Source organism: Streptomyces sp. NPDC049954, from assembly GCF_040656295.1.
In the GTDB taxonomy this organism is placed as follows: domain Bacteria; phylum Actinomycetota; class Actinomycetes; order Streptomycetales; family Streptomycetaceae; genus Streptomyces.
In genome coordinates this window covers 57,672-115,342 of the sequence record NZ_JBFALS010000018.1, presented here as the reverse complement: position 1 = coordinate 115,342, position 57,671 = coordinate 57,672, and the positions used below count along the sequence as shown (strand labels likewise).

The 57,671-nt window shown below is 71.5% G+C and carries 41 protein-coding genes, 1 tRNA gene and 3 pseudogenes (2 of these 45 cut by a window edge); 22 read left to right on the top strand and 23 right to left on the bottom strand.

What is annotated here, in order from left to right:
• The 6 genes from AB0J21_RS30340 to AB0J21_RS30315 all read right to left on the bottom strand — a co-directional run.
• Nucleotides 1-928: the 5' portion of a long-chain fatty acid--CoA ligase gene (locus AB0J21_RS30340; RefSeq protein WP_363149357.1), read on the bottom strand. The gene continues 725 nt to the left of window position 1, outside the view; only the first 928 of its 1,653 coding nucleotides appear in the window; it begins with the start codon at nucleotides 926-928; the stop codon falls past the left edge of the window.
• Between the two features lie 185 nt (nucleotides 929-1,113).
• The gene (locus AB0J21_RS30335) at nucleotides 1,114-1,698 is read right to left on the bottom strand and encodes a SigE family RNA polymerase sigma factor (RefSeq protein ID WP_363149356.1); all 585 of its coding nucleotides are present in this window, start codon (nucleotides 1,696-1,698) and stop codon (nucleotides 1,114-1,116) included.
• A 228-nt stretch (nucleotides 1,699-1,926) separates the two neighbouring features.
• A complete protein-coding gene (locus AB0J21_RS30330; protein ID WP_363149355.1) occupies nucleotides 1,927-3,141 on the bottom strand; it encodes a glycoside hydrolase domain-containing protein in 1,215 nt (404 codons plus the stop codon).
• Nucleotides 3,142-3,263: 122 nt separating this feature from the next.
• Nucleotides 3,264-3,986, bottom strand: coding sequence for a histone deacetylase (locus AB0J21_RS30325; RefSeq protein ID WP_363149354.1), 723 nt, complete (start codon nucleotides 3,984-3,986; stop codon nucleotides 3,264-3,266).
• Nucleotides 3,987-5,273: 1,287 nt separating this feature from the next.
• Nucleotides 5,274-5,360, bottom strand: a tRNA-Ser gene (locus tag AB0J21_RS30320).
• 241 nt (nucleotides 5,361-5,601) lie between these two features.
• Nucleotides 5,602-7,182, bottom strand: coding sequence for a trypsin-like peptidase domain-containing protein (locus tag AB0J21_RS30315; protein ID WP_363149353.1), 1,581 nt, complete (start codon nucleotides 7,180-7,182; stop codon nucleotides 5,602-5,604).
• 510 nt (nucleotides 7,183-7,692) lie between these two features.
• Here AB0J21_RS30315 and AB0J21_RS30310 point away from each other — a divergent pair.
• The 3 genes and pseudogenes from AB0J21_RS30310 (at nucleotide 7,693) to AB0J21_RS30300 (ending at nucleotide 10,800) form a co-directional block, all read left to right on the top strand.
• The gene (locus AB0J21_RS30310) at nucleotides 7,693-8,526 is read left to right on the top strand and encodes a glycerophosphodiester phosphodiesterase (RefSeq protein ID WP_363149352.1); all 834 of its coding nucleotides are present in this window, start codon (nucleotides 7,693-7,695) and stop codon (nucleotides 8,524-8,526) included.
• 267 nt (nucleotides 8,527-8,793) lie between these two features.
• Nucleotides 8,794-9,542 (top strand): annotated as a pseudogene (locus AB0J21_RS30305) (ATP-binding protein).
• A 256-nt stretch (nucleotides 9,543-9,798) separates the two neighbouring features.
• Nucleotides 9,799-10,800, top strand: coding sequence for a DUF5926 family protein (locus AB0J21_RS30300; RefSeq protein WP_363149351.1), 1,002 nt, complete (start codon nucleotides 9,799-9,801; stop codon nucleotides 10,798-10,800).
• Between the two features lie 645 nt (nucleotides 10,801-11,445).
• On the opposite strand, the gene AB0J21_RS30295 is transcribed toward AB0J21_RS30300, so the two are convergent.
• Nucleotides 11,446-12,180: a bifunctional DNA primase/polymerase gene (locus tag AB0J21_RS30295; RefSeq protein ID WP_363149367.1), complete on the bottom strand. Its 735-nt coding sequence runs from the start codon at nucleotides 12,178-12,180 to the stop codon at nucleotides 11,446-11,448.
• A gap of 1,118 nt (nucleotides 12,181-13,298) precedes the next feature.
• Between AB0J21_RS30295 and AB0J21_RS30290 the strand changes: the two genes are divergently transcribed.
• Together AB0J21_RS30290 and AB0J21_RS30285 are read left to right on the top strand one after the other, a co-directional pair.
• Nucleotides 13,299-14,588, top strand: a complete 1,290-nt coding sequence (locus AB0J21_RS30290) for a PP2C family protein-serine/threonine phosphatase (protein WP_363149350.1) — start codon at nucleotides 13,299-13,301, stop codon at nucleotides 14,586-14,588.
• Nucleotides 14,589-14,840: 252 nt separating this feature from the next.
• Entirely contained in the window at nucleotides 14,841-16,310 is a 1,470-nt protein-coding gene (locus AB0J21_RS30285) for an aminopeptidase P family protein (protein WP_363149349.1), read from the top strand.
• Nucleotides 16,311-16,560: 250 nt separating this feature from the next.
• On the opposite strand, the gene AB0J21_RS30280 is transcribed toward AB0J21_RS30285, so the two are convergent.
• Nucleotides 16,561-17,013, bottom strand: coding sequence for an ATP-binding protein (locus AB0J21_RS30280; protein WP_363149348.1), 453 nt, complete (start codon nucleotides 17,011-17,013; stop codon nucleotides 16,561-16,563).
• Nucleotides 17,014-17,209: 196 nt separating this feature from the next.
• On the opposite strand from AB0J21_RS30280, the gene AB0J21_RS30275 reads away from it, so the two are divergent.
• The 8 genes and pseudogenes from AB0J21_RS30275 to AB0J21_RS30240 all read left to right on the top strand — a co-directional run.
• Nucleotides 17,210-17,971 carry a hypothetical protein gene (locus AB0J21_RS30275; protein WP_363149347.1) on the top strand — a complete coding sequence of 254 codons (762 nt, stop codon included), beginning with the start codon at nucleotides 17,210-17,212 and terminating at the stop codon, nucleotides 17,969-17,971.
• Nucleotides 17,972-18,084: 113 nt separating this feature from the next.
• Entirely contained in the window at nucleotides 18,085-18,951 is an 867-nt protein-coding gene (locus tag AB0J21_RS30270) for a YcnI family protein (RefSeq protein WP_363149346.1), read from the top strand.
• A gap of 88 nt (nucleotides 18,952-19,039) precedes the next feature.
• The gene (locus AB0J21_RS30265; RefSeq protein WP_363149345.1) at nucleotides 19,040-19,726 is read left to right on the top strand and encodes an SCO family protein; all 687 of its coding nucleotides are present in this window, start codon (nucleotides 19,040-19,042) and stop codon (nucleotides 19,724-19,726) included.
• A complete protein-coding gene (locus tag AB0J21_RS30260) occupies nucleotides 19,723-20,289 on the top strand; it encodes a copper chaperone PCu(A)C (RefSeq protein ID WP_363149344.1) in 567 nt (188 codons plus the stop codon). Before AB0J21_RS30265 ends, AB0J21_RS30260 begins: the two co-directional genes overlap by 4 nt.
• A 10-nt stretch (nucleotides 20,290-20,299) precedes the next feature.
• Nucleotides 20,300-22,627, top strand: coding sequence for a copper resistance protein CopC (locus AB0J21_RS30255; RefSeq protein WP_363149343.1), 2,328 nt, complete (start codon nucleotides 20,300-20,302; stop codon nucleotides 22,625-22,627).
• Between the two features lie 5 nt (nucleotides 22,628-22,632).
• Nucleotides 22,633-23,907: an iron uptake transporter deferrochelatase/peroxidase subunit gene (efeB, locus tag AB0J21_RS30250; protein ID WP_363149342.1), complete on the top strand. Its 1,275-nt coding sequence runs from the start codon at nucleotides 22,633-22,635 to the stop codon at nucleotides 23,905-23,907.
• Nucleotides 23,908-24,951: 1,044 nt separating this feature from the next.
• Nucleotides 24,952-26,229 (top strand): serine--tRNA ligase, encoded by a 1,278-nt coding sequence (serS, locus tag AB0J21_RS30245; RefSeq protein ID WP_363149341.1) that lies wholly within the window; start codon nucleotides 24,952-24,954, stop codon nucleotides 26,227-26,229.
• A 275-nt stretch (nucleotides 26,230-26,504) separates the two neighbouring features.
• Nucleotides 26,505-27,317 (top strand): annotated as a pseudogene (locus AB0J21_RS30240) (HAD family hydrolase); the annotation flags it as partial.
• Nucleotides 27,318-28,084: 767 nt separating this feature from the next.
• Here the strand turns inward: AB0J21_RS30240 and AB0J21_RS30235 are convergent.
• The 5 genes from AB0J21_RS30235 to AB0J21_RS30215 all read right to left on the bottom strand — a co-directional run bounded on the left by AB0J21_RS30235 (nucleotide 28,085) and on the right by AB0J21_RS30215 (nucleotide 32,301).
• Complete coding sequence (locus AB0J21_RS30235; protein ID WP_363149340.1) at nucleotides 28,085-28,537, bottom strand: hypothetical protein; 453 nt, start codon at nucleotides 28,535-28,537, stop codon at nucleotides 28,085-28,087.
• Between the two features lie 165 nt (nucleotides 28,538-28,702).
• Nucleotides 28,703-29,425, bottom strand: coding sequence for an ABC transporter permease (locus AB0J21_RS30230; protein ID WP_363149339.1), 723 nt, complete (start codon nucleotides 29,423-29,425; stop codon nucleotides 28,703-28,705).
• A 13-nt stretch (nucleotides 29,426-29,438) separates the two neighbouring features.
• Nucleotides 29,439-30,350, bottom strand: coding sequence for an ABC transporter ATP-binding protein (locus AB0J21_RS30225; protein ID WP_363149338.1), 912 nt, complete (start codon nucleotides 30,348-30,350; stop codon nucleotides 29,439-29,441).
• Nucleotides 30,347-31,255 (bottom strand): ABC transporter permease, encoded by a 909-nt coding sequence (locus AB0J21_RS30220; RefSeq protein ID WP_363149337.1) that lies wholly within the window; start codon nucleotides 31,253-31,255, stop codon nucleotides 30,347-30,349. The genes AB0J21_RS30225 and AB0J21_RS30220 overlap by 4 nt, the downstream gene beginning before the upstream one ends.
• Nucleotides 31,252-32,301 (bottom strand): ABC transporter ATP-binding protein, encoded by a 1,050-nt coding sequence (locus AB0J21_RS30215; RefSeq protein WP_363149366.1) that lies wholly within the window; start codon nucleotides 32,299-32,301, stop codon nucleotides 31,252-31,254. The genes AB0J21_RS30220 and AB0J21_RS30215 overlap by 4 nt, the downstream gene beginning before the upstream one ends.
• Before the next feature lie 255 nt (nucleotides 32,302-32,556).
• Here AB0J21_RS30215 and AB0J21_RS30210 point away from each other — a divergent pair, with 255 nt between their 5' ends.
• From AB0J21_RS30210 to AB0J21_RS30195, 4 genes are all read left to right on the top strand, one after another.
• On the top strand, nucleotides 32,557-34,629 hold the full coding sequence (locus tag AB0J21_RS30210; RefSeq protein ID WP_363149336.1) for an SDR family oxidoreductase: 2,073 nt from the start codon (nucleotides 32,557-32,559) through the stop codon (nucleotides 34,627-34,629).
• A 191-nt stretch (nucleotides 34,630-34,820) separates the two neighbouring features.
• A complete protein-coding gene (locus tag AB0J21_RS30205) occupies nucleotides 34,821-35,744 on the top strand; it encodes a MerR family transcriptional regulator (RefSeq protein WP_363149365.1) in 924 nt (307 codons plus the stop codon).
• Nucleotides 35,745-36,052: 308 nt separating this feature from the next.
• On the top strand, nucleotides 36,053-36,709 hold the full coding sequence (locus AB0J21_RS30200; RefSeq protein ID WP_363149335.1) for a cyclodeaminase/cyclohydrolase family protein: 657 nt from the start codon (nucleotides 36,053-36,055) through the stop codon (nucleotides 36,707-36,709).
• 142 nt (nucleotides 36,710-36,851) lie between these two features.
• Nucleotides 36,852-37,727: a bifunctional 5,10-methylenetetrahydrofolate dehydrogenase/5,10-methenyltetrahydrofolate cyclohydrolase gene (locus tag AB0J21_RS30195; RefSeq protein ID WP_363149334.1), complete on the top strand. Its 876-nt coding sequence runs from the start codon at nucleotides 36,852-36,854 to the stop codon at nucleotides 37,725-37,727.
• Between the two features lie 300 nt (nucleotides 37,728-38,027).
• Here the strand turns inward: AB0J21_RS30195 and AB0J21_RS30190 are convergent, their stop codons facing one another.
• Nucleotides 38,028-38,924 carry an LLM class flavin-dependent oxidoreductase gene (locus AB0J21_RS30190; RefSeq protein ID WP_363149333.1) on the bottom strand — a complete coding sequence of 299 codons (897 nt, stop codon included), beginning with the start codon at nucleotides 38,922-38,924 and terminating at the stop codon, nucleotides 38,028-38,030.
• 105 nt (nucleotides 38,925-39,029) lie between these two features.
• Here AB0J21_RS30190 and AB0J21_RS30185 point away from each other — a divergent pair, with 105 nt between their 5' ends.
• Nucleotides 39,030-39,350 (top strand): hypothetical protein, encoded by a 321-nt coding sequence (locus AB0J21_RS30185; protein ID WP_363149332.1) that lies wholly within the window; start codon nucleotides 39,030-39,032, stop codon nucleotides 39,348-39,350.
• Between the two features lie 40 nt (nucleotides 39,351-39,390).
• A complete protein-coding gene (locus AB0J21_RS30180) occupies nucleotides 39,391-40,578 on the top strand; it encodes a hypothetical protein (RefSeq protein ID WP_363149331.1) in 1,188 nt (395 codons plus the stop codon).
• A gap of 91 nt (nucleotides 40,579-40,669) precedes the next feature.
• Here AB0J21_RS30180 and AB0J21_RS30175 read toward each other — a convergent pair.
• From AB0J21_RS30175 to AB0J21_RS30160, 4 genes and pseudogenes are all read right to left on the bottom strand, one after another.
• Nucleotides 40,670-40,864: pseudogene (locus AB0J21_RS30175) on the bottom strand (LLM class flavin-dependent oxidoreductase); the annotation flags it as partial.
• A gap of 161 nt (nucleotides 40,865-41,025) precedes the next feature.
• Nucleotides 41,026-41,355 (bottom strand): hypothetical protein, encoded by a 330-nt coding sequence (locus AB0J21_RS30170; RefSeq protein WP_363149330.1) that lies wholly within the window; start codon nucleotides 41,353-41,355, stop codon nucleotides 41,026-41,028.
• Nucleotides 41,356-41,460: 105 nt separating this feature from the next.
• Nucleotides 41,461-43,029 (bottom strand): putative T7SS-secreted protein, encoded by a 1,569-nt coding sequence (locus AB0J21_RS30165; RefSeq protein ID WP_363149329.1) that lies wholly within the window; start codon nucleotides 43,027-43,029, stop codon nucleotides 41,461-41,463.
• Between the two features lie 211 nt (nucleotides 43,030-43,240).
• A complete protein-coding gene (locus tag AB0J21_RS30160; RefSeq protein WP_363149328.1) occupies nucleotides 43,241-44,158 on the bottom strand; it encodes a DUF72 domain-containing protein in 918 nt (305 codons plus the stop codon).
• Between the two features lie 484 nt (nucleotides 44,159-44,642).
• On the opposite strand from AB0J21_RS30160, the gene AB0J21_RS30155 reads away from it, so the two are divergent.
• Nucleotides 44,643-45,635, top strand: coding sequence for an HAD hydrolase family protein (locus tag AB0J21_RS30155; RefSeq protein WP_363149327.1), 993 nt, complete (start codon nucleotides 44,643-44,645; stop codon nucleotides 45,633-45,635).
• 167 nt (nucleotides 45,636-45,802) lie between these two features.
• On the opposite strand, the gene AB0J21_RS30150 is transcribed toward AB0J21_RS30155, so the two are convergent.
• The 5 genes from AB0J21_RS30150 to hisC form a co-directional block, all read right to left on the bottom strand.
• Complete coding sequence (locus AB0J21_RS30150) at nucleotides 45,803-46,870, bottom strand: M23 family metallopeptidase (protein WP_363149326.1); 1,068 nt, start codon at nucleotides 46,868-46,870, stop codon at nucleotides 45,803-45,805.
• Nucleotides 46,871-47,165: 295 nt separating this feature from the next.
• Nucleotides 47,166-50,882 carry a thiol reductant ABC exporter subunit CydD gene (gene cydD / locus AB0J21_RS30145; protein ID WP_363149325.1) on the bottom strand — a complete coding sequence of 1,239 codons (3,717 nt, stop codon included), beginning with the start codon at nucleotides 50,880-50,882 and terminating at the stop codon, nucleotides 47,166-47,168.
• Between the two features lie 147 nt (nucleotides 50,883-51,029).
• The gene (cydB, locus tag AB0J21_RS30140) at nucleotides 51,030-52,031 is read right to left on the bottom strand and encodes a cytochrome d ubiquinol oxidase subunit II (protein WP_363149324.1); all 1,002 of its coding nucleotides are present in this window, start codon (nucleotides 52,029-52,031) and stop codon (nucleotides 51,030-51,032) included.
• 18 nt (nucleotides 52,032-52,049) lie between these two features.
• Nucleotides 52,050-53,645 (bottom strand): cytochrome ubiquinol oxidase subunit I, encoded by a 1,596-nt coding sequence (locus AB0J21_RS30135; RefSeq protein WP_363149323.1) that lies wholly within the window; start codon nucleotides 53,643-53,645, stop codon nucleotides 52,050-52,052.
• 365 nt (nucleotides 53,646-54,010) lie between these two features.
• Nucleotides 54,011-55,090 (bottom strand): histidinol-phosphate transaminase, encoded by a 1,080-nt coding sequence (gene hisC, locus AB0J21_RS30130; RefSeq protein WP_363149322.1) that lies wholly within the window; start codon nucleotides 55,088-55,090, stop codon nucleotides 54,011-54,013.
• Nucleotides 55,091-55,545: 455 nt separating this feature from the next.
• Between hisC and AB0J21_RS30125 the strand changes: the two genes are divergently transcribed.
• Nucleotides 55,546-56,673, top strand: coding sequence for a LacI family DNA-binding transcriptional regulator (locus AB0J21_RS30125; RefSeq protein WP_363149321.1), 1,128 nt, complete (start codon nucleotides 55,546-55,548; stop codon nucleotides 56,671-56,673).
• 202 nt (nucleotides 56,674-56,875) lie between these two features.
• Nucleotides 56,876-57,671, top strand: the 5' portion of a protein-coding gene (locus tag AB0J21_RS30120; protein ID WP_363149320.1) for a metallophosphoesterase. 368 nt of this gene lie beyond the right edge of the window; the window shows 796 of its 1,164 coding nt (coding positions 1-796); its start codon is at nucleotides 56,876-56,878; the stop codon falls past the right edge of the window.

The window sequence follows — 57,671 nt, the reverse complement described above, 5'->3', positions numbered from 1 at the left end:
GCGGGCACGCCGCCCCGCCGATCGTGACCTGGGTGAGCGAGGAGACGTCGCGCGGCCTCGCGGTCAGCTCCGTGAGCAGCCCCTGCCAGATCGTCGGTACGGCGGCGGCGTGCGTGGGCCGCTCCGTCTCGATCATCTCGGCGAGCGGGGCGGGTTGCAGGAACCGGTCCGGCATCAGCAGGTTCACGCCGGTCATGAAGGTCGCGTGCGGCAGCCCCCACGCGTTCACGTGGAACTGCGGGACGACGACGAGGCTCGTGTCGTGGTCGGTGAGCCCCATCGACTGCGCCATGTTGACCTGCATCGAGTGCAGGTAGACCGACCGGTGCGAGTAGACGACGCCCTTCGGGTCGCCCGTCGTGCCCGAGGTGTAGCAGAGGGCGGCGGCGGCGCGCTCGTCCAGCTCCGGCCACTCGTAGGCCGTGGGGCGCCCCGCGATCAGCTCCTCGTACTCGTGCACCCGGACCCCGGAACCGGCCCCGGCCAGCACCGAGCGGTCCCCGGGGCCCGAGACGACGACGTGCTCGACGCTCGGCAGCTTCGGCAGCAGCGGGGCGAGCAGCGGCAGCACCGTGCCGCTCGCGATGATCACCCGGTCCGCCGCGTGATTGACGATGAACGCGAGCTGGGTGGCGGGCAGCCGGAGGTTGAGGGTGTGCAGCACGGCGCCCATCGAGGGGATCGCGAAGTACGCCTCCACGTGGTCCCCGTTGTTCCACATCAGGGTCCCCACCGGGTCCCCCTCGGCGACCCCGAGTCCGCGCAGGGCGTGGGCGAGCTGGGCCGACCGGGCACCGGTCTCGGCGTAGGTCCGGCGCACCGGCCCCTCGTCGGTCCAGGTGGTCACCGTGGAACGGCCGTGCACCGTCGAGCCGTGGACCAGGATGCGGGAGATGAGCAGGGGTACGTCTTGCATCGTGCCTTGCACCGGTTGTGCCTCCTCAGCGCGTCATTACGCGGGGGGTGAGTTCCGGTGATTGTGCTTCCATACCCAGCGGTATGTCACTAGCCGCGGCGGATGGATTCATCACACAGGCACAGCTCAGGGGCGTGCGGGCCGGGAGCGGCGGCATCGGGGCCGACCGGTGACGGGGCGGCCGGGCGGGGCCGCCGTCAGCGCAGTACGCCGAGTTCCCCGTCCTCACGGAGCTTCCCGAGGGCCCGGGACACCGCGCTCTTCACGGTCCCGACGGAGACGCCGAGCACCGCCGCGGTCTGCACCTCGCTCAGGTCCTCGTAGTACCGCAGTACGACCATGGCCCGCTGCCGGTCCGGCAGCCGCAGCACGGCCCGCCACATCGCGTCGCGCAGGGCCTGCTGCTCGGCCGGGTCGGTGGCCCGCACCGGTTCGGGCTCCGGCAGTTCCTCGCAGGCGAACTCGTCGACCTTGCGCTTGCGCCACTGCGAGGTACGGGTGTTGATGAGCGCGCGCCGTACGTAGCCGTCGACCGCGCGGTGGTCCTCGATCCGGTCCCACGCGACGTACGTCTTGGTCAGCGCGGTCTGGAGCAGGTCCTCGGCGTCGCAGGGGTTGGCGGTGAGCGAACGGGCGGTACGCAGCAGACCGGGGCCGCGGGCCCGGACGTAGGAGCTGAAGGACAGCGGCGCCGGCCGGGTGCCGGACGAGGCGCGGCCACCGGGGCGCGAAGCGCTCTTCGACGGTCCGGTGCCGCACGCGGGCACCTTGGTCACGGTCATGGCTCCACGCTAGGAGCGAGCCCCCCGCCCCGGGATCGCCCGGAGGTCCCGACCCCCTGTCCGCCTCTGGGAGTAGAGCCGGGGGCAGGCTCCACCTCCTGAAGGTGGAGGACGCGGCCCCCGCCCTCAGGGTTCATCCCGGAGGGGCGCCGGGGGCGAAGGGGGCGGGACGGGGACACCGGAGGGGCCGGGCGGGGACACCAGGGGCGGCTGGGCGGGGCGACCGCCTCAGCCGATCCGTGCGGGGGCGGGGGTGGGGGCGGGGGCATCGACGGTGTCGGGGTGCGGCTCGGCGGGCGGGGGTGAGCCGATCGGGGGCGAGGTAGGGGCCGGGGTCGGGGACGGGGACGGGTGCGCGTTCACCTTCGTGTCCGCGGCCGGGACGTCGACTGCGTTGGAGTTCGCGGCCGAAGAGTCGACGGTGGCCGGGTTCGGGTCCCCCTCGGCGGCCGGGGCTCCGACCGTGCGCGGGGTCATGTTCGCGACCGGGGCGTCCACCATGTTCCGGTCGATGTTCAGCGTCACGCCGCCGTGCGTCTCCCGGACGTTGCCCCGGTACTGGTGGATGCGCCGCTGCGGCTGCCAGGCGCCCGCGGCGAGTGAGGGCTCGCTGTCCACCGACCCCTCGCCGCCCCAGCGGGCGAACCACATGACCTCGGGCAGATCGGCGACGCCCGCGCGCCGGGCCTGCTCCATGTGCGCGACGCCCGAGTCCGCGCTGCTGTAGAAGCCGGAGACGTACCCCTCCGCCTGCACGGCACGGTTCCAGGCCCGGACGAAGGACAGCGTCGTCGCCGCGCACTCGGCGTCCCTGTGGTCGTACTGCTCCATGTCGAGGTAGAGCGGACTGCGCGACCCGATCCCGACCTCGGCGGCCCGCCGTACGGCGTCCCGCCCCTCCCGCGTCCCCTGCCCGACGGGGTCCCCGCCGATCCTGAACCCCTGCTTGTTCTCCGCCGCGACGCAGGGCGCCTGCGAACCGACGTACACCGGGAGCACCGACCAGCCCAGGGCGCTGACGCCCCGCGTCCAGTCGGCGTCCAGGTACGGCTGCGTGGGACAGGCCCGGCCCCGGCCGCCGAAGTAGACGCCGACGCCGCCGTACCCGGAGTCCCGCCAGCCCCGCATCGTCGCGAGCGGCGGCGCCGTGCAGGTGTCGAAGGCCCGCCCCTCGAAGACGGACACCCCGCGCACCGCCCAGTCGGCCCCGTCCCAGGCCCCGGCCCACGCCTCCTCGCTGCCGGCGCCGGTGTCCTCGGCGGTGCCCGTGGCGGTGTCGTCGGCGCGGGCGCCCTGAGCGGGCAGCAGCACGGTGCCCAGCAGCGCGAGGATCACGGCGAGGACCAGGGCAGGGAGGGCGGGAACGTGGCGGGCCAGGGCCGCCGCCGGCCGGAGCGGCCGGAGCGGGGCGGTAGCCGAGGGGGGAAACGATTGTCTGATCATGGGGCGAGTGAACGCGGCGCCGGGCGGCCCCCCGCCGAGGACACGCACCGCCTGCGCCGTACGGCCCGCCGGAACCGCCTGGGTGGGGGTGCGGGGCGATCCTCCGAAGGCCCCGTCTCACGTCACGGCGCCCGGAACACGTCCCGTCCCACCGGGGACGGCCCCGTACCGCCGCGACCGCCCCGCCCACCCCGGACGCTCTCCTCCAGGTACCGCTCGACCTCCGCCCCGCTCCACGCGCCCGTCTCGGTGAGCCCGGTGACGAACTGCCGCAGGTACACGGGGGACGGCGCGAGCGGTACGACGTCCCGGACGGACCACGGCGCGGTGAACGTCAGCGCGGGCCGCCCGTCGAGCGCGCCGAGGCACAGCAGGGTCTCGTACCGCCCGTCCCCGCACACGACCCGCCGGACGGACGGCGCTTCGGGGGCGGCCTCACCGTCGGGCCCGGTCCCGGGCAGCACGGCGAGCACCTCGTCCAGCGACGGCCCGTCGCCCGGCTCCCGGTACATCTCCTGGGCGGCGACGTCCCGGAACTGCTCCCGCGTGATGTCGTAGCCCCGCGCGAGGACCCGCCCCGCAGCGGCCGGATCGTAGAAACCGCGCCCGCCGCCCCACACGGCGGACTCGGTGGCGAAGTACAGCCGCCCCGGCAGCTCCAGCGCCACGTCCCCGGCCGGCGCCGACCGGTCCCGGCACCCCGGATGCACCAGCCGCCCACCGGGAGCCCGCCCGCCCCGCAGATACACCCCGAACCGCTCCGCGCACATATTGGACCCGTAACTGACATACCAGACCCGCTCGACGGCCCCACCACCCCAGCCGGACAGCCCGCGCACGCCCATGCGACGCCCTCCCTCCACGGGCTCGTCGCCGTCGCCCGTCGCCCTCGCCGTCGCCCGTCCTCGCGCTGACTCCTCGGGGACCGTATCCGTCCGAATCCGTCCGAGAAAGCACAGAGGTGGACCAACAGACACCGCCCCCGGAGCCGCCCAGCCCGAGGCGAGCAACTTGGCAGACCGGGCGCAGCACACCCCCCTTACTCCGCCTGCGTGACGTGGCCACGACGCCCCGGGGCCGGGCCCCTTCTCAGGCCGGGCCCCGCACCGCCAGTGACCAGTGACGCACCGTCGGAGACCCGGAATCGAATCCCCCCACCTTGCTCCACGCCGGTCAGATCAGCGAACGGAGCCACCCCAGCAGACTCTCGGCGACAGCCCGGGCGACGCCTCCCAGGACGGCCCGCAGGACCTGCGCACGAAGACCCGAGTCCGCCCGCCGGGGCTCCTCGACGCCTGCCCCTGACGGGTTCCGCGTCGTGGGGCGCGTCGTGAGTCGAGCCCAGATCCTTGACATGCTCATGACACTTCCTTACGTATGGCGGCATCGCCGCGCCCCGCACATGAGGCGGGTGTCGAATGAAGTGCCGTAAGGATGGAGCAGCGGTACCCAAGCCCCGCAACCATGACCTGACCTGCGCCAATCAAGGGAACAGGCCCTGGCGCACGTCCGAGTGAGCCCGTCAAGCCTCACCACGGCCGCCTCCGCGAGCTGCACCGCTCCGAGCCATCCGGCTGGACGCGTTACCGACCCGTCACGGCAGGCACAATCACGGCGGCAACAGCGGAGAGAAGACCCCCAACGGCCAGGACGGCGTTGAACTTCTCCTTGGCGGTGGGGAAAACAGCGCGGCCGAGATCCCCTGCCTTGCTACGCAGGACGATCAACTTGAGCTTTTGCCAACGGTGTTGACGGTTCCGACAGCCCATCAGTATGCCGTAGGCGTTGTTCCGACAGTAGGTACGCCCGTCCCGGTTGACCGCTCCGCACCACACCGGCACCTGGAACGAGGGGCGTATGCGAAGACCGCCACAGACAGTACGACGATGACCGGCAGCGACAATTGTTGTCCCCAGGCGACCACCAGCGCCGCAACAGCAATGTATCCCCAGTACAAGCGCACCGCTTTCCCCAGGGGAACGCACAGTAATGACTTCAGCACAGAGCGACAAGAGGGCGTCGAAGTCCGCTGGGCCGCCCCGGCAACCACCGCGCACGCCCGGGTCTCGCGGCGAGCGCCGACGCGAACGGCCCCCGACCGAGTCTCACCCGGTCAGGGGCCGTTCTCCACGCGGAGGGTGTGGGATTTGAACCCACGGTGACATCGCTGCCACGACGGTTTTCAAGACCGTTCCCTTAGGCCGCTCGGGCAACCCTCCCCGCTCCGCTGCCCGGGGGTGGCGGAGCGGGGTACAGACTACCGGCCGGAGGCCGGGGCCGGGTCCGGTCCCGGCAGGCGGCTTCGGCCGGGCCCGGCCCGCCGCGACGTCCAGGTCGGCCCCGCCTCGACGTCCGGGCCCCGCCCGTCCCGGTGTCGGCCCGGCCCCGCCGCGACGTCCAGGCCCCGCCCCGTCCCGGTGTCGGCCCGGCCCCGTCGCGGTGTCCGCTTCCAGTCGTCTTCTAGTCGTCGCCCTTGCGCTGGCCGAGGGTCACCTCGACCGTGTGCTGCTTGCCGCCGCGCTTGTAGGTGAGCTGGACCTTGTCTCCGGGCTGGTGGGTCCAGATCTCGCCGATCAGGGTCGGGCCGCTGTCGATGATCGTGTCGTCGAGCTTGGTGATCGTGTCGCCCGACTTCAGGCCCGCGTCCGCCGCCGGTCCGCCCGAGGTGACCGCCGCCGAACCGTTCGGCCCCTGGTCGGCGATGGTCGCGCCGTCCGTGCCCTCCTCCAGCGAGACGGTCGCGCCGATCACGGGGTACACCGGGGTGCCCGTCCTGATCAGCTCCTGGGCGACCCGCTTGGCCTGGTTGACCGGGATGGCGAAGCCGAGACCGATCGAACCGCCCTGGCTGGAGCCGCCGCCGAGGCCGCCCCCGCTGCTACCGGGCTGGATCGCGGAGTTGATGCCGATGACGTCGCCGTGCGCGTCCAGCAGCGGCCCGCCGGAGTTGCCCGGGTTGATCGAGGCGTCGGTCTGGAGCGCGCTCATGTACGAGCTCTTGGCGCTCTCCCCGTCGCTGGAGGCGACCGGGCGGTCCTTCGCGCTGACGATGCCCGTGGTCACCGTGTTGGACAGGCCGAAGGGGGCGCCGATCGCGATCGTCGCGTCGCCCACCGCCGTCTTGTCCGAGTCGCCGAGGACCAGCGGCTTGAGGCCCGAGGCGTCCTTCAGCTTGATCACGGCCACGTCGTAGCCCTGCGCCCGGCCGACGACCTCCGCGTCGTACTTCTTGCCGTTGGAGAAGGTCGCCGAGAGCTTCCCGCCCTCCGCGGCCGAGGCCACCACGTGGTTGTTGGTGAGGATGTGGCCTTCCTTGTCGTACACGAAGCCGGTGCCGGTGCTGCCCTCGCCGTTCCCGCCCTGCGCGTCGATGGTCACGACGCTCGGCAGGGCCTTCTGGGCGATCCCGGCGACCGAGGCCGGGTCGCGCTTCGCGGCGGCCGGGCTGTCCGCGGCCGCGACCGTCGTCGAACCGACGCCGTCGTCGTCGCGCTCCGCCGCCCAGTAGCCGACGCCGCCGCCCACACCGCCCGCGACGAGCGCGGCGACGATCACCGCGGCGACCAGTCCGCCCTTGCGACCGCCACCGGGCCGGCCCGGTGGCGGCGGCTGGTACGAGGCGCCCCACGGGCCGTCCTGACCGCCGCCCCCGCCACCGCCCGAGCCGTCACCGCCGCCGCCTCCCGGGTAGACCGGGCCGCCGCCCGCGCCCGCGTACGCCGGGATCTGCGGCGGCGGGGGCGGCCAGCCGCCGGGCGGGGGAGTCTGCGGGACGGGCGGGACGTGCGCGTCCGAGGCCACGGGTGCCGGTGCGGCCTGAGCCGCCGCCGGGACCTGTTCCGCGGCCGGGGCGCCGGGCTGGGGCGCCACCTGGGCCGGGGCCGGGTCGGCGGGCCGCTCCGGGGCCGGCTCGGTCTTCGTCAGCGGGGCGGCCTGGGGGGCGGCGGCCGGCTGCGGCTCGGAAGGCCGGGAGGCGTCGGCCGGCCCAGGAGGTGCGGACGGGGCGGGGGGTACCTCGTTGCCCTCGTACTCGGTGCTCACAGGCTCTGTCTCCTCGGTCCCAACGGTGTCGCGGCGTCGCGTCCGGCCCGGGCGGTGCGGGTCCGGCCGGGGCTGCCGACGACTACGCGTCTTCGGTCTTCGTCCGCGGCTGCGGCTGTCTCAGGTCTTTCCGGTTGCCGCGGGCCCCGGTCGCCCGGTTGTCACCGGTTCCGGTGCCCACAGTTTCCGGTTGTCCACAGTCAGCTTTTCCCACAGCGCGTCAGGGCACTGTAAGCCGATCCTGTGTGTACGCGTCATTTTGATCTTCCGGAACCCGTACGGCATCCGCAGGGGTGCCGTACGGACCTCTCCACGACCCGCGCGAGCTTCCCCCCACCGAGGGTACGAGCCCCGTACGGCCGCCCCCGGACCACCCGGATGCACCCGTACGCCCGGCCGTGCCGAAACCCTCGCGCGAGGCCGCGAGGAACCGCCCGGAGGCGGCCTTCCGCCTCCGTACGGCCCTCCTTTTCCGCGCGGGTACCCGCCTACCGATGGGAGCATGACGGCGTGACCCACGTACGACAGCAAGTCCCCCAGGTCGTCGCCCACCGCGGCGCCTCCGAGACAGCGCCCGAGCACACCCTCGCGGCCTACGTGAAAGCCATCGAAGAAGGCGCCGACGCCCTGGAGTGCGATGTGCGCCTGACCGCCGACGGCCACCTCGTGTGCGTCCACGACCGGCGGGTCAACCGCACCTCGAACGGCCGCGGAGCGGTCTCCGCGCTGGAGCTGGCCGATCTCACCGCGCTGGACTTCGGCTCCTGGATGGGCAAGGAGGAGGCCGAGGAGTCCCCCGACTGGGACCCCGAGACCACCTCGGTGCTCACCCTGGAGAAGCTGCTCGAACTCGTCGTGGAGACCAACGCGGCCGGCCGGCGGCTGGAACTCGCCGTCGAGACCAAGCACCCCACCCGCTGGGCCGGGCAGGTCGAGGAACGGCTGCTGCTGCTCCTCGAACGCTTCGGCCTGGCCGGGAAGACGAGCGCGGGCGAGGAGCCCGACGGCCCCTTCTCCCCCGTACGGGTCATGAGCTTCTCGGCGCGCTCCCTGCACCGGGTACGGGCTCTCGCCCCGGACCTGCCCACCGTGCACCTCATGCAGTTCGCCTCGCCCCGGCACCGCGAGGGCCGCCTGCCTGCGGGCGTCCGCATCGCGGGGCCGAGCATCCGGATCGTGCGCAATCACCCCGCCTACGTCGCCCGCATGCAGAGCGCCGGGCACCAGGTGCACGTCTGGACGGTCAACAACCCCTCCGACGTGGAACTGTGCGCACGGCTCGGCGTGGACGCCGTCATCACCAACCGCCCGAAGGCCGTACGGGAGCAGTTGGACCGCCTCTGACCGGTCGCGCCACCGCGCCCGCGCTTCGTTGCGAGGCCGAAAACCGCCCCTGTGGTCCGTCCGCGGGACCGTGTGCCCCGCTGCTCGGGACCGGTTCCTGGCGCACCCTCCTGATAGCCCCGCGCATATGCCAAAGGAAAGTTCGCTGACCAGGTCGGACGGAATGCCTCCGACCCCTTCCCGGACGCCGGCCGTCCCTCCCCGCTTCGTTCCGGCGGGTGCACATGGGGTGCTCCGGCGCGTTCGCTCCGTGTCCGGCCCCGGGCAGTGCCCCGACCGGGAGGGATTGGCCGGTTTCCGGTCCAGTCCATTGGGGCATTCACTCCGTGGCGTGGGGGTGTAAGGAGGTCTCGGGGGTGGCGTTGGTGGTGGCACAGGAAGTGCCCGCGTCGTCGAGCATGGCCGTTCCGCACGGTCCTGCCGGCGTCCGGAAGGCACGGCACCGCATGCGGGACGAGCTGCGGGAGAGCGGCATGTCCGACGCGGTGATCGACGACGCGGTACTGATCCTCTCGGAACTGTTGAGCAACGCGTACCGGCACGGCAGACCACTGCCGGCCTCCCACCCGTGCGCGGGTACGGCGGACGCGGAGGAGGGCGACGTACTGGCCGCCTGGGAGGTGGACCGGCGCGGCCGGCTGACGGTCGAGGTCACCGACGGCGGCGGCCCGACCCGGCCCGTGCCCGCGACCCCCTCGGTCACGGCCCACGGGGGCCGGGGCCTGAGCATCATCACCGCCCTGTCCGAGAACTGGGGCGTGCGCGACGAGGCGCACGGCGAGGTCACGGTGTGGGCGGTCGTCAGCCGCGACCACCGGCACGAGGACTTCGCGACCCGCATCAGCGCCCCCTCCGTACCGCTCGCCGGCCTGGGCTTCGCGGACGCCGTGGGGGAGTTCGGCCGCGCGGGCCGCTTCGCCGGGAGTGCGCCCTTCGGGAGCGACACGGGCTTCGCGGGCGAACCGGGTTTCGGCGCGGACGACGGCTTCGAACCGGCCGACAGCTACGGGAGCTGAACGGCCTGCGAGCGTCAGGCTCGGGCTGTGGGACGGGCTCGGGCTGTGGGACGGGGCCCGTCCGTACGCGTCACCGGCGGCGCCCCCGGTGACAGGCGGCTTCGCCCCTCGCGGCCGGCTCCCGGACCGTGGACGGCTGCGGCGCGACCTCGGCCCGGAAGCGGCGTACGGCGCCGTGCCGCGGCCGGGGAACGATGTCCCCCCGAGGCACTAGGCTCGCGCCGTACGAGCCGAGCCGTAACGGGAGACAGCGACGATGGCCAAGAAGCGCCCGCAGACCAAGGGCCAGCAGACCAAGGGCAAGGGCGGCAACGCCCCGGCAGCCACGCTCGCGGACGGTGAGATCCCGGTCGTCGGTGCGAGGGAGCCCTGCCCCTGCGGCTCCGGCCGCCGCTACAAGGCCTGCCACGGCCGGGCCGCCGCCCACGCGGCGACCGAACTGGTGCGGCGCCCCTTCGAGGGGCTGCCCGGCGAGGCGGACTGGGTGGCGCTGCGCGAACTGGTGCCCGCGGCGACCGTGCCGCTGCGCCTCAAGGGCGGGCTGCCCGAAGGGGTACCCGCCGTGACCCTGGCGACGGTCCTGCCGATGGCCTGGCCCGCACTGCGCCGCGAGGACGGGTCGGTCCTGCTCGGTCTGCAGAACGACACGGCCTCGGGCGACCTCAGCCGTGACCTGGCGGACACCCTGAACCGGGCCCTGGCCGCCACGCCGGGACAGCCGGTCGAGGCCCGCCGGGCGCCCGTCGACGGCCCGCGCCTCCAGGACCTGCTGGACCCGGACGGCCCCTTCGAGCCGCAGGTGCACAGCGGCTTCGAGTTCTGGGTGCCGGAGGCCGAGTCCGGCAACACCTCCGCCGAGGTGAACGCCTCGCTGGAGCGCGCGAACTCCGCCGTCGTCCCGACCGTCCGGCTCACCGGCGTCGACGCCGCGTACTGGTGCGAGACGCCCGAGAAGAACCACCTGCGCTGGATCATGACGGTGCCCGAGGAGGAGCTGCTCGACGCGCTGGCCCGCCTGCACAGCGCCGGGGAGTCCTCACTCGGCGAGAACACCCGCCTCGTCGGCTCCTTCCGGGCACACGGGCTGACCGTTCCGGTGTGGGACCTGCCGAGCGGTGTGTCCGCCCAGGACGTGGAGAAGCCGGCCGCGGCCTTCTCGGAGCGGCTCGCCGGGGCTCTGGAGACGAAGGCCCCCCTGACGCCCGAGGAGCGCCGGGCCCGCGCCGGGCTCACCAACCGCCAGGTGACCCTGACCTGAGCCTCGCGCCTCGCGTCGCCTCGCACGTCTTGAGCGCCTCGAACGCCCTCGAACGCCTCGATGGGCTTGAGCGCCTTGAGGGCGGAGCGGTCGGCGTACTGCTCGGTAAGTGAAACCGGTCACACCGCCTGCCCGTGACCGCTTCAGATCGGGCCCGAACGGACCAGACTGAATTTGCGAACCGGCGATCTCTTGTTACGGTTCGAATAGCCCGGTTGCTGGTGCATCCCCCGTCGCCAGCAACCGGGCGCTTTCATGCCCTGATCCGGGCTCCCGGCAGGCCCGCGCCCGCACGCGAAGCGGCAGCGCAGGCCGTACGGGCCCGGGCCCGGGCCCGTACGGCGCGAACCCAGGCAGTACGAGCCTGTGGAACAGCCGCCACCCCGGCGAGACGTGTGCGCGGGGCAGCCTCCCCAGCGATACGCGTGCGTAGGGCAGCCTCCCCAGCGATACGTGGCTCCGCGGGAGCTACCGCCGAGCCGGACCCCTCGCCGCAGACGAACCGCCCCGCCGCAGGCGCCGCAGCGCACTCCCCCACACCGACCGGGCCCGGCTCGCCCGCTCTCCCAGCACGGGAGCACGTAGTCCGGCCCCCACCGGTCCTCCGACCCATCGGCCCTCGGCCCTCGGGAAACCGCCCGGCCGCTACAGCTCCGGTGCGCTCACGCCCGTACGGGTGACCGTGGCGACGGCCGCCCCGACGACGGCCTCCACGTCCGGCAGCCACGGCCGCGCGGAACCGGGAAGCGGCGCACGCGCCCAGCGCACCGCGCCGAGGCCGGTCACCGAGGGCGGCAGCGGCAGGTAGCCGCCCGCACCGTGGAAACGCAGCGCGCCCGGCACCGCGTCCTGCGCGTGCAGCAGCGCGCCGAGGCGCTCGAAGTCGTACGGCGCCACGAGGATCGCCCAGCGCTCCGGCCCCGCCACCACGGGCCCCAGCCTCTTACCGAGCCCGTCCAGGGCGGTCAGCGTCGCCGGCCCGGCCGCCGCGGGAAAACTCACCGCACAGGGCCCCCGGCCACCGGTGGCCAGCAGAATCGGCGCGGCAGGCCGGTTCTGCCACCACCAGCGGACCATGCGGGCGTCCGTCGTCGCGGCGAGCAGCCCCGGTTCGAAGGGGTGGGCGCCCGGCAGCGCACACTCCGGGTCCGGGCAGGCGCAGAGCCGGCCGGTGGGCCGACGGTGGTCGTGGCCGAGGGAACGCTGACGGTCGACGCCGCGGTTCGAGTCGGCGGCGTCCGTGTTCCCGACGGTCCCGGCGTCCGTCGCGCCGTGCGTCTTGCCCGGACCGCGCCCGGCCGCCCCGGCGTTCCTCTCCTGGGGCCGGCCGCCCCGGCGCCCGTGCTGATGCCGGACACGCAGTCCGGCGCCGGGGAGCACCGGCCACGACCAGTCGGTCGCGAAGCCGAGTGCTGCCTCGCCGACATCCGGCGGTTCCGGCTGGTGGTGAGGCTCCGGCTGATCGAACCGTTCCGGCTGTTCGTGACGTTCCGGCTGTTCGTGACGTTCCGGCTGATCCGGCAGATCCTGCTGGTCCGGACCGCTCGTGGGTCCGGACTGGAGCCTGCGGTGCTTTCCGGGGATCTCACGCATGAGCGCTCGTTCCTTTCCGTTGAACGCCGAGGACCCACATCAGATCGGTGTGGACCACTTCTTCGGCCTACGTGCCGCTCGCCGACGGCGAGCCCCGCTCCGCCGCGGACGACGGGCAGGTGCGCGCGCAGGTTGTCGCGCGTAGGTGGTGCGGACGAACAGTGACGCGCGAGGTGCGGACACCCCGAGGCGTAAGTCGTGCGGAACAACTGTGCGTACAGAGGGGAGTGCGCGGAGCACCTGTGGTTCCCCTGCCTCGACGCAGGGAAATCCCTTCTGGCCTAGCTGTGGAACGTGGCGGGGGGATGACGGCGCTGCGCTGCTCGTACCGGGCGATGCCGCCGCGTCCACCGCAGTGGGCGGGCCGCCTGAGACGCCTCTTCCATTGCCGTAGAGGACGCGGGAGTCGCTCCGCGGGTTCCTGGACGGTCCGCTGTCCGACCGCCTCCGGCACTCACCGAGTACGTACCCCGAGCGACCTCGGTAACGCTCCTCCGCACTGCCCGTCCGGCTCGAATGCCCCGGACGGACCCGTTCAGTCGACCCCAGCCCCCTGTGCCGTGGACCGGTTTCCGGCCAAAGACCACTGGCCCCGCCGGGAGGCCCGGTCTTGCGGGGACTGGCCCGAGACCGGGCGGACACCAGGAATCCCCGCAGAACAATGCTGGACATCTCCTCCCGAATCCGTGTAGATGTGGTGCATTGTCGGCACGCAGAACGACATGGGGGTTTGCGATGCTGTGGAGCATTTCGTACCGGCCCGAGAGCCGGGAAACATGAGCACCCCACCTGTTCCGAAAGTGGCCGGAACCAGCTCTGCCGCCTCCCTGTCCGCCCAGAATGTCCCCCCGGATCCGCCCTCCCGCGCCCCGTCCGCGCCGGCCTCCGCCGCGCTCCAGGACCGATTGGCCGGCTGGGTCTCGGACCTGACCACCCTTCACGAACTGACCGAACGCCTCGCGCGCTGCGGCACGGTGGACGCGGCGCTCCAGGAAGTGGTGCGCGCGGGCGGGGCGCTGGTGGGTGCGCGCCGTGGAGTGGTCCGGCTCGAACCGCCGGGTCCGGCGCGGCGCGAGGGCGGGGCCGGCCTGTTCGACCAGCGCGTCCTGCCCGGCCCTCGTAACCGGGTGTTCGGACTCGGACTGGACCCGGCGCAGCCCGGACGCCTGGAGACCCTGCCCAAGGAGTCCTCCTCCTACGGGCACATCATGGACGCCCTGCCGGGCATCGAGGGCCCTCTCGCCCATCCCGACCTGTTCGCGGAGGCCGACCTCGACCCGCGCTTCCGCGAGGTGGCCAGAGGGCTCGGCATCGCGGCGAGTTACGCCGCACCCCTGCTCGCCGCGCCGGAGCGTCGGCTGGGCGCCGCCGTCTGGCTCTACGACGAACCGGCACAGCCCAGCGAACGGCAGTGCCATGTCGTGGGGCTGTACTTGCGGTACGCGGGCGAGCACTTGGCCCGTCTCGAAGAACTGGTCGGTGCGGTCGAGGATGCCGAGGCTCTGCGTGGGCAGCTCCGCTCGGGGGTGCTGCCCCGCGTCCACGGCATCCGCCTGGCCGGTCGCTACCGGGGCGGGACGCGCGGCGGGGGCGGCTGGTACGACGCCCTCCCGCTGCCCGACGGAACACTCGGGCTCGCGGTCGGCACCGTCACGGGCTCGGGCAGCGCGGCGACGGCGGCGATGGCCGCGCTGCGTTCGGCCCTGCGCTCGTACGCGGTGCTGGAGGGGGAGGACCCCGTCGCCGTACTCTCCGACCTGGAGCTGCTGCTCCGGCTCACGGACCCCGCGCGCAGCGCCACCGCCCTGTTCGCCCACTGCGACCCCGCCGCCGGGAAACTCGCCCTGGCGGGCGCCGGACACGCGCCGCCGCTGATTCTCGGTGAGCGGCGGGTCGAATTCGTCGAAAGCACGCTCTCCGCACCGCTGGGCATGCTCAGTTGCTGGGAGGCCCCGAGCGTGGAGATCCGCCCCGAGCCGGGAGAGGCGGTGATCCTCTACTCGGACGGGCTGCTGCGCTGCACCGGGGTGCCGGTGGACCGGGCCTTCGCCCGCCTCCACGCGGTGGCGGCCGGCGCCCCGCGGCTGTGCCGCCGTGACCCCTCGGCCCTCGCGGACCATCTGCTCGACGCGCTCCTGCCCAAGGGGGCGGCGATCGAGGAGGACATCGCACTCCTCACGGCATGTTTCACGTGAAACATGGGGGTTGTGGCGTATTGGCGTCGAACCGCGCGGCCATGAGGTGTTTCACGTGAAACATCACCCTTCGCGGGTGGCGCTCCTCTCCTTCGCGGGTGGTGCTCCTCACAGCGTCGCCGCTTGGCCCTGCGCGCTTCGGAGTTGGGAGCGCCCCGTCCCGCCGTGCCTGCCGGTCCTCCACACGGCCTCCGGTCACGAAGCCGGACAACCGTACGATGGCGGGGTCGAGTGACGTAAAGGAGACAGCGCATGCAGGACGGTGGCCAGCAGGTTCCGAACGCCGAGGAGCAGACCGAGGAGGCGGAGCCGATCAAGCAGCGGAAGAACAGCCTGTACCCCGGGGTGTCCGACGAGCTGGCCGCGAGTATGCAGTCCGGCTGGGCCGACACCGAGCTGCACGACCTTCAGCCCATCCCCCAGGCCGGGCACACCGCGGACCGTCGTGCGGCGCTCTCCGCGCGGTTCCCGGGTGAGCGGCTGGTGATCCCGGCGGGCAATCTCAAGGTCCGCTCGAACGACACGGACTACCCGTTCCGCGCCTCGGTCGAGTACGCCTACCTCACCGGCGACCAGACCCAGGACGGCGTCCTGGTCCTGGAGCCCACCGAGGACGGGCACGAGGCCACGATCTACCTGCTGCCGCGCTCCGACCGGGAGAACGGCGAGTTCTGGCTCGACGGCCAGGGCGAGCTGTGGGTGGGCCGCCGCCACTCGCTCGACGAGGCGCAGCAGGTGCTCGGGCTGCCCGCGAAGGACGTCCGCAAGCTCCCCGAGGAGCTGCGCGAGGCGACCGGTCCCGTCCGGGTCGTGCGCGGCCACGACGCGGGCATCGAGTCCGCGCTCACCGACAAGGTCACCGCCGAGCGGGACGAGGAGCTGCGGGTCTACCTGTCCGAGGCGCGTCTGCTGAAGGACGCCTTCGAGATCGGCGAACTCCAGAAGGCCGTGGACTCCACCGCCCGCGGTTTCGAGGACGTCGTCAAGGTCCTCGACAAGGCGCAGGCCACCTCGGAGCGCTACATCGAGGGCACCTTCTTCCTGCGGGCGCGCGTCGAGGGCAACGACATCGGCTACGGCTCGATCTGCGCGGCCGGCCCGCACGCCTGCACGCTGCACTGGGTACGCAACGACGGCCCGGTGCGCGCGGGCGACCTGCTGCTGCTGGACGCCGGGGTCGAGACGCACTCGCTCTACACGGCCGACGTCACCCGCACGCTGCCGGTCGACGGCACGTACACCGAGCTTCAGCGCAAGATCTACGACGCGGTCTACGAGGCCCAGGAGGCCGGGATCGCCGCGGTCAGGCCGGGCGCGAAGTACCGCGACTTCCACGAGGCGGCGCAGCGGGTGCTGGCCACCAGGCTCGTGGAGTGGGGGCTCGTCGAGGGCCCCGTGGACCGGGTGCTCGAACTGGGCCTCCAGCGGCGCTGGACGCTGCACGGCACGGGTCACATGCTCGGCATGGACGTCCACGACTGCGCCGTCGCGCGCACCGAGACGTACGCGGGCGGCACGCTGGAGCCCGGCATGTGCCTGACGGTCGAGCCGGGGCTGTACTTCCAGGCCGACGACCTGACCGTGCCCGAGGAGTACCGCGGGATCGGCGTCCGGATCGAGGACGACATCCTGGTCACCGAGGACGGCAACCGGAACCTGTCCGCCGCCCTGCCGCGCTCCTCGACCGAGGTCGAGGCGTGGATGGCGCAGCTCAAGGGCTGAGAACGGCTCGGCGCCCGGACTGACCGACGGCGCGAGGCCCCCCGCTGCCACGAAGGGCCGGGCAGGTGTTCACTGAACACCTGCCCGGCCCTTCGTCGTATGTGAAGTCGCCCGTCGCCCGGCCCCGGCTCCGCTGCCGACCCCGCCGGGCGCGGGGCGCCGGCCGTCGAGCACCGAGCACCGAGCACCGAGCACCGAGCACCGAGCACCGAGCACCGAGCACCGAGCACCGAGCACCGAGCACCGAGGTTCAGACGAGCAGCGGTGCGTCCGTGCGCCACTTGACGATCTTGTCGAAGCTGACGACGGCACCGCCGCGGCCGGTCCGGTTACGGAACTGGGCGTGGTCGGCGAGTTCCGTGATGATGCCGAGCCCGCGGCCGTCCTCCGCCTCCAGCCGCTGTCGGCGGGGGGCTCGCCCGCGCAGGGCGGGGAACCCCGGGCCCGAGTCGGCCACCTCGACGCGGCACCGCTCCCCGTCGAGCCGTACCGTCACCCGGTACTTTCCGGCCTTCGTATCGCTCGTACCGCCACCGCCCCCGTGCTCCACCGCGTTCGCGCAGGCCTCGGTGAGGGCCAACGACAGGTCGAACGCCGTGTCGGCGTCCACACCGGCCGTGTCCATGGCTCCCGAGAGAAGCCTGCGGGCGAGCGGCACGCTCGCCGCCTCCCGCCGCAGATGGAGTGACCACCAGATGCTCATGCTCCAGCCTCCCGTGCGCGGCTCGACATACCGATACGTATTGCCGCGACGGGAGTTGCTCAATCGCGCTCTTGACAGCGGTTGGCCGGTGCGCAGGGCGCGCCCACAACCGGACCGTCCTCCAGGAACCCGACCTTCGGGATCTTGCGGACCTGCCTGACACGGGCCGGGGAGCCGGTGGGATGATGGGCCCGCCATGGCTGCCCCCCACGTGTTCGCGCGCGCCGGAGCGGGACTCCGGCTGCTGAGGGCCGCGGTGTTCACCGCGGTCTGCGTCGCGCTGTCCGCCGCCGGGCACGGGCTGGCCGCCGACTCCGTCGTCCCCCTGTGGAGTCTGGGGCTCGGCTTCCTCCTCGTCCTGGCCGTCGCCGTACCGCTGGCGGGCCGGGAACGCGGCCTTCCGGGCATCGCCGCCCTGCTCGCCACGGGCCAGGTGGGCCTGCACGTCCTGTTCGGCGCGAGCCAGCAGGACATGGCCATGGGGCAGGCACCGGACTCCGCGGCTGAACGCGCCGCCCGGCTCGTATGCGGGGCGGGGGCCTCCTCGCTGAGCCCGCTGGAGGCGCACCACATCCTCAAGACGGCGGGGCTCGACGGAAGCGGCGCCGCCCCCCATCCGCATGCCGGTATGCCGCTGCTGCCGACCGCGCCGATGCTCCTGGGGCACCTGCTCGCCGCCCTCGTGGCGGGCTGGCTGCTGCGCCGGGGCGACCAGGCGCTGTTCCGCCTGGTGCGGCTGTCCGCCCAGGCCGTCACGACGGTCGCGGCGGGAGCCCGGCTGCGGACCCTGGCCACGACCCTGCTGTGCGTGCGGGCCTTCCTGACGGCCCTGTCCGAGACGCCGCAGGTACCGCCGGGCTCGGCGGACGACGACGGGGTGCCACCGCGCACCGCCGACCTTCAGCACACGGTGATCAGGCGCGGCCCGCCCGCCGCCGGCTTCTCCCTCGCCGCCTGACACGACCGCTCCCCCGTGCCGCAGCGCACGGCCGAGGACGGGTCGTGCTGCCGCGCGTCACCACGGCGCGCCGGCTCTCACCGTCACCACTGCTGAAAGTGGAGTGTCACGCCATGAAGGCTCCGTACGCCCAGAAGGCCCCGTACGCCCCCCAGGCCGCGCGTTCCCGCACGTCCCGCTCGCCCCGCCGGGGCCTCGCCGTGCTGCCCCGGCTCGCCGCCGCGGGCGCACTCACCGGTTCCGCCGTCCTGCTGCTCGCGGGCACGGCGTCCGCGCATGTCAGCGTGGCGCCGCAGGGGCCCGCCGCGAAGGGCGGCTACGCGACCGTCAACTTCAAGGTCCCCAACGAGCGCGACGACGCGTCGACCGTGAAGCTGGAGGTCAACCTCCCCGCCGATCACCCCCTGGCCTCGGTCCAGCCGCAGGCCGTACCGGGCTGGAACGTGAAGGTCACGCAGAAGAAGCTCGACAAGCCCCTCGAAATGCACGGCGAGAAGGTGACCGAGGCTCCGTCGAAGGTCACCTGGACCGCCACGGGCAAGGGCATCGCCGCCGGTACCTTCCAGCAGTTCCCGCTCTCCATCGGCCAGCTGCCCGAGGACGCCGACCAGTTGGTGTTCAAGGCCCTCCAGACGTACTCCAACGACGAGGTCGTGCGCTGGATCGAGGAGCCCAAGAGCGACGGCAGCGAGCCCGACGACCCGGCGCCCGTGCTCCAGCTGAGCGCGCCCGAGGACGACGGGCACGCCGCCCCGGGTTCGGCCGGTGCCACCGAGGACTCCGGCAAGGGCGCCTCGGACAAGGCTTCCGCCGCGCCCGGCGCCGCCGACACGACCGCCTCCGGCAGCTCCGCCGGCTCGGACGATTCCGGCAGCGACACCACCGCACGGGTGCTCGGCATCGTCGGCATCGTCGTGGGCGTCGCGGGCGTGGCCTTCGGCCTGCTGGCCGGCCGCCGGCGCACCACCACCGCCGGCTGATCCATCGGGCCGGTGAGGGGGCCGGGACCGTCTCCGCAGTCCCGGCCCCCTCACCGGCCGCCCTCACCACACCTTGGGACTCTCCGTCATGCGCACCACCCCCCTCCGCGGCCGCCTCCGCAAGCAGAGCCTGCTGGCCGCCTCGCTGCTGGCCGCCGCCTCCCTGACCCTGACCGCCTGTGGCGGGGACGACGGCAAGAAGGACGACGCCGCCGTGGCCGATGTGTCGGTCGACAGCGGCTCGCAGAAGCCGGCGACCGTGCTCGACCAGCCCTTCACCAAGCCCGACGTGGTCCTCACCGACACCGCCGGCAAGAAGTACGACCTGCGGAAGGAGACCGCGGGCAAGCCGACGCTCCTGTACTTCGGGTACACCAACTGCCCCGACGTCTGCCCGCTGACCATGAGCAACATCGCGGTCGCCGCGAAGAAACTGCCCGCGGCCGAACGCGAGAAGCTCCAGGTCGTCTTCGTCACCACCGACCCGGAACGGGACACCCCCAAGGCCCTCGGCTCCTGGCTCAAGGGCCAGGACCCCGACTTCACCGGCCTCACCGGCGACTTCGACACCATCCAGGCGAGCGCCCGCCAGCTGGGCATCAGCATCGAGCCCCCGCACAAGGACAAGGAAGGCAGGACCGTCTCGACGCACGGCACCCAGGTCGTGGCCTTCTCCCCGAAGACCGACAAGGGATACGTGCTGTACGGGGAGGACGCGACCGCCCAGGACTACACCAAGGACCTGCCGAAGCTCGTCCAGGGCCGGACACCGTGAGCCCCCGGCACACCGCGGGACCCGAACCCACCACGGAGCGGAAGGAACACCTCGCGGAGCGGGAGTGGCGGCGGGCGCGGGCCGTCGTCGCGGCGGGCCTCGCCCTCGCCTCGGCCGTCGTCCTCGCCGGATGCGGTTCCGACGACGCCCCCGGCGACAACGGTGCGGGCGGCACGAGCACCCCGCGTCTCAGCGTCAGCGGAGGCTTCATGCCGCAACCGGTCACCGGGTCCATGGCGGCCGGGTTCCTGCTCGTCCACAACTCCGGCGGCAGCGCGGACCGGCTCACCTCGGTGACCAGCGAGCTCTCCAAGGACGTGACGCTGCACAGCACGTCGGGCGGCACGATGCGCGAGCGGAAGTCCTTCGCCGTGCCCGCACACGGGACCCTCGACTTCGAACGAGGCGGCAACCACCTCATGTTCGACGGGCTCAGCCACAAGCCCGCACTCGGCGAGAAGGTGACCGTGACCCTCCACTTCGCCACGTCCGGCACGGTCAAGGCCGTTCTCCCGGTGAAGGAGACGACGTACCAGCCCCCCAAGGCGGGACACCACCAGTGAGGAGTCACCGATGCGCCACCCCGCACCACTCCGCGTGAACCCGTCCTCCCTCGGGGGAGCGACCGCTCCGGCGACCGCGCCGACCGGACGACCACACACCGCAGGACGTCCCGGCGCCGACGCGGCGCCCGGCGTGGGCGGGGGCGCGCACCGGACACGGGCCCGGCTGGCGCTCCTGCTGGCCACCCTCGCGGCGGCCCTCGGCGTCGTGCTCGGCGGGGCCGCGCCCGCCTCGGCGCACGCGGCGCTCATAGGCAGCGACCCGAAACAGGGCGCCGTCGTGGACACCGCCCCCCGCCAGGTCACCCTGACCTTCTCCGAGAAGATCGCCGCGTCCGACGACGCCGTCCGGGTCCTCGACCCCGACGGACGGCGCGTGGACACCGGGAAGCTCACGACGCTCACCGACGGCTCGGGCGCCCGGTACGCGGTGGAGCTGCACGCCGGGCTCCCGGACGGCACCTTCACCGTCGCCTACCAGGTCGTCTCCGCCGACAGCCACCCCGTCTCCGGCGCCTACACCTTCTCCGTCGGGGCGCCCTCGAAGACGAGCGCCGCCCTCCCGCAGACCAAGGCCGGCGGCGGAGCCGTCGGCGTCCTGTACGACATCGGCCGCTACCTGTCGTACGCCGGCTACGTCGTCCTCGTCGGTGGCGTCGCCTTCGTCCTCGGCTGCTGGCGGCGCGGGGCGCGGGTGCGGGCCGTACAGCGACTCGTCGTCTACGGCTGGGTCGCCCTCACCGGCTCGACCCTCGCGCTGCTCCTGCTGCGCGGTTCCTACACGAGTTCCGGGAAACTCTCCGACGTCCTCGACCTGGGGGCGCTCGGCGACGTGCTCCATACCAAGCCGGGCGCGGCTCTCGTCTCCCGGCTCCTGCTGCTCGCCGTGTCCGCGCTGTTCGTCGCGATGCTGTTCGGCACGTACGCACACCGCGAGGACCCCCAGGAGAAGAAGGACCTCACCTTCGGTCTCTCGATCGGCGGGGCCGTCGTCGCGGCCGGGCTCGCCGCGACCTGGGCGCTCGCCGAGCACGCGTCGGTGGGTGTCCAGGCCCGGCTGGCGATGCCCGTGGACGTCCTGCACCTCCTGTCCGTGGCCGCGTGGCTGGGCGGGCTGACGACGCTGCTGGTCGCGCTCTACCGGGACCCGTCGGTGGAACGGGAGGCCGTACGGCGCTTCTCCCGGGTCGCCTTCGTGAGCGTCCTGCTGCTCGCGGCGACGGGGCTCTACCAGTCCTGGCGACAGGTCGGCTCCTGGTCGGCGCTCACCGGCACCTCGTACGGCCAGCTCCTCCTCGTCAAGGTCGGCCTGGTCGCCGTCCTGGTGGCCGTCGCCTTCTTCTCCCGGCGCTGGACGGCCCGACTCGGCGAGACGGGCTCCGAGAGCCCGGGAAACTCCCAGGCCACCGGGGCTTCCGGGGCTTCCGGGGCTTCCGGGGCTTCCGGGAACACGGAGAGCCTCGGGGTCGCCGAGGAGGACGCGACGACGGGTACCGCGCCCGTCGTACCCACCCAGTCCGCCGGGCCCACCGGGCAGGCCACGCGCACCGCCGCGCCTGCCGGTGCCGGTGCCAACGCCGACGCCACTTCCCCTGCCCCTGCCCCTGCCCCTGCCCCTGCCCCTGCCCCTGCGGAGAAGTCCGTCGACTCCCCGGAGACCGCCGGAACCACCTCGGACGACGCGGAGAGCGCGAAGAACGCAGAGGCCACGGAGGCCACAGAGGGAACGGAGCGCGCCGAAGGCTCCGGCGGAGCCGCCACCGACCCGGTCCGCGCAGCTCAACTCGCCCGGCAGCGGGCGGCCGTCGCGAGCGCCAAGGTGAAGCGGGTCCGGGACGGTGACCTGATCCGGTCCGGACTGCGCCGCTCGGTACTCGCCGAGGCCGGCATCGCCGTGGTGCTGCTCGCCGTCACCACGGTCCTCACCACGACGGAACCCGGCCGCACGGAGGAACAGGCCGCCGCCTCGACCTCCGCCTCCAGCAGCGCCCGGAACGAGCCCGTCTCCCTGAAGATCCCCTTCGACACGGGCGGCGAGAAGGGCACCGGCACCGTCCTTCTCGACATCGACCCGGGTCGCCAGGGCGACAACGCGCTGCACCTCTACGTCGAGAAGCCGGACGGCTCCGCGTACGACGTCCCGGAGATCAAGGTCACCCTGACCCTGCCGGAGAAGAACCTCGGACCTCTGGACGTCACTGCCGACCACATCGCCGCCGGACACTGGAGTGCCGACCAGGTGCAGATCCCCATGGCCGGGAACTGGCAGGTCGCCATCACCGTCCGCACTTCCGACATCGACCAGGTCACCGTGGACAAGACCGCAAAGATCGGCTGAACGACATGACTGAGCAGCAGCCCGCTGCCGAGTCCCCCGCCCCCTCCCTGACCCGCCGCCGACTGCTCGGCACGGCGGGAGCGACCGGGCTCGCTCTCGGCGCCGTCGGGGGCGGGGTCGGCTACGCCCTCGCCCCCTCCGGCGAAGGGAAGGGAGGGGACGCCACCCCGGCTTTGACGGAACTGGGCACCCGACGGGCGATGTTTCACGTGAAACATCAGCCGGGCATCACCACCCCGCTCCAGGCCAAGGGCCATCTGATCGCCTTCGACCTGATCGCGGGGACGGGACGCCGGGAGGCCGCCGCGCTGCTGCGCCGCTGGTCGAGCACGGCGGCAGACCTGATGGCCGGAGAGCCCGCCGCCGCAGGAGGTCACGACACCGGGATCGCCCTCGACGCGGGCCCCTCCGGGCTGACCGTGACTTTCGGCTTCGGACACAGCTTCTTCACCCGGACCGGCCTACAAAAGCAGCGGCCGGCCTCCCTCGATCCGCTGCCGGACTTCTCCTCCGATCATCTCGACGCGAAGCGCAGCAACGGCGACCTGTGGGTGCAGATCGGGGCGGACGACGCCCTCGTCGCCTTCCACGCCCTGCGCGCCGTCCAGAAGGACGCCCACGGCACGGCGCGCGTGCGCTGGCAGATGAATGGCTTCAACCGATCTCCGGGGGCCACCGACCGGCCCAGGACGACACGCAACCTCATGGGCCAGATCGACGGCACCGGCAACCCCGCACCGCGGGACAAGGACTTCGCGCAGCGCGTGTTCGTCCCCGCCGACTCCGCCCCGGAGTGGATGCGGAACGGTTCCTACGCGGTCGTACGGCGGATCCGGATGCTTCTCGACGACTGGGAGAAACTCCCCGTGCCCCGGCAGGAGCAGGTCATAGGGCGACGCAAGTCCACCGGGGCCCCGCTCACCGGTGGTACCGAGACCAGCGAACCGGACCTGGAAGCCACCGGGAAGAACGGGAACCTCGTCGTCCCGCTCAACGCCCACGCCCGGATCACCCGGCCCGACCAGAACGGTGGGGCGGCGATGCTGCGCCGCCCCTTCTCGTACCACGACGGAATCGACGCGGACGGAGTGCCGGACGCCGGGCTGCTGTTCATCTGCTGGCAGTCCGATCCACTGACCGGCTTCGTGCCCGTCCAGCGCAAGCTCGACCGGGGCGACGCCTTGTCCGAGTACATCCGGCACGAGGCGAGCGGACTCTTCGCCGTGCCCGGCGGGGCGGCGAAGGGGGAGTACGTCGGGCAGCCACTGCTGGAGGGTTGAGGACGGCGGGCCGAGGGCTCATCCGCCGCTCCCGCTCGGCAGCGAGCCAACGGCGGGCCACGGAGCGGCCGACGGGACAACACGCGAACCGGTGGTGAACCGGGGATGAACCGGCGGCCGGCCGCCGGCACACGCGACCGGTCCGGCGCCCCGGCCCAGGGCGGACCAGCGCCAAGTCGGCGAGGGACGCCGTTGTCCACAGAGTTATCCACAGGACCGGTTCTCGACCTGGGGACAAGTCGACAAGCTATCCCGACATGGTCGACAAATCGCCCTACAGACCCCAGTCCGTCCACAGCCGTTTCCGCCCCCGTCCAGCCCGTTCCCCACGGTTCCCGACGGCATTTCCCTTGATCGACTCTATGGGCAGGCCAATTTCCACCCGAAAGGGGGCCCTCGCAAGGTTTCGCAAGGGAAATCTTCAGGACTAACGGGTGGATTCGGAACGCCCCATTCCGACATCCACAGATACCTCGCACAGCCTGTGGATAACTTCACCGAACCGCGTCCACCTGTGGAAAACATCGCGCTCCAGGCGGCCGCCAGAGCCCTTCCAGGCCGCACAACCCTCCGCACCATGGCGCGTCACGCCCATCCCGCGCCCCTGCCGCACCGCCTCACGAGCCTCACAGCACGCGCGTCAGCGCGCGCCGCCTTTCCCAGCGAGCCGGGAGAAAAGGCAGTCCCGAGGGTCAATCCCATCCGTCAATCCCACCCGAGCGGAATAGTCCGTTCCAGGTAATGAGACACTCTCCCCTTGACGGCCACCGCGCACCCGGACCCCACATCACACCGCGAAAGCCCCGAATCGGCACAAAACCTCCTGGTCGGCAACCCGGGAGTCATCCGGAGATCGCCACGCGGGTGAAGCTACGCGCCCGCACCTTCCGATGCACATTTCCCACGAAGTCGATTCGCGCCAATCAGGCAAATCGCCTATTTCCCCCATTTTCGGCTCCGCCGCATCACGGTTCCGCGAGGACATGGCGGGCGCAGCCCCATATCGGGTCGTGTGCCGCGAGCACGCACCGGTAGCCTTGAAGGGTGATTGACCTTCGCCTGCTCCGTGAGGACCCCGACCGTGTCCGCGCCTCCCAGCGCGCCCGAGGTGAGGACGTCGGCCTCGTCGACTCCCTCCTCTCCGCCGACGAGCGCCGAAGGTCGTCCGGGCTCCGCTTCGACGAGCTGCGGGCCGAGCAGAAGCAGCTCGGCAAGCTCATCCCCAAGGCCGCCGGGGAGGAGAAGCAGGAGCTGCTGAAGAAGGCCGGTGAGCTGTCCGCCGCCGTCAAGGCAGCGGACAGCGAGCGCGACGAGGCCGCCGCCGCGACCCAGGAGCTGCTCGGCCGGCTCGGCAACCTCGTCCACCCCTCCGTACCGGTGGGCGGCGAGGAGGACTTCGCGCTGCTGGAGACGCACGGCGAGATCCGTGACTTCGGCGCCGAGGGGTTCACCCCGAAGGACCACCTGGAGCTGGGTCACCTGCTGGGCGCCGTCGACGTGGAGCGCGCCGCCAAGGTCTCCGGTTCGCGCTTCTACTACCTCACCGGCATCGGCGCGCTGCTGGAGCTGGCCCTCGTCAACGCGGCGATCGCCCAGGCCACCGCCGCCGGTTTCACCCCCATGCTGACGCCGGCCCTGGTGCGCCCGCAGGCCATGGAGGGCACCGGCTTCCTCGGCCAGGCGGCCCAGGACGTCTACCACCTGGAGAAGGACGACCTGTACCTCGTCGGCACCTCCGAGGTCGCGCTCGCCGGTTACCACATGGACGAGATCATCGAAGCCGACCGGCTGCCGCTGCGCTACGCGGGCTTCTCGCCGTGCTTCCGTCGCGAGGCCGGTTCGCACGGCAAGGACACCCGCGGCATCTTCCGTGTCCACCAGTTCGACAAGGTCGAGATGTTCTCGTACGTCGACCCGGCGGACTCCGAGGCCGAGCACCAGCGCCTCCTGGACTGGGAGAAGCAGTGGCTGACCTCGCTGGAACTGCCGTTCCGCGTCATCGACGTGGCGACCGGTGACCTCGGGTCCTCGGCGGCGCGCAAGTTCGACTGCGAGGCGTGGATTCCCACGCAGGGCAAGTACCGCGAGCTGACCTCGACCTCGGACTGCACCGAGTTCCAGGCGCGTCGGCTGTCGATCCGCATGCGCGACGGCAAGTCCGTCCGCCCGCTCGCGACGCTGAACGGCACGCTGTGCGCCGTCCCGCGCACGATCGTGGCCCTCCTGGAGAACCACCAGCAGGCCGACGGCTCCGTACGGGTGCCCGAGGTCCTGCGGCCGTTCCTCGGCGGCCGCGAGATCCTGGAGCCCGTCGCCAAGTGAGTCCAGCCTCCCCGGGCGCCCCCGGCCCGGCACGTTCCGGTCCGGGGTCCGCCCCCGGCAACGTCCCGAGCGGCCAGTTCCCCGAGGGACAGGCCGACTCGGAGCCTTTCCGCTCCGGTGTGCCCGCCCACGGCGACGTCCTGGCCTCGGGTTCCTTCGTCGCCGGGACCCGCGCGGCCCGCGCCTTCACCGAGGCGGCCACGTCGCCTGCGGGGGGCACCGCGGGCTCGCGCACCGCTGCGGAAGCGGGGGCCGGGCCGAGTGCAGGCGGCGGGGGTTTCCCGTACCGGCTCGTCGCGACCGACCTCGACGGAACCCTGCTGCGTCCCGACGACACCGTGTCCCCCCGGACCCGGGCGGCGCTCGCCTCGGCCGCCGCCGCCGGTGCGGCCCACATCGTCGTGACGGGCAGGGCCGTGCCCTGGACCCGGCGCATCCTCGACGACCTGGACTACGAGGGCCTCGCCGTGTGCGCACAGGGTTCGCAGGTGTACGACGCGGGGCAGGACCGGCTGCTGACCTCCGTCACGCTCGACCGGGAACTCGCGCGGCTCGCGCTGGAGAAGATCGAGGCGGCCACCGGTCCGCTGTCCCTCGCGGTGAGCCGTGACGGACTGGACGGCGACGTGGTCGTCGGCCCGGGCTATCTCGTGCAGGGGGGACTGGACTCCGTCCCGCTGGAGGACACGGCCCAGCTGTGGGCCGCCCCGATCAACAAGGTCTACCTCCAGCACCCCGGCCTGGACGCCGACGAACTCACCCGCGCCGCCCGGGAGGCCGCAGGCGACCTGGTCGGCGTCACGATGGCGGGCGAGGGCATCGTCGAGGTGCTGCCGCTCGGCCTGTCCAAGGCCACGGGGCTCTCGCTCGCCGCCCGCAGGCTCGGGGTGAAGGCCGTCGAGACCGTCGCCTTCGGCGACATGCCCAACGACCTGCCGATGTTCGGCTGGGCCGCCCACGGCGTGGCCATGGCCAACGCCCATCCGGAGCTGAAGGCCGTGGCCGACGAGATCACCCTCTCCAACGCCGACGACGGGATCGCCGTGGTCCTGGAGCGACTCCTCGCCGAGCACCGGCTCACCCGCTGAAAGACCCGGTGCGGTCGCCCGGTCCCGGCGGTGACGCCCCGGCGCGTCACCCTGTCCCGGCGGTGACGCCCGGCGGCCAACGCTTCGGCGGCTGGCGCCACAGGGGCCGACCGCCGCGACGGTCACTGCCTCGACGGCTCAGGCGTACGGAGCCGACCGGGGAAGCCTCCAGGGGGTGGGCGGCCGTGGGCGCTCAGCGCGCCTGAGGGCCGCCCCGGACAGCCCGGCGGCGCTCGACGGAGTGGAGGTGGTCTGCTCCGGAGCGCTCGGCCGTCAGCCGTCCTGCCGGGAGCGCGACGGACTGCCCGAAGGCGTCGTTCCTCGCTCCACACCCCGTGGACGGCCGGACACCGGTGGTGGCGTCCGACACGAACAACTGTGCCCTTTCCGGGGTTGGTTGGCCAGCCATTTACGAGCCGTCTTTCACCCCTCGGCCGCGGGCGACGCGCGTCGGCCGACCGGCCCGCTCCCGGCTCTCGGCTCTCGGCTCTCGGCTCTCGGCTCTCGGCTCTCGGCTCTCGGCTCTCGGCTCTCGGCTCTCGGCTCTCGGCTCTCGGCCGGACTGTCCTCGATCCGGCCAATCCTCCGGCCGGATCAGCTGCCGATCGGGCCGCTCCCCGGTCCGATCACCTCGCCGCGCCGTCACTTTCCGGGCCCGGCTGCCTCCGGCCTCCACGCGCCCGCCCGCCCGCGCGGCTGGCTGGCTGGCTGGCTGGCTGGCTGGCTGGCTGGCTGGCTGGCTGGCTGGCTGCGCCCGGCGTACCCGTTCATCCGCCGTCCCCACCGTCTCGTCGGCGACGACGGCGACGGGAACGACGGGCGCGGCCCCAGAACCAGCCCGCCGGAGGGTCGTCGGCGCGCCAGGGTTCCGGATCGGGGGGACCACCCTCGCGACGCCAGCGCGCCGCCAGCATGCGGGCCCGGGCCGAGGGCTCGACGGTCTGCGCCTCACGGACGAAGTCCATGTCGAACTCGCCCAGATCCCAGTCCGGGTCCACGTCCCGATCCCGATCCCGGTCCCGGTCTCGGTCCTCACCAGAATCGGGATCGCGGCCCTCATCGGCTTCCGGCCCGGTCCCCGCAGCTGCGGAGCCCTCGTCACCGGGACCGGCAACCGGCTCCGGCTCACCCTGGTCGCGCTGGTCGCACTGGTCGGGCTGGCCGCCCTGGCCGCCCTGCGCTCCCGGGCCCTCCCGGTCCCTGTCCTGCGGTCTGTCCATGAGCACCCGCTCCTCACGAATCCGTACGTCCGTACGGCGGGGGTGGGCGGACCTCGAAGGCTTCCGCCCCTTTTGTCCAGTGTCCCGCGCTGCGGAGGAAGCCGACGAGGCCCGCTCCCGAGAGCCCGGACCCGTCTGTCCGCCCGCCCAGCCGTCGCCGGCCGCTCACCCCTCCCCGGCGGCCAGCTTCAGCGTGCGCAGCTTCTGGCCCGCGTACCAGGTGGCGAGGCCCGTGACCGCGGCCAGCAGGACCACGGAGAGCGGAAGACCGACGTCCGAGCTGATCAGGTCGCCACCCGCGATGCGCTCCGCCAGCGACAGCGACCACTGCTGCACGCTCAGGGTGCGGGCACCGGGAACGAGGGAGCCGAACAGCGCCTCCCATACCAGCGCGTAGACCAGGCCGAACACCACCGCGTGCCGGGTCACCGTGCCGAGCAGCAGGAAGATCGCGGCGTAGGCGATGGAGGCGACGAGCGCCGCGACCGTGTAGGCCACGGCGATCTGCTGGCCGTTGCCGTTGAGGACGAATCCGGCGATCAGGGTGGGGATCGCGGAGAAGGCCATGGTGACGGCGATCGCCACGATCAGCTTGGTCAGGATGATCGTGGGCCGCTTGACGGGCTTCGCGAGGAGATACAGCACCGAGCCGTCGTCGATCTCCGGCCCGATCGCGCCGGTCCCGGCGATGACGCCGATGATCGGGACCATCGTGGCCAGTCCGAAATTGCCCAGGACCTCGACGGCGGACTGATCGTCCGCCCCCGAGAAGAGGCGGGCGGCGACGGCGATGACGAGCAGGAGGAGCGGTAGGGCGAAGAGGATGAGGGCCCGGCGGCGGCCGAGCAGCGCCCGGTAGGTGAGCCGGGCGACCGTGGGGTCGTACATCGCTGGGACTCCTTTAAGCCGCGACGAGATAGGAGAAGACGGATTCGAGCGACTCGTCGGAGGGGGAGACGGCCAGCAGACGCACGCCGTGCTCCCGGGCGACCCGGGGCAGCAGCGTCGTGAACCTGCCGAAGTCCACGGCCTGCACCCGCAGGGCGCCCTCCTTGAGATCGACCTCGATGCCCGCCGTCGACGGGTCGGAGATCAGCGCGGCGGCGAGCACCCGGTCGTCGCTGGAACGCACGAGGTAGCGGTGCGGGCGGTCGGTCATGAGCCGGCGGATGCGCCGGAAGTCACCGCTCGCCGCATGCCGTCCCGCCACCACCACCTCGATGTGGGAGGCGAGTTGCTCGACCTCCTCGAGGATGTGCGAGGAGAACAGCACGGTCCGGCCCTCGTCGCCCATGCGTCGCAGCAGCTCCATGAGCTGCATGCGCTGACGCGGGTCCATTCCGTTGAAGGGCTCGTCGAGCAGGAGCACCGAGGGTTCGTGCACGAGGGCGGAGGCCATCTTGACCCGCTGGCGCATGCCCTTGCTGTACGTGGAGATCTTGCGGTCCTGCGCGTGTTCCATCTCGACCGTGGCCAGGGCCCGCGCCGCGGCCTGCTCGTCCAGACCGTGCAGTTCGGCGTTGGCGACGACGAACTCGCGGCCGGTGAGGAAGTCGTACATCCCCTCCCGCTCCGGCACGAGACCGATCTCGCGGTAGATCTCCTCGTTGCGCCAGATCCTGGCGCCGTCGAGGGTGACGTCTCCCCCGGAGGGCGCGAGGAAACCGGCCATCATGTTGATCAGGGTGGACTTCCCCGCGCCGTTCGGGCCGAGCAGTCCGGTGACGCCCGGGCCGATGGTCATGGTGACGTCGTTGACGGCGACCACGTTGCCGAACCAGCGGGAGGCGTGGTCGATGGAGATCGTGGTCACAGCGTGGCCTTTCGGTAGCGGCGCAGCAGCAGGCCGTAGCAGGCGGCGAGCAGGCCGAGGAGGAGGAGGAGGAACACGACGCCCGCTCCCGCCGAGGGGCCGTGACCGCCCGGATAGGCGGAGGACGCGCCCAGGAAGGCCGTCTGCACCCCGTCGATGAGCGTGATGGGGGAGAAGAGGCCGATCCAGCTGATCGCGCTCGCGCTGTCCTGTTCGAAGGCGATCCCCTGGAGGGCCGTCACCGCCCCGTAGCTGATGGTGAGCACGGCGATGACCGCGGCGACCCCGAAGCCGCGGCGCGGAGTGACCGCCGAGACGACGAGACCGATCCCGGCGAAGAGAAGCGAGAGCAGCGCCACGGACACCAGCCCCTGAGCGAACCCCTTCGTGTGGTCCGCGAAGTCGAATTTGGCGAGCAGCGCCCCGATGTACATCACGAGCAGCGGGACACCGGTGAGTACGAACACCGCGGTGGCGGTCGCCGCGAACTTGGCCCGCACGTAGTCCACGGGGCCGATGGGCCGCGAGAAGTACAGCGGCATCGTGCGGAAACGCAGATCGTGCGAGACGGCCTGGGGGGCCTGCGCGGCGACGAACAGGCCGATCACGGCCTGCATGACGATCGCGTAGCGCGTGTAGTCCACGGGCAGGTCGTCGAGCTTGGCGACGATGGTGGCCGCGGCGAGGATGCCCGCGACCAGGACCATGACGCCGAACAGGAGGACGGGCAGGACCTTCGACTTGGCGGAGCGCCCGAGCCCGAAGGAACTGCGCAGCGACTGGACGTACAGCGCGCGGCGCGCGGCCGCCCGGTCCAGGCGGGGCCCGGTGTAGTGCCGGTAGCCGATGTCGTGGATGGTCGAGGCCCCGGGGGCCGGCGCCTTGGCCTTGGCGGGAGTGCTCATCGGGACCGTACCTCCTGTGCGGTGGCCGTCGGCTCCTGTGCCGGGGCCTGGGGGGCGGTGGCCTCGGCCGGGCCCGGAACGGCTCCCGCCGGCGCGGTCCGCGCGTCCGCGTGTTCGCTGTGGAAGACCTCGGCGATGCGGTGGCGTCGCTGTTCCATCCGGACCAGACCCAGGCCCAGGTCGACGACCGCGTCACGCACCGCGTCGTAGGTCTCCTCCCCGGACGCCTCCACGAGCAGGATGCGCCCGGCACCCGGGAGTCCTTGCTCGCCGGGGCCCGGGTCGACGGCGACGCCCGCGACGACGAGCGCGTCACGCAGCGCACGGGTGCCGTCGGGGTGTTCGTCGGAGTCGGTCACCTCGATCGCCAGCGTCGTGGTGGTCTGGGTGAAGTCGCTGGTGGAGCTGGAGCGCAGGAGCTTTCCGCCGTCGACGACCACGACGTGGTCGCAGGTGCGTTCCAGTTCGCCGAGGAGGTGCGAGGTCACCAGCACGGAGATGCCGAACTCGCTGTGCACCCGGCGGATGAGGCCGAGCATGTCGTCCCGGCCGACCGGGTCGAGCCCGTTGGTCGGCTCGTCGAGGAACACGAGTTCGGGGTCGTGGACGAGGGCCTGCGCGAGTTTGACGCGCTGCTTCATCCCCGTCGAGTAACCGCCCATCGGACGGTACCGCTCCTCGTACAGCCCCACGTGGCGCAAGGTGTCGGCCGTACGCTCCCGGGCCGCTGTGGCGGGCAGGCCCGACATGCGCGCCATGTGGACCACGAACTCGGTGGCCGAGACGTCGGGGGGCAGGCAGTCGTGCTCCGGCATGTAGCCGACACGCGCCCGGATGGAGTCGCCCTCGGTGGCGACGTCCAGGCCGAGGACGGAGGCGCTGCCCTCCGTGGCCGGGGACAGGCCCAGAAGAATCTTGATCAGAGTGGACTTGCCGGCGCCGTTGGAGCCCACGAGCCCGGTCACGCCGGGCCCGACGTCCAACGTGAGCCGGTCAAGCGCGGTCACCTTGGGGTACCGCTTGCTCAGGCTTTCGGTCGCGATCACAGTCACGCTTCGAAGTTAGTGGCGCGGACCACATGCGGCATCAACCCACGGGTCGGTCTTCGCCTCCCTCCCCGGTATTACGGGTCCCCCCAGGGACCCCCTACGGGTCGCCCGCACCGCCCATCCCGGGCGCCGTCCGCCGTCCGGCCGTCCGGGTTTATCCACAGGCCGGGCACGGGCCTTGACGTCACCGCCGGGCATTGTCACATTCGTTGATGTCACCTTCCGGAACCGGCCGACGACAGGGGGAACGTCATGAACGGGAACGACGGCGATGCCGACAACGGCGAGCGGGGCGACGACCGGGGCAGCAGGGGCGCCAACAGAGACGACAAGGAGAACGCGGGTGCGCCCGCACGCGCGGAGCCGGTCGCGCAGCACCGTGCCACCGCCGCACGAGGTGCCACCGCCGCGCGGGGGGCTACCGCCACGCGGGAACGCCGAGTGCGGACCGGCGGCATCGAGCTGTGCGTCCTGGAGCGCGGGGACCCGCGACGTCCGACCGTCGTGCTCGTGCACGGCTATCCGGACTCGAAGGAGGTCTGGTCACCGGTCGCCGAGCGGCTCGCGCACCGCTTCCACGTCGTCCAGTACGACGTACGGGGACACGGCCGGTCCTCCGTCCCGCGGCCCCTGCGCGGCGGGTTCACTCTTCCCAAGCTGACGGACGACTTCCTGGCGGTCGCCGACGCGGTCAGTCCCGGACGCCCTGTGCATCTCGTGGGCCACGACTGGGGTTCCGTCCAGGGCTGGGAGTTCACGAGCGTGGGACGTACGGAGGGCAGAATCGCGTCCTTCACCTCGATCTCGGGCCCCTCCCTCGACCACCTCGGGCACTGGCTCCAGCGCCACCTGGCCCACCCCACCCCCCGTGCCGCGGCCCAACTCCTCGGTCAGGCCGCGAAGTCCTGGTACATCTACGCCCTGCACACGCCGGTTCTGCCGGAGCTCGCGTGGCGCGGCCCGCTGGGCAAGCAGTGGCCCAAGCTGCTGCGGCGCGCGGAGAAGCTGTCCGCCGAGGACTACCCGACCCCCACACTTCCGGCGGACGCGGCACACGGGGCGTGGCTCTACCGCGACAACATCCGCCCCCGGCTGCGCCGGCCCCGGCCGGACGCCTTCGCTCACGCCCCCGTGCAGTTGATCGTCCCGACCGGCGACATCTTCCTGTCCCCCCGGCTGTACGACGAGCTGGCGCGGTGGACTCCGCAGGGTCTGCGCCGCCGCAGCGTCCCGGCCAAGCACTGGCTCCCCCGCTCCCGGCCGGACGGACTCGCCACCTGGATCAGCGACTTCGTCACGGAGGTGGAGCAGCGCGGGGAAGGGAACGACGCGGACGGCGAGCGCGGCGGGAGCGGCGGGAGCGGCAGGGCAGACGGGAGCGGCGAGGGGGTAGCGGACGGCGAGCGCGGAGCGACCCCGAACGCGCGAGCGCTCGCGCCGCGTCAGGCCCGCCCACGGAGTGACCGCGCACGCAGGGACGAACGGCGTCGGCTGGTCCACGAAGAGCGGTTCGGCGGGCGGCTGGTGCTGGTCACCGGAGCTGCCGGAGGGATCGGGCGGGCCACCGCCCTCGCCTTCGCCCGGGCCGGTGCGCGGGTCGTGGCGGTCGACAGGGACGCCGCCGGGGCGACCGCGGTCGCCGAGCGCGCCCGGTCCGCCGGAGCGCCGGACGCCTGGGCGGAGGCGGTGGACGTCGGGAACGCCGGGGCCATGGAGAAGCTCGCCGAGCGGGTCGCCTCCGCCTACGGGACGGTCGACGTCCTCATGAACAACGCGGGGGTCGGCCTCGCGGGCCCCTTCCTCGACACCGGGGTCGAGGAGTGGCGCGCCGTGCTGGACGCGAACCTCTGGGGAGTGATCCACGGCTGCCGGTTGTTCGGCGCGCAGATGGCCGAGCGCGGCGAGGGCGGCCACATCGTCAACACGGCTTCGGCCGCGGCCTTCCAGCCCTCCCGTTTCCTTCCCGCGTACAGCACCTCGAAGGCCGCCGTCCTCATGCTCAGCGAATGCCTCCGGGCCGAACTCGCCGGCCGGGGCATCGGGGTGAGCGCGATCTGCCCGGGCCCCGTCCGTACCGGCATCACGACGGCCGCGCGCTTCACCGGCGTCGACGAGGACGAGCAGGAACGGCTGCGGAAGCGCACCAGTCGCCTCTACGGTCTGCGGAACTACCCGCCTCAGAAGGTCGCGGACGCCGTGCTCCGCGCGGTCGTGCGCAACGAAGCGGTGGTCCCGGTGACCGCCGAGGCCCGCGGCGCCCAGCTGCTCGCCCGGTACGCCCCGAGGACCCACCGCGCCCTCGCCCGGATCGAGCCCCCGCTGTGACGGCGGCCCGCGACGCCCACTCCGCCGGCGAACAGCCCGAGGACGGCTCCAGCCCCCTCGACGCGTCCAGGACCGCGGCTTCCGAGGCACCCGGGCTTCCCTCCGGTGAGTCGTCCGGGGGCCCTGCCGCCACGGCGCCCGGGCCTCCGCCGTCCGGCGCGCCGACGTCCCCGGCGAGATCCGTCTACCGCATCGAGGAGCTTGCCGCCCGCGCGGGCCTCACGGTGCGGACCGTACGGGGGTACCAGGACCGCGGTCTGCTGCCCAGGCCCGAGCGGCGTGGCCGGGCGAACGTGTATGAGAGAGCGCATCTGGACCGCCTGCACCGCATCTCGGGTCTGCTGGAACGGGGCTACTCGCTCGCCTCGATCAAGGAGTTGCTCGACGCGTGGGACACCGGCCGGGGCCTCGGCGGAGTGCTGGGGATCGCGGCGGAGGTGGAGGGCCCGTGGACCGAGGAGCAGCCGGAGCGGGTGACGCGCGAGGAACTGCGTGAGCGTTTCGGCGGCCGTCTGGACGAGGAGGCCCTGGAGGACGCGATCGGCCTCGGCGTACTGGAGCGACTTCCCGGCAGCACGGACGAGTTCCGCGTACCGAGCCCCCAGGAACTCGCTGTCGCGGTCGAATTGTCGGCGGCAGGTGTCGGACTGCGCTCTGTGGCGGACCACTTGCGGGAGGTGCGCGGCCAGGTCGAGTACATGGCGAGCCGCTTCCTGCAGTTCACGACCGAGCACGTCTTCGCCCGCTACCTCGGGGACAACCAGGTGAGCGAGGATGCCACGGCCGAGGCCGCGGCGCTCATCAGACGGCTGCGCCCCCTTGCCCAGCACACGGTGGATGCCGAACTCGCCCGGGCCATGCGGATATTCGCCCGGCAGCACCTCGACCGGGTGACGGGCCAGGACGCCCCGGTGGCGCCACCACCGAAACACCCGGACGTACAGATTCCGCTGAACACAATTCAGGCTGTCAGTCGTCTTGTTGGCGACGAGGGCGTGTCAGCGTTCATCACCGCAGCCGCCGAACGAGAGGTGCACAACAGGACCTTGCAGTCCTTGGTGGCAAGTCAGCCGAAAGACAGCGAGGTTGCCCAATTGAACGAGGATGGAGGGTAGTTATCCACAGAACCGCCAATCAGCCTGTGGATAACCACAGTTACCTGTGGATCAAACCTGTTGGTCCCAATGGGGGAGGTCAGAACACGGAGCAGGACGACTGATCACATGGTCGCTTCATCGGGGTGCCGATCCGTGTCTCTCGAACCGCACGATGACGGTCCGTTCCCACGAGGAGGCGCACAAAGCCGACCTGCGTCCCACCAGACGTACAGACCCGGATCCGGAGCCAACAAGGCGCCCGGTCCGTGCCCCACGAGCCGTACAGTGACGGCGCGTTGCCCCGCCCGGCCTGGAAGAATCCGCCCATGCCCGACACCCCCGCCGTGCCCGCCGGCTCCCTGCGGACCCAGAGCCTCGACGACTACCTGCTCGGCCTCGCCGCCCGACAGCCCGCACCCGGTGGCGGTGCCGCCGCAGCCCTCCACGCGGCACAGGCCGCCGCGCTGGTCGGCATGGTGGCGCGCTACTCCACCGGACCGAAGTACGCCGACCACGCCCCGGCCGTGGACCGGGTCACCACCGCGGCGGACGAACTGCGCCGGCGCTCGCTGTCGTTGGCGGAGGCGGACGCCGCCGCGTTCACCGCCGTGACCGAGGCGTACCGGCTCCCCAGGAACGACCCGCAGGAAAAGGCGGCGCGCTCCGCGGCGATCGCCGCCGCACTCGTAGCGGCCGCGACCCCGCCCGCCGAGACCGTCCTCGCCGCCCAGGAGATCCTGGACCTCGCGCACGCTCTGCTCCCGGTCGGCAACCCGAACGTCGTCTCCGACATCGCGGCCGCGGCCGAGGCCGCGCGGGCGGCTGCCGTCACCGGCCGGGTGAACATCGAGATCAACCTGTCCGGCATCAAGGACCCGGACGCGCGGTCCCGTCTCACAGCAATCGCCGCGCGAGTCGACGACATCGCCGCCCGGGCCGACCACGTCACCCGCGAGGTGCGACAGCGGATCGCGAACGGCTGACCCGGCGCACAGCCGCCGCCGCAGCAGCAGCAGCCGTAGGAGAAGGCCACGCGGGCTCACCCCCTACCGGCGCTTCCCCCCTCCCTCTCCTCTCCCTCTCCTCTCCCTCTCCTCTCCCTCGTCTTCTTCCCCTGGAGGAACCGTGTCCGAGCCGAGCACGGCGGTCCGTACTCTCTCCGGCAAGCAACTCGCCGCCGAACTGCGCACCCGCGCCGCGCGGCTCGCAGCCGAACTCACCGAGGCGGGAACCCCTCCACGGCTCGCCATCGTGTCCGCGACGGAGGACGAGTCGAGCGCCTGGTACGTCCGCTCCCTGGCCCGCGCCGCACAGAAGTCCGGACTGCTCTGCACCCTCGTGGACCTCGGTCCGCACGCCACCGCGGAAGAACTGCGCGGCACACTCGACCGGCTGGGCACGGATCGCCAGGTGCACGGGATCATCCTCCAGACGCCGCTGCCACCCGGGGTCGTCACCGAGGACCTCACCTCGTCCATCCCTCCGGCCAAGGACGTGGACGGGGCCAACCCCGTCTCGCTCGGACGTCTCCTGGCGGGTCTGCCCGCCTTCGCCCCCGCCACCGCGGAGGCCGTCCTCGCGCTTCTCGACCACCACGAGGTGCCGTTGAGCGGACGGCACGCCGTGATCGTCGGCCGTTCCACGGTCGTCGGCAAACCCGCGTCCCTGCTTCTCCTGGCCCGCGACGCGACCGTCACCGTGTGCCACTCCCGTACCGCCGACCTCGCGGCCACCACCAGATCCGGGGAGATCCTCGTCGCAGCGGCCGGACGGGCGGGCCTGATCACCGGGGAACACGTACGCCCGGGTGCCGTCGTCGTGGACGTCGGCACCAACCCCACCCCGGACGGCGGCCTGGCCGGCGACGTGGACGCGACCACCGTCGCCGCGACAGCCTCGGCGCTCACCCCCGTACCCGGTGGCGTCGGGCCCGTCACGACCGCCCTGTTGCTGCTCCACACCGCGGAAGCGGCCCGCGCGGCGGGAGCGGCACGGAGGTAGCACCCCAGCGCGGGTCGCTCTGGAAGACGGCCTACGGGGGCTGGGGACGAACTGCGCGACCAGTTACCCGAAGGTCGGAGAATGTCCGGGGGAGAACCAGGAGACCAAGGGAACCAGGGGGACCAAGGGGGCCAAGGGGGCCAGGGGATTGCCCGGGGCAACCAAGGAATGGTGCGGGGCGAGCGAGCTACGAGGTGCCTCACTCGCCCCGTCCACACGCCCGGACCGACGCGTCCGGCCCGCCTCCCCCCCTTCCCCCCTGCGTCGCGCCCTTGCGTCTGCGCTTACCTGCCACCTCGATCAGCCTTCCAGGCGGGACAGCCCCTCGGTGGCGATCTGTTCGAAGACCTTCTCGTCGGCGGCGAAGTCCGAGTCCGGGATCGGGGCGTGCAGCACGATCTCGGTGATGCCCAGCTCGGCGTGCGCGCCCGCGAAGTCGACGAAGGCCTCGACACTGCTGAGCGGTCCCGTCCTCTCCGGGGTGAATCCGGTGAGCAGAACCCGTTCGAGGGAGCCGGGGTCCCTCCCGGCCTCCTCACAGGCCGCCCCCAGCCGCTCGACCTGGCGGCCGATCGCGCGACGGGACTCCGCAGGCGTGCCCGACTCGAAGAGCTTCGGATCGCCGGTCGTGACCCATGCCTGCCCGTACGAGGCGGCGAGCCGCATGCCGCGCGGCCCCGTCGCGGCGACGGCGAAAGGCAACCGGGGACGTTGCACACACCCGGGGATGTTCCGCGCCTCGACCGCCGTGTAGTGCGTGCCGTGATGGGTGACGGCGGGCTCGGTCAGCAACCGGTCGAGCAGCGGCACGAACTCCGCGAAGTAATCAGCCCGTTCACGGGGCGTCCATGCCTCCTGACCGAGGGCGGTGGCGTCGAACCCGTTCCCCCCGGCACCGATACCCAGCGTCACGCGCCCCTGCGAGACGTCGTCCAGCGAGATCAGCTCCTTCGCCAGAGTGACCGGATGCCGGAAGTTCGGCGAGGTGACGAGGGTGCCCAGGCGGATACGTTCGGTCGCCGTCGCGGCGGCGGTGAGGGTGGGGAGGGCGCCGAACCACGGCCCGTCGCGGAAGGTTCGCCAGGAAAGATGGTCGTAGGTGTACGCGGCGTGGAAGCCGAGTTCTTCGGCCCGCCGCCAGATCTTCTGTCCTTCGGCCCACCGGTGGATGGGGAGGATCACCGTGCTCAGACGCATGATCCCGACGATACGCGGGCCTCCTGCCGCCACCGAGGTGCCGACCGACAAAGGAGATTCGGCGGACCCCGCCGACATCACGTCGGGGGACGCTACCGTGACGTCATGGGGACGCTGGAGAGGGCCGATCTTGAGGCCATGATCGATGAGGCGACGGTGGACGCCTACGGCGAGTACGAGCAGCGGGCCGGCCTGTTCGCCATGCTTGAGCAGTACCTGGCTCTGCCTTTCACCACTACGGTTCTCGGCGTCGAGGTGACGGTGCGCCGTGTCGACCTCACACCCGAGGGGAAGGTCGTCGCCTTGTGCTCTCGTGGCCGCGTCCGGCAGCCGATCGGCATCCTGGACCTGCCGTTGCCCGCCCGCGCGCCCGACGGTGTGGAGTGGATCGAGGCGTACCGCCACTGGGCCGGTGAGGAGCGTTGACCTCACCGCACACGGGACCGGTTCACACGAAAGGCTGAACGTGCCTGACACCGTACGGGCCGCGGGCGGACAGTCGCTCGCCGACCTCATTGAACGCAGCGCCGAGCTGAAGAGGGAACTGGTCGCCTTCGCTCAGAGCGCGCGCTTCGACCGGTGGTTGACACCACTGCTGCTGGAGGCCGCAGGGCCCGCACGGCATCTGGACGAAGGTGAGGCCGTCCGGATCATCGACCACTTCATCCTTCGCTACCGGTTGCCCGACGGCTCATCCGTGCTGGACCGGTTCCTCGCGGAGCGCAAGGACCTGAACACGGCCGACCGCGAGTTGCTGCTCGGCTGGCGTGACCCGGTCGAGGGCGTCTTCGAGGTCCAGCGAAAGGCCGGGGACGCCGTCGTCCTGCTGAACCTGCTCGACGACCTGGAGTACCGCACGTACTCGAACGTCGGGCGAGCGGCGTTCCGCGGAGTGTCCAAGGGGGGTTTCCTCCACACCTGCCTGGTACCTGTCCACTCGGCCGACGGGGCGTGGCTGGTGTCCGGGGCGATGTCGTACTACCCCAGGTCCAGCGCGATCGACATGGGGCGGGCGGCGCTCGAACTGGCCACCAGTCGACCCGAACTGGTCTTCCGTAACCCGGTGAAGATCGAGCAGGGGTGGCGGCTGATGCGCGAGGACCGCGCCGCGTTCGTCGAGTTCTGCGGCAGCGACGAACTGGTCCTCCCGGCCGCTGAGGCCGAGAGCCTCCTCAACGCCTACTACCGCCATCGCCAGGACACCGCCGTGGCCGCACGGCCAAGCCGTGCCCGGCGCAGGCGGCCCGAACCGGACCTACTGCTCTTCGAACTGGGAGAGCTCGCGGACGCGGACACCATCGGTGTCATCTATGACGAGGCCGACGGGCTGAACTTCTACGCCGACTACGGGATGCTGCGGGACCTCTTCGCGGAACCCACCCTCACGGGCCGCAGGCGCCACCAGAATCTGCTCCGCACGTACCTGCGAGAGGAGTCGATCACGCCACTCCCCATCCGCCGACTGGCCTCCGCCCACCCGCGGACTGCCGACGAGGTATTCCAGAAGCTCCTGCGTAAGCCCGGATTCACCTGGAGCGAGGACGGTGAGACGCTGCTGCGCCGGTACAAGCCCTGGTACTACGAGAAAGAGCCCCGCCCGGGCGTATCCGTCATCGGCGACCGCCTCAGTGAGCTTGCCGCCAACCTCCGGTAGTCACCACGGAGCGCCGGCGGGCTTCCTGTTTTCGCAGTTCAGCCCGTGACAGGTGAACAAGCCTTGACCGAGGTGACGAGGGCGCCCAGGCGATACGTTCGGTCGCCGTCGCGGCGGCGGTGAGGGTGGGGAGGGCGCCGAACCAGGGACCGTCGCGGAAGGTGCGCCAGAAGAGGTGGTCGTAGGTGTAGGCCGCATGGAACCCCAGGGCCTCGGCCCACTGCCACTTCGCCCGTCCCCCCTCGTGCCGGCGGTCGGTGGGGAGGATGACGGTGCTCAGACGGATGCTCGTACGGTGCTCAGACGGATGCTCATGGGGAAAGGTTATGAGCAGGTGACCCGGCCCCCGGCGAGGTGGTGCGTCGCGAGGGGGTGCATCGCGACATGCACCTCACGGCACCGGGATCACCGGCCGCGCCGAGCGCGTGATCGGTCCCGGACGCAGACCTAATGTTCCGGAGCCGTCCCGAGCAGGACGTAGGCCTCGTCCTCGTCTAGGGCGCGTTCGTCGAGAAGGACGAGCGAGCGCTCCCCCTCGGGACTCCAGGTCACCATGCGGTACGGGCTGAGTACGGAGTCGTCACTCGCGAGCACCGTCACCCCTGCGGTCCGGGCGAAGAGCGCCACGACACGCTCTTCGTCGACACCCTCCTCGGCACGTTCGCTGCGCGGGAAGACCATGATCTTGAACGGGAAGTCCCCCGCCGCTTCGCCGATCTCGACCAGCAGCTCGACCTCCTCACCCAGCGGCCCCCCCGGATTTTTCTCAGCGGCCACCACAACGGCCTCCTCCGGCAGCCCGAAGGCGAGGGCACCCCAGCCTCGGACGGTGGCTTCGGGAACAGATCGGGGGGCGAGGAACTCCGTCAGGAACACTTCTTGTCACCTCTGACTCTTGTGGGAGGCGAATACCTCCCGCGCTTGCTGAATCTGCGCTGGGCTGATGCGTTCCCGCTCAAGTTGCAGGGCGGTGGCAGCCTCATCGCCCCCATGTTCGATCATCAGCTGCAACGCGCGGAACGCGCCACGATCCATCTGGACGATGCCGTCCCCGGCAATGGGATAGGTGTGAGCCCCCTCCACCCGGTATGTCCTGCCGTTGACCGTGTAGTCGTTGCCCTGGCGTAGGGCGAGACCGTCATTGATCGCCTCGATATCCGCCTTCACGTCCACATGAGGGAGCACTACGGAGTTCTCCTTCTTCTTGACAGTGTTGGGTCGTATGCGATCCAACGAATGCCGGTCATGGGGCACGCCCGCAGGCACCCTTGGGGTGTTCCGTGCCGCTCCAGCCGCGTCGCCTCCGGCGGACATCAGCGCCCGGAAGGCACCGGGGTCGAGCACGGGAATACGCAGTCCCTCGGGCGTGACGGCCACTTTGACCAACTCACCGAGGGCGCCGGGCAACCCACGGACTATCGTCTTGGCACCCGCCCCCAGCCCACGCAACGTGCCCGCCAGGTTCTTGAGTCCGCCGCCGATACCCTTGAGGGCTCCTCCGCCCAGCGCCCGGAGACCGCCTGCCTTCCACAGCTTGCCGAGCTTGGCCATGCTGGTGAAGCCCTTGGTGGCGGGGATGCAGTCGAGGGCGGCCCAGATCAGGTCGCCCCAGCCTGCCTCGCCGTTGATGACTTTTCGTATCGTGTCCGCCATGACGACGAGGGCGGCGGCGAAGACGAGCCAGCCGAGCGGGCCGCCGACGATCATCACGATGAGGCCGACGATGGTCACGACCCATTTGCAGACGGTGACGATCTCGTCCCAGTGGTCGGCGACCCAGTCGACGGCCTCCTCCCACCAGTGACGGTTGGGGATACCGGCGTCGGAGGCGTCCTCGATCTTCTTGACCGTGCGCCGCGCCGCCTCCTGCCGCAGCCCCCGCGCCTGCTCGGCGAGCCTCTTCGCCGCCTCCAGCGCGCTCTGCGCGTCCTCCACCCGGCCCTGCGCGGCCTGCTGCCGCTCCCGGGCGTGCGTCGCGTTGCGGGTCGCGCGGCGCACTTCCGCCTCGTCCGGCTTCGGGATGTCACGGCCCTGGTTCTTGTCCGGGTCGTAGGAGTCGGCCTTCGCATCCGCCGTGCGCACACCCTCATTGGCCGTACCGAGAGCCGAGTGCGCGGACGCGAGGTCGGCACGGGCGGTACGCGCGTCTCTCAGCGCCTTGTCGGCCTTGTCCTGCGCACTCTCCAGGTCCGGCCAGTACGAAGCCAGCGCATCACCCGCGAGGTCGTAGGACTTCTTCAGCTTCTTCAGCTTGCCCGGGGCCTCCTGGAACTCCTCGATGAAGGAGTCGGCCGTCTTCCCCGCCCAGGACAGGATCGCGTCCTCGCCCGCCATCCCCTTGATGTCCCGCAGCACTTGGGCCACGTCGTCCGCGAAGTCGTGCAACGAGGCCGCGAGTTTCCTCACCCGTCGCGGATCACCCGGCACCGGGTCCCTGTCCAGATCCAGCACATGCCAATCCGTCGGACGATATGCCGCCACCGCTCCCCCTCACGGCTGCTGTCAGCTCTCTCATTCACAGCTTGGCATACGGGTTACGGCGCCGTGCCGGGACGAAAGCCGGACCGCGCACAGGCCGTGACCGGGCGCCCGGCCGGTCAGAGACGACTCCCGCGACCGGTCAGAAGCGCACGTGGCCGCCAAGCAGCTCAAACCACTCGCCTCACCCGCCACCGGATACACCACCACCGCCACCGCCACCGGACGACGCGGTCTTTCCCAGCAGGTCACGCATCGACTGTGCGGCGCGGACAGCCGCGTCCCCGCAACAGTTGTTGAACAGGACGTGCACCTCCCGCGCCTGCCGACCCATCATGCGGATGCGCGAGGTCCATTCGGACAGTTCCTCCCGCGTGTACGAGTGACGGAACTTGTCCTCCTTCGTGCCGGTGGCCCAGGCCTCACTGCGCCCGTGGAAGCGCACCACCGCGAGCTGCGGGGAAGTGACCCGGACGACGGGGGGTATCGAGGTGGGGAGTGCCTGGAGCATGTCCACGGCCACCGCGGCCGTACCGAGTTCTGTCAGCAGCGCGGTCGTGGCGGCGGCGCGGTCCCCGTGCCACCAGCCGGGATGCCGGAACTCGACGGCCATCGGCCAGCCCGCGGCCCGTTCCCGGCATTCGCGCAGGAATGCCTCGGCCGGCTTCTCCGGCGCGAGTCGGCGCGGGAACTGAAAGAGCAGCGTGCCCAGTCGGCCCGACCGGCGCAGCGGTTCCAGAGCTCCGCTGAACCGGTCCCAGACGTCGTCGAGCAGCCCGGGATCGCTGCCCGCCCGGTCCCCTCGCCGCGCGAGGAACGGGCGCAGGTCGGCGGGCATCGCGCGGGGCTGCGTCGGGTGCCCGGTCAGCAAGGAGAACGCCTTCACGTCGAAGTGGAAGCCCTCGGGGGTACGTTCCGCCCACAGAGCACTGTTGCGGGCGCTGGGCAGCCCGTAGTAGGTCGCGTCCACTTCCACCACAGGGAACCTGTCGGCGTAGTGCCGCAGCCTGCCCTCCGCGTCACGGAGACCTGTCGGATACCAGCCGCTGGACAGCAGCGCCTTGTCCGTCCATGAGCACGTCCCGACCCGGATCTCTCCCATGCCGCCCGCCTTCCCCGGGCCGTGCGGGGCCAACACTCGGCCGGCGCACCCCGCTCATACGCCTCCCGGCCGAAGCGTTCACACCGTGCGACCCAGCGGGTTTCCGCCGATCCGGCCGAGGTCGCGCGGGATACGTGACGGTCCTGTCCTCGCGGCAGCACGGCGAGGGCGGCGGACGGGCATGGGCCCAGCTCCTCGTCCTCCGTGCCGGGCGGCGCCCCCTCGCGAGAAGCGTGCCTCCGGCCCGACGCGTTCGGTGAAGAACCACCGACAGCTGAGGGGTGCGCACCGCTCGTGCGCCCCCGTACGCAGCCCTGTGGCGCCGCCGGGGAGCCCTCCCATCCCCTTCATTCAGCGTGTACGGAAGGCGCCGGAGCTGTGCCCCCACGTCACTGACCCCCCTCTCACCGGCGGTGGGGGCGCAGATGGCTCATCTGTGCGGCAGCCCGCACGCCCGTTCTGGCATATGCGACACAATGCGGAAGTGACCTCAGCGACTCCCCGGCCCGGGCCCGATACGTCCGCTTCCGCTGCCGCGCTCCCCACCGCACCGACCGCTCCGGCGGAGCTGCCCCGCTCCGCCGCCCTGGCCGCCGCGTCGAGCGGCGCCGGCCCCTGGAAGGAACCGGTAGCGGCGGGGACGCTTCCCCGGCTCATCGCCACCGACCTCGACGGGACACTGCTGCGCGACGACCAGACCCTGTCGCCCCGTACGGTGGCCGCTCTGGCCGCCGCGGAAGAGGCCGGGATCGCCGTCTTCTTCGTCACCGGCCGGCCGGCCCGCTGGATGGACGTCGTCAGCACCCACGTCCACGGCCACGGGCTCGCCATCTGCGGGAACGGCGCGGCAGTTGTCGACCTCCGGACGGCGGACGAGGAGAGCGGGCTGCCCCATCGCTTCGTGAAGGTGCGGCCCGTACCGGCGCGAAAGGCCGCCGAGGTCGCCGAGGAACTGCGCCTCGCCGCCCCCGGCACCACCTTCGCCGTCGAGCGGACCGGCGGGCTGCACCACGAACCCGGTTACCCGCCCTTCCACCTCGACCCGGGCTCCAGCGTCGCGCCCCTGGCCAAGCTGCTCGCCGAGCAGAGCCCCGACGCGGGCCAGCCCCTGCTGAAGCTGCTCGCCCACCATCCCGAGCTGGCGCCCGACGCCTTTCTGCGCCTCGCCAGGGACACCATCGGGGACCGGGTCGCCATCACGAGGTCGAGCCCGACCGCCCTCCTGGAAATCAGCGCACTCGGGGTGTCCAAGGCCAGCACCCTCGCCGAGTGCTGTGCCGAACTGGGCATCGCCGCCGAGGACGTCATCGCGTTCGGCGACATGCCCAACGACCTGGAGATGCTGACCTGGGCGGGGCGCTCCTTCGCGATGGGCAACGCCCACCCGGACGTCCTCACCGCCGCCTCCGCCACCACGCACGCGAACAACGAGGACGGCGTCGCCCACGTCATCGAGCGGTTCCTGGCGCAGGGCTGACCCCGGGGCAGCCGGTCACCGTGGGCGAGCCGCGCGCAGGTCGCATGGCGCGGACGGGAAGCCACGGGAAGCCGACGGGAAGCCGACGGGAAACAGTGCCCGCCGAGGCACTGTCCGGGGCGGCTGCCCGGGGCCGCTGTCCGGGCTGTCCGGGCGGCTGTCGGGGCCTACAGGATGACGCCGTGCTCCCTGAGCCACGGCACGGGATCGAGCGCAGAACCGTAGTCCGGGGTGAGGCGTACCTCGAAGTGCAGGTGGGGGCCCGTCGAGTTGCCGGTGGTGCCCGACTGCCCGATCCACTGGCCCGGGCCCACCCGCTGCCCCTGGTCCACGGCTGCCGAGGACAGGTGGGCGTACTGGGTGTAGTAGCCGCCCTCGTGCCGCACGACGACCTCGATCCCGAAGGGCCCTCCGCAGGAGACGCGCACCACCCGCCCCGCTCCGGCCGCGCTCACCGGTGTGCCGACGGCCACGGCGAAGTCCTGACCGGTGTGCTGGTGCGACCAGCGTTCACCCGAACCGCCGAAGCCCGCGGAGACCACGTACTTGGCCACCGGCTTGACCCACGGCCCCCGCGGCACCTCCGAGGCGGCCTGCGCCAACCGCACCGCACCACGGCACTTCCCCGCCGTGACCGAACTGTCCGCCTCCGCCTGCAGTTTCTGCTGAGCGGTCTGGAGCTTGGCAGTGATCTCCCTCTTCAGAACCACGAGGTGGGCATTGCGCTTCTCCAGGGTCTTCCACCTCCCCCTGGCCTCGCGCTCGTCGACCAGGAGCTTCCGGCTCGCGAGACGCGTGCGGTCCACCAGGTGCGTCACCGCGAGATCGGCCCGCGCGGTCATCCGCGCACTTCTCAACATGGCATCGGGATCATCCGCGAGGAGCAGGTCCGCGGCTATCGAAAGACCGTCGTCATGGGAGCGGTACTGCTCGCGGGCAATCCTGCCCACGTCCTCCTGCAACAGGACCAGCCGTCCGCGTTGCCCTTTGAGACGCTCCTCCAACTCGGCTGCCCTGGTCTTCTCCGCGGCTGCGGCCTTCCGACCGGACTCGTACTGCTCAGTGGCCTGTGCCGCCCGCCGGTAAAGGGCTGCCACCTCCGCGCTGGGGGTCTTGGGGCCGTCCGCAGTTTCGACCGGGGGCCGGGACACACCGAGCGTCCCCGCCAACAGCAGGCACATGGAAGGCGCCACGAGCGAACGCCGCAGGGTGCGGCTACGAATGCAAGAAGCCATGCCCCGGATCGTGGCTCCACTCCCGGGGACGATGCTCCCGCTGCTCCTGCGGGTGGCGCAGTGCGTAACCCATACGGGGCCGCCCGTAGCCCGAACAGGGCTCATGAAAACGAACGGACGGCGTTTCACGTGAAACATCGGATGAGGCGTCATGCGAACACATGACGACGCATGTTTCACGTGAAACATGGGCTCCTATGTTTCACGTGAAACATCGCGCCCTCATGACGCTTCCCGGTATCCGCCCGCGCCATCGAGGCAAGGTGAACGCGGGCGGCCCCGGCCAGTCGGGTGGTCAGTCCTTCGCGGTCGCGAAAGCCGGGCCGTCGCTGCGGCGACGCGGATCTCGCCTGGGCAGCTCCGGGGGCCTTTCCATGGCGGGGACACCAACCGTCAGAAGCCGCTCCGCTTCCTGTTCGCGTATCCACATCTCTCTCAAGGGGCCCTCGCTGCGAAGTAGTTGACTGACATCCCCTCGCTGCACGACACGCCCCGCGTCGAGAACGAGGACCTCGTCCACAGCCCCCTCCAGCCCCGCCAGCCGATGGGTGATCAACAGAGTGGTACGCCCTTCGGTGGCCGCGAGCAGGTCGGTGGTGAGCGCGTCAGCCGTCTCCAGGTCCAGATGCTCGGCGGGTTCGTCCAGGACCAGCACCGGGAAATCGGCCAGGAGGGCCCGGGCCAGCGCGAGCCGCTGCCGCTGGCCGCCGGAGAGGCGTGCGCCGTGTTCGCCGATCATGGTGTCGAGGCCGTCCGGGAGCGAGTCCACCCACTCTAGAAGGCGGGCCCGCTCCAGCGCCGAGCGCAGCGCCGGCTCCTCGGCCTCCTTGCGGGCGAGCAGCAGGTTCTCCCGTATCGAACTGTCGAAGTGATGGGCGTCCTGAGCGCACAGACCCACGATGCGGCGCAGGGTGTCCCCCCGCAGTTCCTCCGCTCCCGTCCCGCCGAGCAGGTAGTCACCTCCCGACAGGTCCAGGAAACGCAGCAGGACCTGCGCGAGCGTCGTCTTCCCCGAGCCCGAGGGACCCACCACAGCGATCCGGCGCCCTTCGTGAATCGTCAGGTCCAGGCCGCACAGCGCGTCGCGCTCCCCTCCCGCGTACCGCGCGGTGGCCCCTTGGAGCCGGAGCGGGAACGGCGAGGCGGGCGCGGGCCGGGGCGTGACCGGTTCCCGGACGGGCGCCGGAGCGTCGAGCACCTCGTGCACCCGCTCCGCACTGCGCCGGACCCGCTCCCGGTACTGCACGGCGACCGGCATGCCGATCACCGCCTCGAACGCGGCGAGCGGCGTGAGGACGACCACCGCCAGGGCGACCCCCGACAAGCGGCCCTCCGCGACCGCCGGTACGGCGACAGCGGCGCAGGCCGCCACCGTCAGGCCGGTGATGAGGGCGGTCAGCCCGTCGCCGAGCGCGGTCAGGGCCGAGGCACGCGAGGCGATCCGGGTGAGCCGGCGGTCCGCCTGTGCCACCGCGCGGAGCCTGCCCGGCAGCGCTCCCGCGACCGTGAGTTCCCCGGTACCGGTCAGCAGGTCGGTCACACGGACGGCGAGCTCTCCTCGAGCGGGGGCGAGTTGCCGTTCCGTACGACGGGCTCCGCGCACCGTGAGCATGGGGACACCGGCACCGGCGAGCAGCAGCCCCGCCGCGAGTACCGCGCCTGCCGCCGGAAGCAGCCACGCGGTGAAGCCCACGGTCCCCGCGCCGACGACCACCGCCGCGCCCGCCGGAAGCAACCAGCGCAGCCAGTAGTCCTGGAAGGCGTCGACGTCGGCCACCAGGCGCGACAGCAGATCGCCGCGCCTGCGGCCGCGCAGCCCGGCGGGGGAGAGGCGTTCGAGTCCACGGAACACCGCGACCCGGGTGTCGGCGAGCATCCGCAGCACCGCGTCGTGCGAGACCAGCCGTTCCGTGTAGCGGAAGACGGACCGCCCGATGCCGAAAGCGCGCGTCGCGGTCACGGCCACCATCAGGTAGAGCACCGGTGGCTCCTGGGAGGCCCGCGAGATGAGCCAGCCGGACGTGGCCATGAGCCCGACCGCACAGCCGAGCGCGAGCGCGCCGAGCAGCAGGGCGAGTGACAACCGCCCCCAACGGGCCCGGGCGACGTCCCGCACCCGCCGCAGGGCACCACGATCGACCCCGGCCCCCGCTACGGCCGATTCGAGAACCCGCTTCCCCTCGGCTTCCTCCCGGAGAGCCGCTTCCTCCCGGGGAGCCGCTTCCTCCCGGGGAGTGGGGACAGGCGCGGGGGCAGCCGAGTCGCCCTCGTCCGCCGCATCCGCCCCTGACCAATCTGCTGTCCTCCAGGCGTGGTTCGGCTCCGCCACGGCGCGGCTCGGCTCCGCCGCCACAAGACCCTGCGAAACCGTGCGCCTGACCGGGCGACCGATCCGGACAACCCGGTCGGCCACCGCGAGCAGGGCCGGTCGGTGGACGACGAGCAGCACCGTACGTCCGACGGCCAACCGCTGTACGGCCTCGACGATCTCCGCCTCCGTACGCCCGTCGAGGGCAGCGGTCGGCTCGTCCAGCAGCAGGATCGGGCGGTCAGCGAGGAAGGCGCGGGCCAGCGCGAGCCGTTGGCGCTGGCCCGCGGACAAACCGGCGCCGTCCTCGCCGAGCAGCGTGCGGGTCCCCTGCGGCAGCGCGGACACGAACTCCCAGGCACCCGCCGCCCGCAACGCCTCCTCCACCTCCCCGTCCTCGGCATCCGGCCGTGCGAGCAGAACGTTCTCACCGATCGTTCCGGCGAACACGGTGGGCTGTTGTGGGACCCAGGCGATCCGCTCGTGCCAGCGCTCCGGGGAGACCTGGGCCAGATCCGTTCCCCCGAAGAGGAGCCGTCCCGACTCGGGCCGCACGAAACCGAGAACCGTGCTCAGCACCGTGGACTTCCCCGCGCCGCTCGGGCCGACGAGCGCCACCGTCTCCCCCGGGGCCACCGACAGTGAGAGTCGTTCCACGGCAGGTTCGTCCCGTCCCGGATAGCGCACCGTCACCGCGTCCCAGCGCAGCGCACCGCGCTCGGGGACCGACCCGGTACCGGCCTGCGGCGCCTGCGCCTCCAGTACGGCGAACACCTCTTCGGCGGCCGCCAGCCCCTCCGCCGCGGCGTGGTACTGGGCGCCGACCTGCCGCAGGGGCAGGTACGCCTCCGGGGCGAGGACGAGGACCACGAGCCCGACGTACAGATCCATGTCGCCGTGGACCAGCCGCATCCCGATGGTCACGGCGACGAGCGCGACCGACAGGGTCGACAGGAGTTCGAGGGCGAAGGAGGAAAGGAACGCGATGCGCAGAGTGCGCATGGTCGCGCGCCGATAGGAGTCGGTGATCTTCCGGATCGACTCGGCCTGCGCCTTGGCCCGGCCGAAGACCTTGAGGGTCGGCAGGCCCGCGACCACGTCGAGGAAGTGACCCGACAGCCGCGACAGGAGTTCCCACTGCCGGTCCATGCGGTTCTGCGTGGCCCAGCCGATCAGCATCATGAAGACCGGGATGAGCGGCAACGTGATCACGATGATCAGCGCCGAGACCCAGTCCTCGGTCACGATGCGGGCCAGCACCGCCACCGGTACCGCGAGGGCAAGCCCCAGCTGCGGCAGATAGCGCGAGAAGTAGTCGTCCAGGGCGTCCACTCCCCGCGTCGCGAGGTTCACCAGGGAGCCGGTGCGCTGTCCGGCCAGACCGGCGGGCCCCAGGTCGGCGGTCTTCCGCAACAAACGCATCCGCAGTTCGGACTTGACCGCCGCGCTGGCCCGGTGCGCGGAGAGTTCGGTCAGCCACGAGACCAGTGCACGCCCCAGGGCCACCGCGGCCAGGAGCAGCAGTGGAGTGATCAGTTCGTTCAGATGCCTCCCCTGCTCGAAGGCGCCGACGACGATCTCGGCGATGAGCATGGCCTGGCCGATGACCAGCAGAGCGCCGAAGACGCCGAGAACCACCACAGCGACCAGAAAGAGGCGGGTGGCACGGGCGTAGTGCAGGAGTCGGGGATCGATAGGTTTCACGTGAAACATCCCTCGGTGTCGGTCCACGCCGGACGCGGGCCGGTCAACGGGTGGTGCGCAGACCCTCGGTGGGGCGCACCGTGCACCGCGTGGGCACGGTGCACGGTGCGCCTCACTGAACCGTCCGGTCCGCGGCAGCGACGGTGATCAGTGCGCGTCCGCGATGTGCTGCGTACCGATCCGCTTGCGGAAGACCCAGTAGGTCCAGCCCTGGTAGAGCATCACCAGGGGCGCGGCGATACAGGTGCACCAGGTCATGATCTTCAGGGTGTAGGGGGAGGACGAGGCGTTGGACACCGTGAGGTTCCACTGTTCGTTCAGGGACGAGGGCATGACGTTCGGGAAGAGCGTCAGGAAGAACATCGCCACGGTCGCCGCGATGGTCACCCCGGAGAGGGCGAAGGCCCAGCCCTCACGACCGCGCGCCGTCGCCACGAGGGCGAGCAGGAGAGCGGCGACCGCCACGAGCAGGGCGACGAGGCTCTTCGCGTCTCCCTTGTCGATCTGCGTCCAGACGAGGAAGCCGGCGGCGAGCAGGGCGGTGACCGCCCCGAGTCCCAGAGCGAGCTTCCTCGCCCGGTAGCGGATCTCGCCCGTCGTCTTCAGCCCGGCGAACACGGTGCCGTGGAAAGTGAACAGCGTCAGCGTGACCAGGCCGCCGAGCAAGGCGTACGGGTTCAGCAGGTCGCCGAGGTTGCCGACGTACTCCATCCCGGAGTCGATCTTCACGCCGCGCACGATGTTGCCGAAGGCCACACCCCACAGGAACGCGGGGAGCAGCGAGGCCCAGAAGATGGCGTGCTCCCAGTTGCGCTGCCAGTGTTCCTCGGGCCGTTTGGCGCGGTACTCGAAGGCGACTCCGCGCACGATGAGGCACACCAGGATCATCAGCAGCGGCAGGTAGAAGCCGGAGAACATGGTGGCGTACCACTCGGGGAACGCCGCGAAGGTCGCGCCGCCCGCCGAGAGCAGCCAGACCTCGTTGCCGTCCCAGACCGGGCCGATGGTGTTGATCAGCACCCGCTTCTCGGCACGGTTCCGGGCCAGCACCTTGGTGAGGACGCCCACTCCGAAGTCGAAGCCCTCCAGGAAGAAGTAGCCGGTCCACAGGACAGCTATCAGCACGAACCAGAGGTCGTGGAGTTCCATGGTCAGTTCACTCCCTCATCAGTAGGAGAAGGCCATCGGGCGGTCGGCGTCATCGTCTTCGTCGTCGCGCTGCGCGCTGCCGGGTTGGTCCGGATCCCCGCTGCCGTCCCTGGTACGGGTTGTGCCCGTGCCGGGCCGGCCGCCGATGCGCGTGGGCGGGTTCAGGTCGGCGTCCGTGAGCTCGGGCGGGCCGGCCTTCACGTACTTGACCATCAGCTTGAACTCGATGACGGCGAGCACGGCGTACAGGAGTGTGAAGACGATGAGGGAGGTGAGCACCTCGCCCTGGGAGACCCCGGGGGAGACCGCGTCCTCGGTCCGGAAGAGTCCGTACACCGCCCAGGGCTGGCGTCCGTTCTCCGTGAAGATCCAGCCCCAGGAGCTTCCGATCAGGGGGAAGCACAGCGTCCACAGGGCGACGATCCAGTAGAGCTTGGTGAACCGGGGGCTGAGCACGGTGTTCTTGAGGAGCACGAGGTTCGGCACCTCGTCCTCGCCGACCCGCAGGTGCTTGGGCAGCAGGAACTTCTTGCGGGTGAGCCAGAGACCCAGCAGGCCGACCCCGAAGGAGGTCATTCCGAAGCCCATCATCCAGCGGAAGCTCCAGAAGGCGACCGGGATGTTGGGCCGGTAGTCGCCCGGACCGTACTTCTGCTGCTCCGCCTTGTTGGTGTCGTTGATTCCGGGGACGTGCGAGGTGAAGTCGTAGTCGGAGAGGAAGGACAGCACGCCCGGGACCTGGATGGCGACGCTGTTGTGGCCCTTGTCCACGTCCCCGTACGCGAAGATCGAGAAGGGGGCCGCGTCCTCCCCGTCCCACAGCGCCTCCGCCGCGGCCATCTTCATGGGTTGCTGCTTGAACATGGTCTTGCCGAGGAAGTCACCGCTGATCGTGGTGAGCAGACCGGCGGCCACGACGGTCACCAGCCCCAGGCGCAAGGAGGTCTTCATGACCGCGACGTGCTTCGCCTTCCGGCCCCGTGCGAGGTGCCAGCCGGCGATGCCCACCATGAAGGCGCCCCCGGTCAGGAAGGACACCGAGAGGGTGTGGAATATCTGGGTGAGCGCGGTCTCCTGGGTCAGCACCTGCCAGAAGTCGGTGAGCTCGGCCCGGCCGCTGCTCTTGTTGATGCGGTAGCCGACGGGGTGCTGCATCCACGAGTTCGCCGCCAGGATGAAGTAGGCGGACAGGATGGTGCCGATCGACACCATCCAGATCGTGGCCAGGTGAAGCTTCTTCGGCAGTTTGTCCCAGCCGAAGATCCACAGGCCGATGAAGGTCGACTCGAAGAAGAAGGCGATGAGCGCCTCGAAGGCGAGCGGCGCGCCGAAGACGTCACCGACGAAGCGCGAGTAGTCGGACCAGTTCATGCCGAACTGGAACTCCTGCACGATGCCGGTGACCACGCCCATCGCGATGTTGATGAGGAAGAGCTTTCCCCAGAACTTCGTGGCGGTGAGGTACTTCGCCTTCTGCGTCCGGACCCACGCCGTCTCCAGCCCCGCCGTCAGAGCGGCGAGCGAGATCGTGAGCGGAATGAACAGAAAGTGGTAGACGGTGGTGATGCCGAACTGCCAGCGGGCCAGCGTTTCCGGCGCTAGGGCGAGATCCACGAAGTCATCTCCTCGTTTCGCTGATCTCTGTGCACGCGGCGGGCACCGTGGGCACAGCCAGATCCCGCTCTCACGGAGCGATTCATCCCGGTTCGCCCCTGCCAAGGCAGGACTAATCGGGTGACGCTTGTGAAAGCGTTCACATTCACAAGCATTATGTACTACTACTTCGGAGCAACGGCAAGGGGGGTCCCCTTTACGGGAACCCCCCTACTCGGAGCGCCTATGACTCTTATGTGCCCTGATGCGGCTTTGTGACGCATATGATGCTCGGCGGTGCCCACCGGTCGCTCACGCCGGGCAGCTCCTCAGCCGGACCCGCGACATCAGATCGCCGCCGGGGTCAGGGGCGCGCGCCGTCGGAGCTACAGCTCCTTGCGGTAAGCGGCGGCGGTCCGCAGGAAGAGGTCGTTGGCCTCCGTCTCGGCGACCGTCACCCGGACCCCTTCTCCGGCGAAGGGCCGGACGACCACACCGGCACGCTCGCACTCCGCGGCGAACTCGACGGTCCGTTCACCCAGGCGCAACCACACGAAGTTGGCCTCGGTGTCCGGCACCGCCCATCCCTGCCCGCGCAGCGTCTCCACAACGCGGGAACGTTCCTGCACCAGGGTGTCGACGCGGCCGAGCAGTTCGTCCTCCGCCCGCAGGGAGGCGACCGCCGCGTCCTGCGCGAGCTGACTGACCCCGAAGGGCACGGCCGTCTTGCGCAGGGCGGCCGCGACCGGCTCGTGCGCGATCGCGAAACCGATCCGCAGGCCGGCCAGCCCGTACGCCTTCGAAAACGTCCGCAGCACACAGACGTTGGGGCGCTCGCGGTACAGCTCTATGCCGTCCGGCACCTCGGGATCACGGTTGAACTCGCGGTAGGCCTCGTCGAGCACCACCAGAACGTCCGGGGGCACCCGGTCGAGGAAGGTCTCCAGCTCGGTGCGGCGCATGACGGAGCCGGTGGGGTTGTTCGGGTTGCACAGGAAGATCAGGCGGGTGCGCTCGGTGATCGCCGCGGCCATCGCGTCCAGGTCGTGCGTCTCGTCGGGTGCGAGCGGCACCTGAACCGCCTTCGCCCCGCTGATGCGCGTGATGATCGGGTACGCCTCGAAGGACCGCCAGGCGTAGATCACCTCATCGCCCTGCTGCGCGGTGATCTGCAGCAGTTGCTGCGCGACCCCCACAGAACCCGTCCCGGTGGCGAGATGCGAGACCGGAACCCCGAAACGCTCGGACAGCTCGGCCAGCAGGATGGTCGCGGCCATGTCGGGATAGCGGTTGAGCCGGCCCGCGGCGGCGAGCGCGCTGTCCATCACCCCGGGCAGCGGCGGATAGGGGTTCTCGTTCGAGGAGAGCTTGAAGGCCTCCGCTCCCCCCTCCGCCGCCGGCTTGCCCGGCACATAGGCCGGGATGCCGTCCAGCACAGCTCGCAGTCTCGGGCTCTTCGCACTCACGCGGGTCCTCCTTCTGACACTTCAGGGGCACCGGCGTTCCAGAGCTGCGCACCGGTACGGACGCGTCTCACCTTATGAGATCCGGACTGCGCGGCCCAGCGGTCGGAGCCGGGGTTCTCACCACCCCTTCGGGCCTTCGGTGCCCAGCGAAGCCCCTTACGTGACCAGCCCGTCGGCGGGATCGACCCTTCCGCCAGGGGGCGCGCGAGGAGCGGAGGGCGCTGGTAGCTCGCTCCGTGGCGCGCGTCACCCGTGCAGGTGAGTTGCCGCAGGCCCCCCGTTCACCCGGCCGCACGGTTGGGCATGGGCCGATGAATCACTCATCGCACCATGGCACGTCAACTACCTTCGATAACAAGGCATATGACAGGCCGACGCCTTGCAGAAACGTGACTCCATCTATCGGCATATGCAGCCGCGCCACCCCTCCGGCACCCCCCTACTATCGGCAGCCCATGACAGCAGCAGGGAAGCACCAGGTGAGCCGAGCGGAAACACCCCGCCGGGGCAACCGGCCTGGCCGGGCGGGCATCAGAGACGTGGCGGCGGCAGCGGGTGTCTCGATCACAACCGTCTCCGACGCACTCAACGGAAAGGGCCGTCTGCCCGAAGGGACCCGTCGGCACGTCCGTGAGGTCGCCGAGCGGCTGGGATACCGCCCCTCGGCCGCCGCCCGCACCCTGCGCACCGGTAAGTCGGGACTCATCGGCCTGACGGTGACCACGTACGGGGATGAACCTTTCACCTTCACCGAGTTCGCCTACTTCGCCGAGATGGCGAGGGCCGCCACCTCCGCCGCGCTCGACCGGGGCTACGCCCTGGTCATCCTGCCCGCGTCCTCACGGCTGAGCCCGGTGGACGTCTGGTCGAACGTCGCTCTCGACGGAACGGTCGTCGTGGACCCCTCCGACCACGACCCGGTTGTCAGCGAACTGGTCAGGCAGGGGCTCCCCGTGGTGTCGGACGGCCGTCCCGACGGCACTCTCCCGGTGACCGCATGGGTGGACAACGACCACGAGACGGCCGTACTCGACATCCTCGACCACCTCGCCGCCGCCGGAGCCCGGCGTATCGGGCTGCTCACCGGCACCACGACGGACACCTACACCAGGCTCTCGACCACCGCCTACCTCGAATGGTGTTCCCGGGTGGGCCAGGACCCGGTCCTGGAGTCCTACCCGGCCCACGATCCCTGCGCCGGAGCCGTCGCGGCCGACCGCCTCCTGGCCCGGCCCGACCGCCCGGACGCGGTCTACGGACTCTTCGACCCCAACGGCACGGATCTGCTCGCGGCCGCGCGCCGCTACGGGTTGCGCGTGCCCGACGATCTGCTGCTGGTGTGCTGCAGCGAGTCCCTCGTCTACGCGAGCACCGAGCCGCCCGTCTCGACGCTCTCCCTGAAGCCCCGCAGAATCGGCACGGCAGTGGTCCAGCTGCTGATCGACGCCATCGAGGGCATCGGCCCCGCACACCCCGTGGAGCGCGTCATACCCACAGAACTGATCGTGCGGACCTCCTCCCAGCGCCGGACCCCGCGCACCACCGTCAGTCCTCCCCGTGGCCCGGGCGAGGGCGGGGGCTGACCGGCATCCGGAACGCCGGACGGAATCCGTGCCCAATTCAGGAGAAATCACCGGCTCGGAGGGCGCCCCGGAGGATTCACCACCCCTGGTGCGTCACAGAGCGGGAGCCGCATTCCTATGATGGGCGCACGACACCGCGGGCCGCTGCGACCAAGCAGTCCGAAACCGGTGCAGATGCGGCGCGATCGTGGTGGAGGGGTCAATGACGCAGGGGGCCGGTCAGGGACCCGTGGGAGAGACACCGACGGTGCGCGACTTCCGCGTCCCCGCCTACATGAACCATCCCGATCCTCAAGGGGACGGAGCAGAACCGTACGCGCAGGGCGCCGACCGGTACACCGAGTCGGCTCAGGTGTACACGGAGCGGCACGCCGAGGCCCCGGCTCCCGCCGCCCCCGCCCGGGCCGCGTACCCGGCCGGGTCCGAGACGCCCTACGCCCAGGCTGAGGAAGCACTCGGTGAACCGGAGGGCTACACGCCCACCCAGCGGGACCTGCCGGTCATCGGGGCGCAGGCCACCGCGGCCGCGCAGCCCGACGCCGAGGGGCTCGGCCCGCTGTACGTCGTGGGTGACGTCCACGGCTACCTGGACCAACTGGTCGCAGCGCTGCGGGAGCAGGGGCTGGTCGACGCCGACACCCGCTGGGCAGCCGGCAACGCGCGGCTCTGGTTCCTGGGCGATTTCACGGACCGCGGTCCGGACGGGATCGGCGTCATCGATCTGGTGATGCGCCTGTCCGCCGAGGCGGCAGCGGCCGGCGGCTACTGCAAGGCCCTCATGGGCAACCACGAACTCCTTCTTCTCGGGGCCAAGCGCTTCGGTGACACGCCGGTCAACTCCGGGGCGGGAACCGCCACTTTCCAGGCGGCCTGGCTACTCAACGGCGGGCAGAAGTCCGACATGGACAGGCTGCAGGACGTCCACCTGCAGTGGATGTCCCGGCTGGACGCCATCGTCGAGGAGGACTCCCACCTCCTGGTGCACTCCGACACCACGG

Bases quoted from the DNA above. Each gene is read 5' to 3' on its own strand.
- AB0J21_RS30255 (WP_363149343.1), top strand. From the start codon at position 20,300: ATGCGCCACCCCGCACCACTCCGCGTGAACCCGTCCTCCCTCGGGGGA.
- AB0J21_RS30210 (WP_363149336.1), top strand. From the start codon at position 32,557: ATGAACGGGAACGACGGCGATGCCGACAACGGCGAGCGGGGCGACGAC.
- AB0J21_RS30285 (WP_363149349.1), top strand. From the start codon at position 14,841: ATGCAGGACGGTGGCCAGCAGGTTCCGAACGCCGAGGAGCAGACCGAG.
- AB0J21_RS30200 (WP_363149335.1), top strand. From the start codon at position 36,053: ATGCCCGACACCCCCGCCGTGCCCGCCGGCTCCCTGCGGACCCAGAGC.
- AB0J21_RS30270 (WP_363149346.1), top strand. From the start codon at position 18,085: ATGAAGGCTCCGTACGCCCAGAAGGCCCCGTACGCCCCCCAGGCCGCG.
- AB0J21_RS30235 (WP_363149340.1), bottom strand. From the start codon at position 28,537: ATGGACAGACCGCAGGACAGGGACCGGGAGGGCCCGGGAGCGCAGGGC.
- AB0J21_RS30335 (WP_363149356.1), bottom strand. From the start codon at position 1,698: ATGACCGTGACCAAGGTGCCCGCGTGCGGCACCGGACCGTCGAAGAGC.
- AB0J21_RS30325 (WP_363149354.1), bottom strand. From the start codon at position 3,986: ATGGGCGTGCGCGGGCTGTCCGGCTGGGGTGGTGGGGCCGTCGAGCGG.
- cydB (WP_363149324.1), bottom strand. From the start codon at position 52,031: ATGGAACTCCACGACCTCTGGTTCGTGCTGATAGCTGTCCTGTGGACC.
- AB0J21_RS30185 (WP_363149332.1), top strand. From the start codon at position 39,030: ATGGGGACGCTGGAGAGGGCCGATCTTGAGGCCATGATCGATGAGGCG.
- efeB (WP_363149342.1), top strand. From the start codon at position 22,633: ATGACTGAGCAGCAGCCCGCTGCCGAGTCCCCCGCCCCCTCCCTGACC.
- AB0J21_RS30280 (WP_363149348.1), bottom strand. From the start codon at position 17,013: ATGAGCATCTGGTGGTCACTCCATCTGCGGCGGGAGGCGGCGAGCGTG.
- AB0J21_RS30125 (WP_363149321.1), top strand. From the start codon at position 55,546: ATGACAGCAGCAGGGAAGCACCAGGTGAGCCGAGCGGAAACACCCCGC.
- AB0J21_RS30300 (WP_363149351.1), top strand. From the start codon at position 9,799: ATGGCCAAGAAGCGCCCGCAGACCAAGGGCCAGCAGACCAAGGGCAAG.
- AB0J21_RS30220 (WP_363149337.1), bottom strand. From the start codon at position 31,255: ATGAGCACTCCCGCCAAGGCCAAGGCGCCGGCCCCCGGGGCCTCGACC.
- AB0J21_RS30160 (WP_363149328.1), bottom strand. From the start codon at position 44,158: ATGGGAGAGATCCGGGTCGGGACGTGCTCATGGACGGACAAGGCGCTG.
- AB0J21_RS30275 (WP_363149347.1), top strand. From the start codon at position 17,210: ATGGCTGCCCCCCACGTGTTCGCGCGCGCCGGAGCGGGACTCCGGCTG.
- AB0J21_RS30190 (WP_363149333.1), bottom strand. From the start codon at position 38,924: ATGCGTCTGAGCACGGTGATCCTCCCCATCCACCGGTGGGCCGAAGGA.
- AB0J21_RS30150 (WP_363149326.1), bottom strand. From the start codon at position 46,870: ATGGCTTCTTGCATTCGTAGCCGCACCCTGCGGCGTTCGCTCGTGGCG.
- AB0J21_RS30230 (WP_363149339.1), bottom strand. From the start codon at position 29,425: ATGTACGACCCCACGGTCGCCCGGCTCACCTACCGGGCGCTGCTCGGC.
- AB0J21_RS30265 (WP_363149345.1), top strand. From the start codon at position 19,040: ATGCGCACCACCCCCCTCCGCGGCCGCCTCCGCAAGCAGAGCCTGCTG.
- AB0J21_RS30330 (WP_363149355.1), bottom strand. From the start codon at position 3,141: ATGATCAGACAATCGTTTCCCCCCTCGGCTACCGCCCCGCTCCGGCCG.